Source organism: Jejuia pallidilutea, from assembly GCF_002973595.1.
Taxonomy (GTDB): Bacteria; Bacteroidota; Bacteroidia; order Flavobacteriales; family Flavobacteriaceae; genus Jejuia; species Jejuia pallidilutea.
The window spans coordinates 1-57,671 of record NZ_PVEO01000003.1 but is presented as its reverse complement, the minus strand read 5'-3'; the positions used below and the strand labels follow the sequence as shown (position 1 = coordinate 57,671).

General features: G+C 34.2%; 46 protein-coding genes and 1 tRNA gene (1 of these 47 running past the window's edge). 18 read left to right on the top strand and 29 right to left on the bottom strand.

From position 1 onward, the window contains the following. The 6 genes from CLV33_RS06320 to CLV33_RS06295 form a co-directional block, all read right to left on the bottom strand. Positions 1-2,258, bottom strand: the 5' portion of a protein-coding gene (locus tag CLV33_RS06320; RefSeq protein ID WP_105473186.1) for a tetratricopeptide repeat protein. The gene continues 1,039 nt to the left of window position 1, outside the view; 2,258 of the gene's 3,297 nt are visible here — the first part of the coding sequence; its start codon is at positions 2,256-2,258; the stop codon falls past the left edge of the window. A gap of 158 nt (positions 2,259-2,416) precedes the next feature. Further along, positions 2,417-3,577 carry a metal ABC transporter permease gene (locus CLV33_RS06315; RefSeq protein WP_105473185.1) on the bottom strand — a complete coding sequence of 387 codons (1,161 nt, stop codon included), beginning with the start codon at positions 3,575-3,577 and terminating at the stop codon, positions 2,417-2,419. Then, positions 3,570-4,697, bottom strand: a complete 1,128-nt coding sequence (locus tag CLV33_RS06310) for a metal ABC transporter permease (protein ID WP_105473184.1) — start codon at positions 4,695-4,697, stop codon at positions 3,570-3,572. Before CLV33_RS06310 ends, CLV33_RS06315 begins: the two co-directional genes overlap by 8 nt. 2 nt (positions 4,698-4,699) lie before the next feature. Then, the gene (locus CLV33_RS06305) at positions 4,700-5,476 is read right to left on the bottom strand and encodes a metal ABC transporter ATP-binding protein (protein WP_105473183.1); all 777 of its coding nucleotides are present in this window, start codon (positions 5,474-5,476) and stop codon (positions 4,700-4,702) included. 241 nt (positions 5,477-5,717) lie between these two features. Then, entirely contained in the window at positions 5,718-6,623 is a 906-nt protein-coding gene (locus CLV33_RS06300) for a metal ABC transporter solute-binding protein, Zn/Mn family (protein ID WP_105473182.1), read from the bottom strand. Positions 6,624-6,659: 36 nt separating this feature from the next. Then, positions 6,660-8,906 carry a TonB-dependent receptor gene (locus CLV33_RS06295; protein ID WP_105473181.1) on the bottom strand — a complete coding sequence of 749 codons (2,247 nt, stop codon included), beginning with the start codon at positions 8,904-8,906 and terminating at the stop codon, positions 6,660-6,662. A gap of 101 nt (positions 8,907-9,007) precedes the next feature. Here CLV33_RS06295 and CLV33_RS06290 point away from each other — a divergent pair, with 101 nt between their 5' ends. Beyond that, positions 9,008-9,664, top strand: coding sequence for a metal-dependent transcriptional regulator (locus CLV33_RS06290; RefSeq protein WP_105473180.1), 657 nt, complete (start codon positions 9,008-9,010; stop codon positions 9,662-9,664). Here CLV33_RS06290 and CLV33_RS06285 read toward each other — a convergent pair. From CLV33_RS06285 to CLV33_RS06250, 7 genes are all read right to left on the bottom strand, one after another. Continuing rightward, positions 9,644-10,780, bottom strand: coding sequence for an efflux RND transporter periplasmic adaptor subunit (locus CLV33_RS06285; RefSeq protein WP_105473179.1), 1,137 nt, complete (start codon positions 10,778-10,780; stop codon positions 9,644-9,646). The genes CLV33_RS06290 and CLV33_RS06285 overlap by 21 nt on opposite strands. 9 nt (positions 10,781-10,789) lie before the next feature. After that, positions 10,790-15,127, bottom strand: coding sequence for a CusA/CzcA family heavy metal efflux RND transporter (locus CLV33_RS06280; RefSeq protein ID WP_105473178.1), 4,338 nt, complete (start codon positions 15,125-15,127; stop codon positions 10,790-10,792). Between the two features lie 72 nt (positions 15,128-15,199). Next, positions 15,200-15,598 carry a hypothetical protein gene (locus CLV33_RS06275; RefSeq protein WP_042245403.1) on the bottom strand — a complete coding sequence of 133 codons (399 nt, stop codon included), beginning with the start codon at positions 15,596-15,598 and terminating at the stop codon, positions 15,200-15,202. 59 nt (positions 15,599-15,657) lie between these two features. After that, positions 15,658-16,542 (bottom strand): 3-keto-disaccharide hydrolase, encoded by an 885-nt coding sequence (locus CLV33_RS06270; RefSeq protein WP_105473177.1) that lies wholly within the window; start codon positions 16,540-16,542, stop codon positions 15,658-15,660. Positions 16,543-16,817: 275 nt separating this feature from the next. Beyond that, a complete protein-coding gene (feoB, locus tag CLV33_RS06260) occupies positions 16,818-18,917 on the bottom strand; it encodes a ferrous iron transport protein B (protein ID WP_105473175.1) in 2,100 nt (699 codons plus the stop codon). Beyond that, positions 18,910-19,146, bottom strand: coding sequence for a FeoA family protein (locus CLV33_RS06255; RefSeq protein ID WP_042245401.1), 237 nt, complete (start codon positions 19,144-19,146; stop codon positions 18,910-18,912). Before CLV33_RS06255 ends, feoB begins: the two co-directional genes overlap by 8 nt. A 220-nt stretch (positions 19,147-19,366) precedes the next feature. Further along, positions 19,367-20,035, bottom strand: a complete 669-nt coding sequence (locus CLV33_RS06250; RefSeq protein ID WP_105473174.1) for an SCO family protein — start codon at positions 20,033-20,035, stop codon at positions 19,367-19,369. A 174-nt stretch (positions 20,036-20,209) separates the two neighbouring features. Here CLV33_RS06250 and rseP point away from each other — a divergent pair, with 174 nt between their 5' ends. From rseP to CLV33_RS17835, 3 genes are all read left to right on the top strand, one after another. Beyond that, positions 20,210-21,556 carry an RIP metalloprotease RseP gene (rseP, locus tag CLV33_RS06245; protein ID WP_105473173.1) on the top strand — a complete coding sequence of 449 codons (1,347 nt, stop codon included), beginning with the start codon at positions 20,210-20,212 and terminating at the stop codon, positions 21,554-21,556. A gap of 73 nt (positions 21,557-21,629) precedes the next feature. After that, positions 21,630-21,703 (top strand) — tRNA-Asn (locus tag CLV33_RS06240). A 38-nt stretch (positions 21,704-21,741) separates the two neighbouring features. After that, on the top strand, positions 21,742-22,047 hold the full coding sequence (locus CLV33_RS17835) for a GIY-YIG nuclease family protein (protein WP_105473172.1): 306 nt from the start codon (positions 21,742-21,744) through the stop codon (positions 22,045-22,047). Positions 22,048-22,147: 100 nt separating this feature from the next. Here CLV33_RS17835 and CLV33_RS06230 read toward each other — a convergent pair whose 3' ends face one another. Continuing rightward, on the bottom strand, positions 22,148-22,498 hold the full coding sequence (locus CLV33_RS06230) for an arsenate reductase family protein (RefSeq protein ID WP_105473171.1): 351 nt from the start codon (positions 22,496-22,498) through the stop codon (positions 22,148-22,150). Positions 22,499-22,556: 58 nt separating this feature from the next. Here CLV33_RS06230 and CLV33_RS06225 point away from each other — a divergent pair, with 58 nt between their 5' ends. Continuing rightward, positions 22,557-23,021: a DinB family protein gene (locus tag CLV33_RS06225; protein ID WP_105473418.1), complete on the top strand. Its 465-nt coding sequence runs from the start codon at positions 22,557-22,559 to the stop codon at positions 23,019-23,021. On the opposite strand, the gene CLV33_RS06220 is transcribed toward CLV33_RS06225, so the two are convergent. Together CLV33_RS06220 and CLV33_RS06215 are read right to left on the bottom strand one after the other, a co-directional pair. Next, on the bottom strand, positions 23,001-23,720 hold the full coding sequence (locus CLV33_RS06220) for a DUF3298 and DUF4163 domain-containing protein (protein ID WP_105473170.1): 720 nt from the start codon (positions 23,718-23,720) through the stop codon (positions 23,001-23,003). The two genes, CLV33_RS06225 and CLV33_RS06220, sit on opposite strands and share 21 nt — an antisense overlap. Positions 23,721-23,745: 25 nt before the next feature. Beyond that, a complete protein-coding gene (locus CLV33_RS06215; RefSeq protein ID WP_105473417.1) occupies positions 23,746-24,546 on the bottom strand; it encodes a THC0290_0291 family protein in 801 nt (266 codons plus the stop codon). A 196-nt stretch (positions 24,547-24,742) separates the two neighbouring features. On the opposite strand from CLV33_RS06215, the gene gdhA reads away from it, so the two are divergent. From gdhA to CLV33_RS06185, 6 genes are all read left to right on the top strand, one after another. Continuing rightward, positions 24,743-26,086, top strand: a complete 1,344-nt coding sequence (gdhA, locus tag CLV33_RS06210) for an NADP-specific glutamate dehydrogenase (protein ID WP_042247977.1) — start codon at positions 24,743-24,745, stop codon at positions 26,084-26,086. Between the two features lie 156 nt (positions 26,087-26,242). After that, positions 26,243-27,289 (top strand): acyltransferase family protein, encoded by a 1,047-nt coding sequence (locus CLV33_RS06205; protein WP_105473169.1) that lies wholly within the window; start codon positions 26,243-26,245, stop codon positions 27,287-27,289. 76 nt (positions 27,290-27,365) lie between these two features. Continuing rightward, positions 27,366-29,705, top strand: coding sequence for a type IX secretion system anionic LPS delivery protein PorZ (gene porZ, locus CLV33_RS06200; RefSeq protein WP_244906393.1), 2,340 nt, complete (start codon positions 27,366-27,368; stop codon positions 29,703-29,705). After that, complete coding sequence (recO, locus tag CLV33_RS06195; protein ID WP_105473167.1) at positions 29,705-30,424, top strand: DNA repair protein RecO; 720 nt, start codon at positions 29,705-29,707, stop codon at positions 30,422-30,424. The genes porZ and recO overlap by 1 nt, the downstream gene beginning before the upstream one ends. Before the next feature lie 3 nt (positions 30,425-30,427). Beyond that, positions 30,428-32,839, top strand: a complete 2,412-nt coding sequence (locus CLV33_RS06190; protein WP_105473166.1) for a TonB-dependent receptor — start codon at positions 30,428-30,430, stop codon at positions 32,837-32,839. A gap of 36 nt (positions 32,840-32,875) precedes the next feature. Continuing rightward, positions 32,876-33,709, top strand: coding sequence for a VOC family protein (locus tag CLV33_RS06185; protein ID WP_105473165.1), 834 nt, complete (start codon positions 32,876-32,878; stop codon positions 33,707-33,709). 67 nt (positions 33,710-33,776) lie between these two features. Here the strand turns inward: CLV33_RS06185 and CLV33_RS06180 are convergent, their stop codons facing one another. Further along, positions 33,777-36,248: a T9SS type A sorting domain-containing protein gene (locus CLV33_RS06180; RefSeq protein WP_105473164.1), complete on the bottom strand. Its 2,472-nt coding sequence runs from the start codon at positions 36,246-36,248 to the stop codon at positions 33,777-33,779. A gap of 99 nt (positions 36,249-36,347) precedes the next feature. Between CLV33_RS06180 and CLV33_RS06175 the strand changes: the two genes are divergently transcribed. After that, positions 36,348-36,821: a regulatory protein RecX gene (locus CLV33_RS06175; RefSeq protein WP_105473163.1), complete on the top strand. Its 474-nt coding sequence runs from the start codon at positions 36,348-36,350 to the stop codon at positions 36,819-36,821. A 63-nt stretch (positions 36,822-36,884) separates the two neighbouring features. Here the strand turns inward: CLV33_RS06175 and CLV33_RS06170 are convergent, their stop codons facing one another. From CLV33_RS06170 to CLV33_RS06160, 3 genes are all read right to left on the bottom strand, one after another. After that, positions 36,885-37,376 (bottom strand): DUF6646 family protein, encoded by a 492-nt coding sequence (locus CLV33_RS06170; protein ID WP_105473162.1) that lies wholly within the window; start codon positions 37,374-37,376, stop codon positions 36,885-36,887. Between the two features lie 69 nt (positions 37,377-37,445). Beyond that, positions 37,446-38,300, bottom strand: coding sequence for a cupin-like domain-containing protein (locus tag CLV33_RS06165; protein WP_105473161.1), 855 nt, complete (start codon positions 38,298-38,300; stop codon positions 37,446-37,448). A gap of 74 nt (positions 38,301-38,374) precedes the next feature. After that, a complete protein-coding gene (locus tag CLV33_RS06160) occupies positions 38,375-40,192 on the bottom strand; it encodes a TonB-dependent receptor plug domain-containing protein (protein ID WP_105473160.1) in 1,818 nt (605 codons plus the stop codon). 75 nt (positions 40,193-40,267) lie between these two features. Between CLV33_RS06160 and CLV33_RS06155 the strand changes: the two genes are divergently transcribed. Continuing rightward, complete coding sequence (locus CLV33_RS06155) at positions 40,268-41,761, top strand: aminotransferase-like domain-containing protein (protein WP_105473159.1); 1,494 nt, start codon at positions 40,268-40,270, stop codon at positions 41,759-41,761. Positions 41,762-41,799: 38 nt separating this feature from the next. Here CLV33_RS06155 and CLV33_RS06150 read toward each other — a convergent pair whose 3' ends face one another. After that, positions 41,800-42,225, bottom strand: a complete 426-nt coding sequence (locus CLV33_RS06150; RefSeq protein ID WP_105473158.1) for a putative signal transducing protein — start codon at positions 42,223-42,225, stop codon at positions 41,800-41,802. Between the two features lie 80 nt (positions 42,226-42,305). Between CLV33_RS06150 and CLV33_RS06145 the strand changes: the two genes are divergently transcribed. From CLV33_RS06145 to CLV33_RS06125, 5 genes are read left to right on the top strand one after another with little or no spacing between them, the layout of a single operon-like run. Then, on the top strand, positions 42,306-42,752 hold the full coding sequence (locus CLV33_RS06145; protein ID WP_105473157.1) for a DUF3157 family protein: 447 nt from the start codon (positions 42,306-42,308) through the stop codon (positions 42,750-42,752). A 58-nt stretch (positions 42,753-42,810) separates the two neighbouring features. Next, complete coding sequence (locus tag CLV33_RS06140) at positions 42,811-43,062, top strand: hypothetical protein (RefSeq protein WP_105473156.1); 252 nt, start codon at positions 42,811-42,813, stop codon at positions 43,060-43,062. Continuing rightward, entirely contained in the window at positions 43,059-43,337 is a 279-nt protein-coding gene (locus CLV33_RS06135; RefSeq protein WP_105473155.1) for a type II toxin-antitoxin system RelE/ParE family toxin, read from the top strand. Before CLV33_RS06140 ends, CLV33_RS06135 begins: the two co-directional genes overlap by 4 nt. An 18-nt stretch (positions 43,338-43,355) precedes the next feature. Continuing rightward, positions 43,356-44,612, top strand: a complete 1,257-nt coding sequence (locus CLV33_RS06130) for a Y-family DNA polymerase (RefSeq protein ID WP_105473154.1) — start codon at positions 43,356-43,358, stop codon at positions 44,610-44,612. A gap of 34 nt (positions 44,613-44,646) precedes the next feature. Then, positions 44,647-45,348, top strand: coding sequence for a porin family protein (locus CLV33_RS06125; RefSeq protein WP_105473153.1), 702 nt, complete (start codon positions 44,647-44,649; stop codon positions 45,346-45,348). A gap of 14 nt (positions 45,349-45,362) precedes the next feature. On the opposite strand, the gene CLV33_RS06120 is transcribed toward CLV33_RS06125, so the two are convergent. From CLV33_RS06120 to CLV33_RS06085, 8 genes are all read right to left on the bottom strand, one after another. Further along, a complete protein-coding gene (locus tag CLV33_RS06120) occupies positions 45,363-45,977 on the bottom strand; it encodes a hypothetical protein (protein ID WP_042245347.1) in 615 nt (204 codons plus the stop codon). Positions 45,978-46,017: 40 nt separating this feature from the next. Beyond that, on the bottom strand, positions 46,018-47,478 hold the full coding sequence (rpoN, locus tag CLV33_RS06115; RefSeq protein WP_105473152.1) for an RNA polymerase factor sigma-54: 1,461 nt from the start codon (positions 47,476-47,478) through the stop codon (positions 46,018-46,020). Positions 47,479-48,052: 574 nt separating this feature from the next. After that, positions 48,053-49,486, bottom strand: a complete 1,434-nt coding sequence (gene asnS / locus CLV33_RS06110) for an asparagine--tRNA ligase (protein ID WP_105473151.1) — start codon at positions 49,484-49,486, stop codon at positions 48,053-48,055. Positions 49,487-49,603: 117 nt separating this feature from the next. Further along, on the bottom strand, positions 49,604-52,015 hold the full coding sequence (locus tag CLV33_RS06105) for an efflux RND transporter permease subunit (protein WP_105473150.1): 2,412 nt from the start codon (positions 52,013-52,015) through the stop codon (positions 49,604-49,606). 61 nt (positions 52,016-52,076) lie between these two features. Then, entirely contained in the window at positions 52,077-53,345 is a 1,269-nt protein-coding gene (locus CLV33_RS06100) for a hypothetical protein (RefSeq protein ID WP_244906392.1), read from the bottom strand. A 57-nt stretch (positions 53,346-53,402) separates the two neighbouring features. Further along, positions 53,403-53,960, bottom strand: coding sequence for a ribosome recycling factor (gene frr, locus CLV33_RS06095; RefSeq protein ID WP_042245341.1), 558 nt, complete (start codon positions 53,958-53,960; stop codon positions 53,403-53,405). A 71-nt stretch (positions 53,961-54,031) separates the two neighbouring features. Beyond that, a complete protein-coding gene (gene pyrH / locus CLV33_RS06090) occupies positions 54,032-54,739 on the bottom strand; it encodes a UMP kinase (protein ID WP_045371475.1) in 708 nt (235 codons plus the stop codon). 120 nt (positions 54,740-54,859) lie between these two features. Continuing rightward, positions 54,860-57,472: a TonB-dependent receptor gene (locus tag CLV33_RS06085; protein WP_105473149.1), complete on the bottom strand. Its 2,613-nt coding sequence runs from the start codon at positions 57,470-57,472 to the stop codon at positions 54,860-54,862. Positions 57,473-57,671: the final 199 nt, after the last annotated feature.

Sequence of the window (57,671 nt, the reverse complement as noted above, 5' to 3'; positions counted from 1 at the left end):
TTGATTTCTTTTAACGTACCATTTGGGTAGTAAATATGCCATTCACCTTGAGCGTTGTGGTTTTTGTACCACCCTTGCTGTTTCATTTTTCCATTTTTATGGTATTGAACAAAATAACCACTTAGCGAATCGTTGTTATATTGCGATATAGATTCTGGTTCTCCATTATTATAGTAGCTTATATGATTCCCAAAAGCTTTATTGTCGCTATATTTCCCTTTTTCAGTAAGCACACCATTATCTGAATAGAATTCCCATAGTCCCTCTTTTCCGCCTTTGATGTCATATAATCCTTCAGAAAACTTTATACCTTGTGGTGAATAGCCGGTAAATTGAAATTCGCCTCCTTTTTTTCGAGCTTCTTTTAAGACATTTCCTGTTTTATCTAAATATTTATAAGCGATTATTTCTCCTTTTCGATATAAAAACACACTTTGAAGTTTGCCATCATTATCATAATATTTATTTTCATCGTCTAATGAACCGTTGTGGTAAATTTCATCACTTTCTAAATTTCCATTTCTGTAATACGTTTTAAAAGGCCCGTTGTAGAAGTTGTCTATACTTTCACCTTCTTTCCAAATAGCGCCATTAGAATGAAAGGTTTTGTAGGAGCCGTTTAATTCCCCATTGGCGTAACTAATTTCTGAAGCTATCTTTTTGTTAAAATGATACTTTTTTTCAATACCATGCCTCTTACCATCTAAAAAAGGTATTTCACTATAAACATCTCCATTAGCATAGTATTCTATTGCTGTAGAATCAATATTGCCGTTTTTGTAAGGTATATACCATTCTAAAAGAGACTCACCAACATCGAAGTATGATTTATATATACCATTTAACTTGCCTGACTTAAAATATTTTTTCTCTGATACAGCACCTGTATCGTTATATAATAAGTATTCGCCATTTAGTTCACCTTCTTTAAAATTCGCTATAATTTTAGGTTTACCATCATAAAAAAAATATAGATTTTCTCCATGAAGGTTGCTATTTTTGTAGTTAGCAATCTCTTTTACTTTTCCGTTAAGGTGATACCAGGTCCAAGTTCCATCGCGTTCGCCATTTATGTCGTAGGTGCCCTCAGAGGCTAGTTGCCCAGATTTGTTATAGATAAGCCATTTTCCAACGGATGTTTCTCCTTCCATCTTTCCTACTGCTTGGGTATAATTATCATAATAATAATTATTAACTTCTTGAGTTTTACCGTTAAACTTTATGATATTAGTACTTAAAATACTGCGCCATTTAGGGTAGAATTTTTTTAGAAATTCAACGATATTTTTTTCATTGGTTTTTACAGTTTTAGCATACTTTTCATTTTCTATAGAGTAACAAATTGTGTAAATAAAGTCTTCAAAATAATTATTAACAGCAATCCATTTATATAATGGTACATATTTGTTATCCCAAAAACCTCCATAGCCTTCAAAATCTTTTAGCTGTTCCAACATAGCATGATTTTGTTTGGTTAAAGGAATTTCAATTTTATGTCCAGTCTTGTATTTTTTATTAAGTGCAATTTTGTTGTTTATAATTAAATCTAACTCGTCAAAAGCTTTATCATCAGGAGATATTACAAAATCAGGATTAGCTTCATTTTCATTTCTGCTAGACACCACATTGTTTAAAGATTTTAAGGTATTAAATGCATTTTCTTCATCAATTATTAAAATCAGGTATACATTAAAACACATCAAAGCTTGAGTTATACGCTCTTGTTTATAGCAAATATTACCAAGTTGTAAATGCGGTCTGCCATAAGTGGGTTTTAATGTTATGGCTGTTTTATAGGCTTTAATTGCTGCTTCTAAGTTTGAAACTTTTTCGTAAGCTATACCTTTGTTACACCATAATTCTGGGTTTTTTGGATATATTTCCAAGGCAGTGTTGTATACTTCTATAGCTTTTTTATAATCTTCCATGAGAGAATAGGTTAGACCTTTATTGATGTAAAAGGATAGATTCATATCCTCACATCCTCTATCCAAACCTTCATTTACAGTATTTAAGGCTTCGTTGTATTTCTTCGAATTCAATAGGTAATACGATTTAGAGACGAGTACGCGACAATAAGAAGAATCGTTTTTATGTATTTTGTTTAAAAGCTCGAGGTTTTTTGCGTAGTCCTCTAAAGAGGCTTTGTCGGAGAGTTGTGAGTAAATCTCATTTATATCAACAAAAGGAATTTTTTCTTGGGCAGAGAATTTAGCGGTACATAGTAACAGTACCACTAGGGTGAGAAAGTTTTTCATTAGTATTATTTAGATAAATAAAAGTACGAAAATTTAACCTTTCTGCGTTTTAATTTATGTCGAAAATTCAACTTTTTAGACGAAAGACATAGTTGTAGTGCGCAATGGAATTTAAACCATAAAAAAAAGGTATTGTTTTATTTGGACTTTCCCCTCAATTACCCTCTAAACAAAAAGAAATCGTCTTTCATGTCTTCAATTTGAGCATCTTTATTCGTGATAATGTAATTGATCGCTTTTGATGTAAATGCTTCCCCTTTTTCTGTTAAGGATACAATATTATTGTCTAACAGAATCATATTGTTTTTTAGAGCCAGATCTAAAACAGATTTAGAACGTACTTTTTGCCAATTAATATGCTCGTTAAGGTGATTAACATGGCGCTCGCGTTCATCGGTATGGTTTTTTAAATGAAGTAAGAACGTAAGCAGCGAAACTTCTGTGCGTTGTTGTTTTTCTCGATATAACACAGCAATAACACCTTTGTTTGGGGCAAATAGATACACAGCTAAAAACAATATGCCTAACATGGTAGTTATAGAGCCAGCTATTGAAGCATCTAACCAATGAGCTACCCAATATCCAGAAATGGCGCTGCATACACCAAAGCAAATAGCATAAATAAGCATGCGTTTTAATTCGTTAGTTAACAAATAAGCAGTCGCTGCAGGAGCAATCATTAAAGCTACTACTAAAATTGCACCAACCGCATCAAAGGCGCCAACTGTGGTTACAGACGATACCGTCATTAAACCATAATGAATTGCAACGGGCGAAAAGCCTAATGAAGCTGCTAAACCAGCATCAAACGTACTTATCTTTAATTCTTTAAAAAAGGCAAATAATAATCCTACGGTTATAGCTAGTATGGTGCCTATAATCCATAAAGATTTAGGGCCAACATCTGCACCAGAGATTATGAGTCTATCAAAAGGAGCAAAAGCAAGTTCTCCCAACAATACCGCATCAACATCTAAATGAACGTCGTTGGCATTTTTGGCTATCATAATTACACCAATACTAAATAGAGCAGGAAATACTAATCCTATTGCGGTATCTTCTTTTACCAAACCTGTTTTTTGAATGTATTCTACCAAAACCACTGTTAAAATACCAGTTAAAGCAGCAAGTAGAATTAATAATGGTGAGTTTAAATCTTGTGTAATAAAAAAACCAATAACAATACCTGGTAATATAGAATGGCTTATGGCATCACTAATCATAGCCATTTTACGGAGCACTAAAAATGTTCCTGGAATAGCGCAAGCTATAGCAACCAAACATGCAATTAATTGTATTTCTAATTGAGCACTACTCATTATTATTTATTTGTTGGTTATATAAATTTGTGGCAGCTTTAAAACCTTCTTCAGTAAAACTCCACATGTTACCATCTATAGTAACATAGTTTTTCCTTACCAATTTTTGAAGTGTACTCTTAGTATATCCTTGAAAATTATTTAGAATTTTTATAGCGTGTGGGTGAGAAATATTTTCATGGCTTTCAACAATATTATACATAAACGCTAAGGTTTTGTGTAATTGTAGATCGCGACGGTTTTTTATAAATCGTATTTGTTTAAAGAGCAGTCCGCGCGTGGGTGAAAATATAAAAGACACCAATACAAAAACACTGGCAACTATTACAATAACAGGTCCTGTAGATAGGTTGTTTTGGCTTGCGCTTATAGCTGTACCAAACACCCCAGAAAACGCACCGAAAATGGCAGCCAAAAGCACCATCATACTTAAACTATTAGTCCATTGTCGTGCGGCAGCGGCAGGCGCTAGCAACATGGCACTCATTAATACAACACCAACGGTTTGCAAGCCTAAAACAATAGCTAGTACAATAAATGATGTAATTAAAATATCGATGAATTTTGTATGGAATCCAAGAGTTTTCGTATAGTCTGCATCAAACAATAAAATTTTAAATTCTTTCCAGAATAATAATAATACAGATAAACAAATTCCTGTAACAATGGCCATCATCCATACATCGCTTTCTAACAAAGTAGCTGCTTGTCCAAATAAATATTTGTCTAACCCAGCTTGATTTGCATTAGGCTGTTTTTGTATAAATGTGAGCAATAACATACCGAAACCAAAAAATAAAGAGAGAATTAACCCTAGAGCGGTATCAGACTTCAGATGTGTTTTTTTTACTATACCCCGAATCCAAAACGTACCTATTAGTCCGCTAATTAATGCTCCTAATAATAGTATATTGCTGTTTTTTGCGCCAGTTAATAAAAAAGCAATAGCAATTCCTGGTAAGGCTGCATGGGAAATAGCATCACCCAAAAGACTTTGTTTTCTTAGTACAGCGAAACTACCAAGCATACCAGTTACTGCACCTAATATGGCGGTTCCTAAGGTTATGGTTCTTAGTGTGTAGTCTGTAAAGACGAGTTTTATGTATTCAGTAACATCCATTGCTATTCCTGTATACTTACCTTATAATTAATGCCATAAGTTTTAGTAAGATTATCATCATTAAAAATATCTTTTACTGGCCCAGTAGCAATTTTCTTGACATTTAAAAAGGTTACCCAATCAAAATACTCTGGAACAGTTTGTAGGTCGTGATGTACTACAACAACTGTTTTTCCTGCTTTTCGTAATTCTTTTAAAATGTTGATGATGGCAATTTCGGTAGTAGCATCTACACCTTGAAACGGTTCGTCCATAAAATAAATAGATGCATTTTGCACCAAAGCCCTTGCTAAAAATATACGCTGTTGTTGCCCACCAGAAAGCTGACTTATCTGTCTGTTTTTAAAAGGCAGCATTCCCACTTTTTCTAAAGCTTCTAAAGCTTCTTTTTTTTCTTTTTGCCCTGGACGTTTTATCCAGCCCAAGCTTCCGTATGTTCCCATCAGTACAACGTCTAATGCGGTTGTTGGGAAATCCCAGTCTACACTACCTTTTTGTGGGACATAGGCAACTAGTTGACGTTGTTTTTGATAAGGCTTATTGTAAATACTAACACTTCCTGCTATAGGTTTTAAAATGCCTAAAATAGATTTAATGAGGGTGGATTTACCAGCACCATTTGGACCAACGATAGCCATAAGCACGCCCTCAGGGATTTCTAAATCGATATCCCAAAGCACGGGTTTGTAGTTGTAGGCTACGGTGAGATCGTCTACTTTTACGGCTACAACACCTGTGGAGGTAGGTGTCTCGTTATTTACATTTTCTTTTGAAATCATTTAAAATTGTACTTTTTTTTACGTCCATTTTGCCTTGACGCACTAAATACCATGAACCAAACCTGCCTGCCGGCAGGCAGGAAATCACGGTCAAGCCGAGGAATTTTTCATTCCGCTATGGCGGAATGGAAACCGATTTGAAAACTCCGCGTCGAACTGCGTTCTCCTGTTCTCGGAGTTTTTCTATATCTATTCTCCACCTTGACGTTCAATTCTTTGAATTGACTTGGGTGTTGACATTTTATTTCAACGTCTCCACAATCGTATTCACATTATACTCAAACATGCCAATATATGTACCTTCTATGGTTCCTGCATCGCCCAACGCATCAGAATACAAAGTGCCTCCAATAGCAACATCGTGACCTTTAGATTTTACAGCGGCTTGTAACGCTTGTATTGTGCGTTTTGGTACCGAGCTTTCTACAAAAATAGATTTTACCTTGTTCTCTATGATGAATGTAGATAATTTTTGAACATCTTTTACGCCCGCTTCTGTCGCTGTGGATAAGCCTTGTAAACCAACAACTTTAAAATTGAAAGCCTTACCAAAATAGTTAAAAGCATCATGAGCTGTTACTAAGATACGTTGTTCTTTTGGTAGTGTTGCTATGGTGTTTTCTATTTTGGTTTTTAATGCATTTAATTTTGCCGTATAGGCTGCTCCGTTAGCTTCAAAAGCTGTTTTTTGTTCAGGAATTTGTTCTGATAATGTTTTAACCACAAAGGCGGTAGCTTGTTTCCAATAATCTACATTAAACCAAATATGGGGATCGTAATTTGATGCAAAATATTCTGACCCTATTAATGTGCTTTTATCTAAAGCATCGGCGATGGCGATAGTTTTTTTGTTTTTCATTTTCTCGAAAACCTCAACCAATTTCCCTTCTAGGTGTAATCCGTTGTAAAAAATAATATCTGCATTGGCCAATTTAGTTACATCACCTTCGCTTGCTTTATACAGGTGTGGGTCTACGCCGCTGCCCATTAAACCTTGTAAATTAATATGTTCTCCACCTATGTTCTTTACCAAATCGGTTATCATGGTAGTGGTAGTAACTATATTTAATTTGCCGTTGGTTTGTTTTTGGTTTTTACAATTAAAAAGCAGTAGACTTATTGTTACTATATAGATGTATTTTTTCATAATTTTTATTTGCTGTGAATGTACAAAAACTAGTACTTATTTTAAAGTATAACGTAGGCCAAAAAACGCGCGAATACCTTGGTTTGGACCGTAAACATATGTGGGGTCGAAGGTAAGAGCATAAGGGTTGTTTTGTGTTGCTAGAGCATTGCCATTTGCATCAAAGCTTACATTTTTATCAAAAGGGTCGTTTGCTCTTGCAATTATAAATGGATTGCCTTTATTGGGTGTCCAATTTAATAGGTTTTTAACGCCACCATATAGTTCAAAATTTGTAATTCCATTGTATGTAAATTGTATGTTTTGAATGCTCCATGTTGGAGCGTATTCGTTTCTTGGGTCTAAATCGCCAAGTAAGGGCAAACGCATTGGGCCATATATATTACCTGTATAGTCTACCGTTATATTTGTAGGGTAATGTTTGTAAGACAGCGCCCAAACCGCAGTAAAGCGCTCGGTTAAAATTTGTCTGGTTTTTATACCGCTTTCAGTTTGTGATACATCTTGAAACGTGGCGCCTATTGATGCGTTTATACCACTGCCAAATACAGCGTCTAAGTTTATGCTTATACCTTTAGATACTGAGTTCCCGTCTAAATTATCGTAAATAATTTGGTTGGGGTTAGTGTCGTAATCTGGTATAATGGCGTTGGTGAAATAGGTGTACCACGCAGAAGCATCTAAGGTGAATAAAAATCCGTTTTTTGTATAAATTTTTTTTAGGTAATTTAGGTTGATGTTATAAGACTGTTCGGGCTCTAAAGCTTCGGTTATAATAACATCTCTAGCGCCTGTTAATGCTGCATGGTCTTCTGTAAATAAGTTTACAACCCTAAAACCAGTACCAGCGTTAAGCCTTAAAATGTCGTTTTCGGTAGGTTTAAATCTATAAGCAAGTCTTGGTGTAAAAATAGAGCCGTGGCGATTATCATAATCGTACCGCATACCCAATAACAGCTTTTGTTTTTGTGTTAAAGTTATTTCATCTTGAATAAAAGCCGAAGGAATTACAACTTCATCTGCTTGTATGGTTGCAGTAGTATTGTCATCATAAAAATTATATCTAGCAGCTAAACCAAATAATAAATCGTGATGTTTTAGTGGCTTATCCCAAATAAGTTGGCCGAAGCCAATACGTTGTTTACCTTCATATTTCATATCTCCATAAAAGGCATCTTGGTGATGATTAGAATATGAAAATTGAAAATTTACTTTTTCTTCTACAGGAAGTTGATAGTTCCCAACAAGTTCGTACCTAGATGTGTAAATACTTTCGCCATACACATCTGTTCCGCCTCTAAAGTTTTTGTTCCACTGCATTTCGCCACCCCATCTATCTTCATAGAAATAACGGCCAGCTAGAGAAAATAAGCGGTTGTTTTTTCGTTGGAAATTCCATTTTTGAAACACCGAGATACGGTCTTGCAGCGTTACATCTGTAAAATTATCGTTGTTTTTATCTAAAGGGTTAGAATAGTTAAAATAATTGATGCCAAGAATAACGTTGGCCGTATTACTAATATTTGTCTTGAAACCTAGGTCTGCATTTGTTTCGCCCCAACTATTTGTAAAACCATCAACAAAAACAAGAGGAGCGTTTTCTGGAAGTTTAGTAATAATATTGATAAGCCCACCTACAGCTTCGCTACCATAAAGTGAAGATGCAGGCCCTTTTACCACTTCTACCTGTTCTATTAAAGAGTTTGGAATTCCCGATAAACCATAAACCGTAGATAAACCACTTACAATAGGCATGCCATCAATCATCACCAAAGTGTAAGGGCCTTCTAAACCATTAATATGAATATCGCCAGTGTTGCAAACGTTGCAGTTAAGTTGAGGACGTACACCATTAACATTTTGAAGTGCTTCAAAAATATTAGATGTTGGATTTTTTTTGAAAAATGTTGGTGAATATACCTCTACAGGCACAGGGCTTTCTAGTCGTGATACTGCTTTTAAAGTACCAGTAACAACAACCTGATCTAAAATTTCAGACTCAGTTAAATTAAAATTTACAGTAATATCGTTTGAAGCAACAGTAATCGTTTTTTTTTGTGTTTGAAAACCTGTAAAAGAAGCAATAATGGTATAAGTGCCTGTTTTAACATTATTTATTTTATACGTACCGTCATCTTTAGAAATTGCCCCTTTGGTAGTACCTTCTAAATACACATTAACATAAGCTAAACCTTTGCCATTAGAAGTAACTTTTCCAACAACGGTTTGCGCTGTTGTAAACATGCAAAACATATTAATGATTACAAATAATATATACTTCATTAAATATATTTTTATGCAAATATAAAATAATTTTTAGAGTTATCTAAAAATTATTTTAAACATGATAAATATCTTATATTTGCTACTCTAAGAAGCAAGAGATGACAACCCTAACAGAAGAAAATTACATTAAGGCCATATACCACTTAGGAAAGCACGGTACAGAAAATGTAAGCACAAATGCGATTGCCCAGGAAATGGATACAAAAGCGTCTTCTGTGACCGATATGGTAAAAAAACTAGCAGAAAAAGATTTAGTTAATTACAAAAAGTACCAAGGTGTTAGTTTAACACAAACAGGAGTTCTTACAGCTGTTAATATTGTAAGGAAACACCGCCTATGGGAAGTTTTTTTAGTTAATAAACTTAATTTTTCTTGGGATGAGGTACACGATGTTGCCGAACAACTAGAGCATATTAAATCTCCAAAGCTTATAGATGAGCTAGATGCCTTTTTAGATTTCCCAACTCACGATCCGCACGGAGATCCCATACCTGATAAAGATGGACATTTTTCTAAATTAGATAAGGTAAAATTATCTAAAGTAGCAGTTAATACTACATGTACTTGTGTTGGGGTAGACGACTCGTCTTCTGATTTTTTAAAATATTTAGATAAGCATAATATAGCCTTGGGAAGTAAAATTAAAGTTATGGCAACAGAGCCATTCGATGAGTCTATTACTATACTAATTAATGGTGTACATCTTAGTGTTTCTAAACATGTGTCTAATAACCTATTCGTAAGAGCCAATTAAACTAAAAGCGCCTTCTACTAAAAATATATCGTTTTTTGTTATTTGGTTTGTACTTTTTATTTCTGTGTAACCATTATATGTTTTTCCAATAGCTATTTTTATTTGTTTAAAATAATAGTTGTCTTTGGTTTCTTCATCTAAAATTAGGGCATAAGTATCCTCTTCATTTTCAGCAAAGGAAGTCTCGGGTAATGCTTTTGCTATGCTTTCTTCAGAAATAATTTCTGCATTAACAAACATGCCGGTTAAGAATTTTTGAGAGTCGTCTGTGGGGTGTGCATGTACTTTAATAGTTCTATTGTCTTCAATAGAGGTGCCTACTAGATATACTTTAGCATTATATATTTTGTTTGATGCTTCAGGAATACTAAATGTTATATTCTGTCCCTTTTTAACACGCATAATGTCTTTTTCAAACACAGATAATTCTAAATGAATATGGCTATTATCAATTATTTCGAGTATTGGAGTAGATGGTGAAACATAAGCGCCCTTTGATACATTAACCTTTGTAATACTTCCACTAACAGGGGCATATATATTCACTATTGATGTTATATGGCCTTGCTCTACTCTAGAAGTATTAATATTGAGCATAGACAGTTGTTTTTTTAGTCCGTTGTATCTAGCATTGGTCGCTTTGTAAGTGCTTTCGGCTTTAATAAATACCTTCTGGGAAATAATATTTTCCTTGAACATGGTATTTTGGCGTTCGTATTCGGTTTTAAGGTAATTAAGTTGTTCTTTAACTTCCATATACTCTTGTTGTAGTTTTACAAACTCAGGATTTTCAATAGTAACCAATAGCTGTCCTTTTTTTACCTTATTACCTACCAACAGCGGAATAGTTTTTATATAACCACCTGTTATTGCATTTACTATGGCTTTGTTTTCTGGCGGTACATCAATCATACCGTTTACTGTAATAGTAATAGGAAAAGCTTTTTCTTCTATGCTTCCCATAGCCATATTGTTTTGTTTAAATTGTGTTTTACTAATGCTAATGCGGTTGTCTGTAATAGTATCAGCGCTAATATTAGATTCGCTTTCTGGGTTTTTGCATCCAAAGACTGCAATAAATAGGCTAACGGTTATTATAAAATTTATCTGCTTCATAGCGTTGATTTATAAGGTTAGGTAATTAATGGTTATTACGGTTTGGTTATAGGTATTTAGGTTTTCGAGATAGTTAAGTTGAATCTCATAAGCGTTTTCTAAACTTAAAATGTATTGGTAAAAATCTATTTCTCCATTTTTAAAACTGCTATTTGCGGTTTTTAAAATTTCTTTAGAAAGTGCTGCACCCTCCTGTTCGTAATAATTTAATGCTTTTTGTTGTTGGTTTAGTTGCGATACTAGTATTTTACTTTTGGCGTTTATTTTAATAGTGTAGTCCTGTAACCTTTCGGCAGCAATAGTTTCTGCTATCTTTAAGGCTTTTATTTTGGAAGATGTTCCCATAAAAAATAAAGGAATTTTTAACCCTAGTTGGTAGCCATATAAATTTTTATTAATACCAGAATTAGTGCCTTGAAAATAATTTAATGTAATGTTGGGGAGCAACTGTTGTTTTTCCAGTTGCCTTGTGCTTTTTGCAACCAAAACATTATTAGTGAAAAAAGAAACTTCTGGACTTTCGTTTACGTTTACAATCTGTAAAGCTTCTTTTTTTAAAGGTTGTGTTGCAATTTCTAAATTATCTTCAGTTTGTACAACACTCATTAATTGCGAGTAAGCAATTTGCACATCTTCAATAGCTTTCGCAAAATTTAAGTTAACTTGTCGTTGTTTGGATTTAGCAGTTATTTTCTCTAGGTAATTCGTCTCGCCTAATTCAAATCGTCTTTCGGCTGTATTTGCAAATTTTTTATATAAACTATCTAAAGTTTTGTGAATACGTTCTTTTTCCACAGCATATAAATATTGATAGTACATTGATGTAATTTCACGTTTTAGTGCTTTTTCTTTTATGGCATTATTAGAGGTTTCAAGCGTATAATTAGCTTTGTTTAATTTTTTTTGGGAGAAGTAAACTGTTGGAAATAAAAATTCTTGTTGGATACCAAAAACGCTAATGGGTTCTTCGTTAATAGCTAAGTTGTTTTCATCAAAGCCATAATACACTTCGGTTTTATCAAATGTAAAAGCACTGTTTACTAATGTATTGTGCTGTTCAACAGTTAAGCGACTTGCTTTTATACCGGCATTATTTTTAGTGCCAATACTAATTAAATCGTCGAGAGATTTTTTGTTGTTTTGTGAAAATGCACAGGTTGAAAATAACCCTGCAAGAATTAGTAGTATTGGTAGGTGTGTTTTATTGGTTTTTAACTTTTTGTTGCTGTTTTTATTTGTATTAAAATAGGAATATAGTACAGGTAAAACCACCAGTGTGAGCAGGGTTGCGGTAACCAGTCCGCCAATAACAACTGTAGCTAAAGGTCTTTGTACTTCTGCTCCAGCATTAGTTGATATTGCCATTGGCAAAAACCCCAAGGCTGCTGCAGAGGCTGTTAACAATACAGCTCTAAGGCGGTCTTTTGCACCTTGTTTTATTAATGTCTCCATATCGTTAAAATGGTTATGCTTTAGTTCTTTAAAATGCTCTATAAGTACAATGCCATTTAAAACAGCAATACCAAATAAAGCTATAAAACCTACTCCTGCAGAAATGCTAAAAGGCATATCTCTTACCCATAGCAATAGCACGCCACCAACAGCTGCTAAAGGAATTGCAGAAAATATTAATAGCGCCTCTTTTATGGAATTAAATGCAAAATAGAGTAAAATAAAAATGAGGATAAGCGCGATAGGTACGGCAACCAGTAGTCTGGATTTAGCAGTTTGTAAATTTTCAAACTGTCCGCCATAGGTAATATTGTAACCAACAGGAAGATTTACATTTTTATTTATAAGTGCTTGAACATCGTTTACAACCGATTCTAAATCGCGATTTCTCACATTAATACCAACAACTATCCTTCTTTTAGTATCATCTCTAGAGATTTTAGCAGCACCTTTTTTATAGGTAATTTCGGCTAGTTCATGTAATGGTATTTTTCCGCCATTAGGTAAATCTACATATAGGTTTTTAATACTTTCAATATCGGTACGTTTTGTTTCATCAAGTCTTACAACAAGATCAAAACGTTTTTCGCCTTCAAAAACACTGCCTACTGTTCTTCCTGCAAACCCCATGGATAGCATTGTGTTAAGATCTTGTATGTTTAAGCCATAGCGGGCAATTTTTTCTCGGTTGTAGGCAACACTCATTTGGGGTAAGCCATCAATTTTTTCTACAATAACATCTGCAGCGCCTTCAACATTTTGTATTAACGATTTTATTTCATTCCCCTTTTGGGAGAGTATTTGTAAGTCCTCACCAAAAATTTTTATAGCAATATCTGCCCTAACACCAGTAATAAGTTCGTTAAAACGCATTTCAATAGGCTGCGTAAACTCTACTTCCATTCCAGGAATTATGGCCAGAGCTTCTTTAAATTTATCGGCCAATTCGTCTTTTGAAGATGCAGATACCCATTCTTTTTTGGGTTTTAGAATAATAATAACGTCGCTCTCTTCCATAGACATGGGGTCGGTTGGTACTTCTGCTGCACCAATTCTGGTAACTACTTGTTTTACTTCTGGGAATTTATCAAGCAAAATTTGTTCAATTTTGGTAGTAATTTCTACTGTTCTTTTTAAAGAGGTGCCTGTTTTAAGTACAGGCTGTATTACAAAATCGCCTTCATCTAAAGTAGGAACAAATTCACCTCCCATAGTTGTAAATATGTAAATGGATATGCACAATAAAACCGTTGCTATACCCAGCACTAGTTTTTTGCTTTGTAATGCCCACTGTATTGTTGGATCGTAGAGCTTGTTAAGCCAGTTCATTAAGTGAACGGAGATATTTTTTTTAGATTGTTTTGTGGGCTTAAGGAATAAAGAAGCAGCAACAGGTACATAAGTAAAACAAAAAAGCATTGCGCCTATTAATGCAAAACTAAAGGTTAAGGCCATAGGTTTAAACATTTTGCCCTCAACACCACTTAATGATAAAATGGGAATAAAAACAATAAGGATAATAAGCTGTCCAAAAATGGCAGAATTCATCATTTTTGAAGCGCCATTGAACGTAATAGTATCTTTAAAGGGCTGTACCTCTTGTTTTGAAAGTGATGCAATTTTAGCTTGATTTTTTGTAATCTGAAAAGCAATAAATTCAACAATAATAACTGCTCCGTCTATAATTATTCCAAAATCTATGGCGCCAAGGCTCATTAAATTGGCATCAACGCCAAAAATATACATCAGGGAAATAGCAAATAATAAACAAAGCGGTATTACAGAGGCTACCACAAGGCCAGAACGCATATTCCCTAAAAGCAATACAACAACAAACACTACAATAAGACAGCCCAAAATAAGATTTTCGGTTATCGTAAATGTTGTTTTAGAAATTAATTCGCTACGTTCTAAAAATGCATTGATATATACACCTTTTGGTAGCGATTTAGAGATTGATGCAACCCGTTCTTTTACAGCATCTATAACCTCTTTAGAGTTGGCGCCCTTTAGCATCATTACTTGTCCTAATACTTTTTCGCCCTCGCCATTACCTGTAATGGCACCAAAACGTGTGGCATTACCAAAGCCTACTTTAGCAACATCTTTAATGTAAATAGGCACACCATTGGTGTTTTTAATAACAATATTGCCAACATCTTCTAATGAAGAAACCAATCCATCTCCACGTATAAAATACGCCTGATTTACTTTTTCAATATAACCACCGCCAGCAACACTATTGTTCAATTCTAAAGCATTAAATACTTCGTGAGCCGAAATTTGCATTGCATTAAGCTTTTCGGTATTTAATGCAACTTCGTATTGTTTTAAAAAACCTCCCCAAGTGTTTACTTCTACAACTCCAGGTATGCCAGACAGCTGTCTTTTTACAATCCAATCCTGTATGGTGCGTAAATCTTGAGCTGTATACTTGTTTTTGTATTTAGGTTCAACATCAAGAATATATTGGTAGATTTCTCCTAAACCAGTAGTAATTGGCCCCATCTCTGGAGTTCCAAAGCCTTCAGGTATTTTTTCCGAGGCAGATTTTATTTTTTCAGCAATAAGTTGGCGAGGTAAATACGTGCCTATAGCATCATCAAAAACTATGGTAACTACCGATAGGCCAAACTTAGAAACAGAACGAATTTCCTTAACACTCGGAAGGTTAGCCATTTCTAATTCTACAGGATAGGTAATAAACTGTTCCATATCTTGTGTAGAAAGGTTGCGCGATGTTGTAATTACCTGTACTTGGTTATTTGTAACATCTGGTACTGCACCAATAGAGATTTGAGATAGGGAAAACAATCCAAAACCAATAATAAATACAGTAAATAATAGAATAATAAACTTATTCCTTAAACTAAATTTGATAATATGTGACAACATAATTCATTTGATAAAAAATAATGCCAACTTATTGTATAACAAGCTGTAATGTAAAAATTTAATAAGCAAGAATTATGAATGCCTAGGAGGCTGTAGGAGTTCTTCTTCGTGTAAAGAAGCGTATAAGTTAAAGTAATGAAAATTAGTTTCGGTGATATTTAACACCTCAATGGGGTTAAAATGACTAGATGAATTACATTGAAAAAATGCTATAATTAAAGCACAATTGCCTTGGTATTGAAAAGGTAGCTGCTCATGTTCGCTTTGTTCTTCTTGGTGATTTTTGCTGTGGTCTAACTTAAGTTCGCCATAGTGTTTAGATAGAAAAACAAAAAAATTATCGCCATACTCTTCTTTATGAAATTGGGCGTGTTCCAAGAGTTCATCTAATTGTAGAATATCTTCCGCCATTAGATGAAAACTTTGAATTAGGATTAATCCTGATAATACTATGGATATTAATTTACTCACTGTAACAAAGTTAGTGAATTTTACGATAGAAAAAATTAAGAATGTTTTTTGAAAGAATTTTACGATTTAAACGTTACAGCATCAAGAATAAATTCTGGAAATTCAGTAATTGGTGTTATCGTCATATTTTTATAATAACACTCTGCAGCTTCAGATTGTATTTGTATTTCTCCTTTGGTTAGAGGTTTGTTAGTTTCTGGATTAATGGCATTTTCTACAACCATAACTATTTTACCGTTTACTACATGCACAGCATCATTGCCAATGACGTATAGCTCTAAACGATTCCATTCTCCGTGTGGCGCATCATGTTCGGAGGCAGCGTTTATATACCCTTTTCCAATAGAATAAATTTCAGAGTTTGGGTTATATTTTTTCTCAGTTTTAAAGTCTCCTCTTATCTCAACAATAGGTGAACCTACTTTAGGTGTTACAGAATTTCCTCCAAGAGGAATAAAATCCCCCAAATCGGTTTCTTGTACCTGAAATTCTAAAGAGGTTTTCCATGTGTTCCAAAAACGACCGTGTTCGCCGTAACAATGATACAGTATACCACTATCTCTTTTTTTATTTAATCGAGGTTCCCATTTTTTATCTCCCCATTTAAACATAGTGCTTAAGTGGTAGTTTTGGTAAGTTTGCTTTGTAGAGATGCACCCAAAAATTTCACCAGTTATTTTTAAAACCAGCGCACCATTCTCATCTATTACAGAGAAAACATGTTTTAAATTATTGTTTAAGCCAATTGGAGATCCAAAGTCTATTTTTTCAGATTGATAAGTGCCTTTTGGCAAATCAGTAACTGTAGGATGAGGAATGCTTAACCAAATATCAAAAAGGGTTAAGTCTTTATCTATTAACTTAGTTGTTTTGCTTTCTTTTTGTGAAAATGAAGACGTAACAAAGGTTAGGGTAATAGCAAATAAGAAAACTATTTTTTTCATTTTTTAAATTTTGTATTTACCTCTTAAAGGTATAACAAATAAGGCATAAAATTTAAAAATATGAGCAGATGAAAAAAACCTTTTTATAATAGTTACTTAAATTTTAGTAAATAATTAATGACAACCGCAACCATCATTACCACAAGCTTTTTTAGCTTTTGGTTTTTTTAAGAAAAATTTCCTAACCAAAAACGCTAGTGCTAGGGCTACTGCTGTAAAAACTAATATGTGCTGTACGATGTTATTCATGTTTAACAGGTAAAATTTATCGCATTTTATTTTAAAAGTTGAAAAGCAATTAAAGCTACAATATAGGCAAAGGCCGACATTATTACCAATTGCAGTGTTGGCCATTTCCAACTATTTGTTTCTTTTTTAACAATAGCAAGTGTGCTCATACATTGCATAGCGAATGCATAAAATAGCAACAAGGAAATACCCGAAGCAAAATTAAACAAAGGGCCTCCTAAAATAGGATTTACCTCTGCGGCCATTCTATTTTTAATGGTGGCTTCATCATCGTTACCTACACTATAAATTGTAGCAAGTGTACCTACAAAAACTTCGCGAGCAGCAAAAGAGCTTACAATGGCAATACCTATTTTCCAATCGTAGCCCAAAGGCCTAATGGCAGGCTCAATCGCATGACCTGCAATGCCTATAAACGAATGTTCCAATTTATGAGATGCAATTTTTTGTTGCAAATCCTCTTCGTTTAAATTTTGTGAAGCATATTGGGTTTTAACGATAGTTTCGGCATTGTTAAATTGTTCTCCTGGACCATACGATGCCAAAAACCAAAGAATGATGGATATGGCTAAAATTATTTTTCCGGCACCAAATACAAACGATTTTGTTTTTTCAATAACCGTTAAAACTACATTTTTAAGCAAAGGCAATTTGTAGTTGGGCATTTCTATAACAAAAAACGTCTTGCTTCGTATTTTTAAAATTTTATTAAGAATATAAGCCGATACAATAGCGGTTCCAAACCCAATAAGGTATAGTAACATTAAAGTTAAGGCTTGGTAGCTTAACCCAAAAAATCTTCCTTCGGGGATTACCAAAGCAATAATGATGAGGTATACCGGCAAGCGTGCCGAACATGTTGTAAAAGGTGTTACCAAAATGGTAATTAAACGTTCTTTCCAACTTTCAATATTACGGGTAGCCATAATGGCGGGAATTGCACAGGCAGTACCAGAAATTAAAGGCACTACACTTTTACCGCTTAGGCCAAAACGCCGCATTATTCTGTCCATTAAAAATACAACGCGACTCATATAGCCACTTTCTTCGAGCACAGCTATGAACAAAAATAAAAAGGCTATTTGTGGAATAAAAATAACAATACCCCCCAGCCCAGGAATAATACCCTCGGCAATTAAGTCGGTAAATGCCCCTTCTGGCATTATGTTTTTAGTCCATTCGCTTAAATTGGCAAAAAGTCCGTCAATAAAATCCATAGGTACGCTAGACCAATCGTAAATGGCTTGAAATATTGTTAAAAGAATAATTCCAAAAATTAAATACCCCCAAACTTTATGCGTTAAAATTCTATCTAGTTTTATTCGTAAATCTTTAGCTCTACTTAAATCTATAGATTGTCCTTTGGCTAAAGCGTTGTTAATAAATTGGTAGCGTTTTATGGTTTCCTTTTGCTGTAATCGTTTTAAATCGCCCTTACTTTTGGTTTTAAAATCTGCAACAGCATCAAACTCTTTCCTGTTGGTTTTTCCAAAATTAACATCTTGGGTAATAACCAACCAAAGTTTGTATAATAACTGATTTGGAAATGCTTTTTTTAGATTGCCAAAGTATATAGGATCTATAGTTGTAGTATCTAAACACGGACTTACAGAAACATCTTTAAAATTGGTTATTAAATCTTTTAGCTTATCAATACCTTCGTTTTTACGTGTGCTTATTAGGGCAATTTTGGTATGTAGTTTTTCCTCTAAATAGTCTATATCTAAAGAAATACCCTTGTAGCCCATTCGGTCTGCCATATTTATTACCAATACCGTAGGTATTTCCAAATCCTTTATTTGCGTAAAGAGTAATAGGTTACGCTTTAGGTTTTCTACATCGGTAACTACAACGGCAATATCAGGAAAATCTTTATCGTTTTTGTTAAGTAGTAATTCTATAACAACATTTTCATCAAGAGACGAGGCGTTTAAGCTGTAAGTGCCCGGTAAATCAATAATATGCGCTTTTACACCTCGGGGTAATTTACAAATACCTTGTTTCTTTTCAACTGTAATACCAGGGTAGTTTCCTACCTTTTGGTTTAAGCCCGTTAGTGCATTAAACACCGATGTTTTTCCCGTATTGGGGTTGCCAATAAGTGCTACATTTATTTGTTTACTCATTAGAAATTTTTTCTATTAAAATATGGGCAGCAGTTTCTTTTCTAATTGCTAAGTGTGTACCATTTACATTTAAATACATAGGATCTTGAAACGGTGCCACTTGTACCAACTCCACAGAATTCCCTGGTAAGCATCCCATTTCTAAAAGTTTTAGAGGGATGTGTATAGACGAAACATCAGCAATTACTGCATGTTCTCCGCGTTTTAATTGTGCTAAAGTGTGCTTCAAGCTTATTTAGATTGATTTTAAAGAAGCAAAAATACAGGAAACTTTATAAGTTTAAAAGATAAAGTGTAATTATTTGGGCGCTACCCTAAAGGGTCGGGCTTTCCGCTAATAGTTTTGGCTTCCCGCATTGGCGGGACCAAAAGCTGCCGCTACAATCCCTAGCGCGGGCGTATTTGTAATGTTTGTTTTTTAGTTCTTAAGTAAAAACACATCACAAAAGCTATTGCTCTTCTTTTAAAATGGCAATATCGTCTATTAGTTTTTCAATATCCTCGGCATTTGTGCCATCGTAAAATCCACGAATTTGTCGCTTTTTATCAATTAGCATAAAATTTTCGGTGTGTATCATGTCAAAAGGCCCACCATCGCCGTTATCTTTTACTGCTAAATAACTTTTTCGGGCTAATTTGTAAATCTCTTTTTTATCGCCAGTAACCAAATTCCATTTTTTATCAATCACCCCCTTTTTTGTAGCGTATCGCTTAAGTTGTGCAACCGAATCGATTTCAGGAGTAACCGAATGCGATAATAGCATAACCTCTTCATCATCCATAATTTCTTTTTGTATTTCGGCCATGTGGCTCGTCATAATTGGGCAAATGGTTTGGCATGTAGTAAAAAAGAAATCTGCTACATAAATTTTATTCTTGTACGTATTTTGCGTTACGGTATCGCCATTTTGATTTACTAAACTAAAATCGGCAATTTTATGGTATTTTTTTTTGTATTGAATGGTACTATCAACCAACTGAGTGCTTACCATAGAAGGCTGATAAATAGGTAGCGGTTGGTAAACGTTTAGCGTATTGTAGATTAATGCAATAATTACAATAGAAATAGCACCAAACACAATAGCAAACAATTTGTAGTCTTTAAAAAACGATAACATTTTAAGCAATTAAAATTTTATAAACCAATACAAAAATACGGCTATTTTAAATCTTAGTATACATAGCCTTCACTTAAATTACTGTTAAAAGCCAATGCAATTGTATAATTGCTTTTTTAAACTTGGTTTAAAAACGTACTTTTGTGCGATTATTTTAATTTTGATGAAGATTATATGGAGTTTGTTATAAAAATATCTCAGTTTTTATTGAGTTTGTCTTTACTTATTGTTTTGCACGAGTTAGGGCATTTTATTCCCGCTAAAGCTTTTAAAACAAGAGTAGAAAAATTTTACTTGTTTTTTGATGTGAAGTTTTCGCTATTCAAAAAGAAAATTGGTGAAACGGTTTACGGTATAGGTTGGTTGCCTTTGGGAGGCTATGTGAAAATATCTGGAATGATTGACGAAAGCATGGATACCGAAGCTATGAAAGAAGCTCCTAAGCCTTGGGAGTTCCGCTCTAAACCTGCATGGCAACGATTGATTATAATGTTGGGCGGAGTTACCGTTAATTTTGTTTTAGCTATAATTATCTACATAGGAATGAGTTATTTCTACGGAGACATGTTTTTGCCAAATAACAATATTAAGGATGGTTTAGTGATAGAGAGCCCTGTACTAAAACAAGAGGGTTTCCAAACAGGAGACCGTATTTTGGCTGTTGATGGCGAAAATATTGAAACCTTTTCTGAAATTCCTGAAAAAGTATTGTTTGGTAAAGAGGTACTGGTTGAAAGAAACAACGAACAATTAACGATTTCTATGCCTCAAGACTTTTTGTCGCAATTAATGGATTCAAAAGAAAAAGGCTTGATAGATTTAAGGCAGCCTTTTGTAATTGTTCAGGTTCCAGATACATCGCATAATGCAACTAGCGGCCTTAAAAAAGGAGATATTATTGTTGGCATAAATGATTTTAAAACAAGATATGCAGATCAGGTAAAACAAGCCTTAGATGAGTTTAAAGGGCAACAAGTTACAGCTAGTATTTTGAGAGATGATGCTGAATTTTCAACATCTCTGTCAATAAGTAATGAAGGTAAATTAGGTCTAGTTTATGCACCTGCATCAACTCCAGAAACTCTCGAAGCACTTGGTTATTATGAATACGATGTTAGAAAATATGGTTTTTTTGAGTCGTTTCCTGTAGGATTAAATAAAGCTAAAGACAGATTAACTTCATATTGGGGGCAACTTAAAGCAATTTTTACACCAAGCACAGGAGCTTACAAAGGCGTTGGCGGTTTTAAAGCTATTTACGACATATTTCCAAACTTTTGGAGTTGGCAAGCCTTTTGGAGTATTACAGCGTTTTTATCCATAATGTTAGCAGTGTTAAACTTATTGCCAATACCAGCTTTAGATGGCGGACATGTAATGTTCTTACTCTACGAAATGATATCAGGAAGAAAACCGGGAGACAAGTTTATGGAGTATGCACAAATGGTAGGTTTCTTTATTTTAATTGCTCTAGTATTATTTGCTAATGGCAACGACATTTATAAGGCAATTTTTGACTAATTTTTTTGGTCATTATATTTGTAGTAAATAAAATTTAATATATATTTGCGCTCGCAAAAGCGAAACATAACCTTCCTCAGTAGCTCAGTTGGTTAGAGCATCTGACTGTTAATCAGAGGGTCGCTGGTTCGAGCCCAGCCTGAGGAGCAAAAGTCTAACAGCAATGTTAGGCTTTTTTTGTTTTCATGTACTATCTCTACATTATATATTCGGAAACTTTTAACAGGTTTTATGTTGGTTCTTCACAAGCACCATGGAAGCGTTTACAATCACACAACACATCCAAATTTAACACTTATACCTCAAAATACAGGCCATGGGTTCTAAAGGCTGTTTTTGAAGCGGGCATAACCCGCGGTGATGCCAAAAAAATTGAGCGGTTTGTGAAAAAGCAAAAAAGCAGGACGTTGTTATTGAAATTAATAGATGAAGAGTTTGTGCCCAACGGAAAATTGGCTCGGTTGGTTAGAGTTCCGCAGGTGCGGCATTAATCAGAGGGTCTCCCGTAGCTACGGGACACGCCTGAGGAGCAAAAGTCTAACAGTAATGTTAGGCTTTTTTGTTTTTATGTACTACCTCTACATTGTATTACTAGCCTAGAGTAGCTTTAGCTTTCTCGATAGTTGTTTTGGAATTACCGATACATATAGTATCATCTATAATGATAACAGGCCGCTTTAAAAATGTATAATGCTCTAGAATATAATTTTTAAAGTCTTTTTCTGTTAACTCTTGATTTTTTAAATTCATTTTCTTGTAGAGTTGAGAGCGTTTACTAAATAGGGCTTCATAACTACCCGCAAGAGCCTTCATTTCGTCTAGCTGCGTAACACTAATAGCTTCGCTTTTAATATCCTGTAACTCAAATTCAGAAGACAAGTCTAGTTCTTTTAAAATTCGTCTACACGTATCGCAAGTCTTTAAATAATATACTTTTTTCATGGATGTATTGGTTTCAAAAAACAAATTAAAACTATATTTATCAAAAAATTTACATAATATGGAATTTACATTTCAGGTTTTAGAAAATACAAGGAAAATTTTTAAAGAAATAATCGAAACGAATTCACTAGCAGAGTTAAATAAAATTCCTAATGGTTTTAATAATAACATTATTTGGAATATTGGTCATATAGTTGTTACAGAACAGTTATTGGCTTATAAATTGTCTGGTTTAGAATCATCATTGTCTGATGAGATGATTAACAACTATAGAAAGGATAGTAAACCAAATGGTGATGTGTCTCAAGGGGAGGTTGATGAAATTAAAGGTTTATTAACTTCAACATTAGAAAAAACTAAAGAAGATTATTACGATGATGTGTTTGAAAAGTATAATGCATATACCGTTTCTACCACAGGCAACACATTAAGTAATATTGACGAAGCGTTACAATTTGCCGCCATACACGAAGGGTTGCATTACGGCTATGTGTTAGCACTGTTAAAAGCTATTAAAAATTAAATAGTTTTTTATTTTTTCAAAAGGAATGGTAAACTCAATAATTCCACTGGCGTAAGGGGCAATTTCATAGGTATTGTAAAGTAAAATTATACCTTCTTCAGAAATCCCAATATTTTCAGGAAGTGTAAAACTTTCAGGTTCAAACAGTATAGACTTATCCGTCAATTCTTCGTTAAAATATGTTTTGGCAATGTTTGTAAATGCTTTGGTGTTTGTAATAAGCTTTTCTTTTAAAATGCGTTTGCCCGTAGCAGCATCGAAATTTAAAAAAGAAATATTAGTATTGCCATGTGCGCCACCAGTGTTTAAATAGGCGGTAATAGCTATACTTACAATATCTTTAGATTGATATATAACTTCACCATCTATTTGTGCTTCCCATAGTTGTGTAACTTCTGGAAAATCTTTTATAAAATTGGTGTATTCGCTATTAAACGCTTCAATTTGTTTGGTTAAAGATGAAGGCTTTGTTTTTGCTTTAGGTTCTCCTATTTCTAGTAAAGAGGCTATAAAATTTTCAATTTCTGTATTTATGGCTTTACTGGTAGCTTTGTTTCCTGTAGCTTTAGGAATAAAAACTTCTACTATAGTATTGTTATTCGTGGTTACTTGTATCTCAGAAAAAGTAAGTTCATCTTCCTTTTTACATGAAAATACCAAAAGAGATGTTAGAAAGAATAAAAAAGTTCTTTTAGCCAAAATTAACGTGTATGAATACTAATTTTTAATTAAGGTAGTAGATGTAGCCTATATTTAACCACAGTAACCAATCGTTGTTTTTGTTATAAACTAAATCGTGGTTTAAACCGTCAACCCAATCATCAAAGTAATATTGCCATCTTAAATCTACAACAATATCAGAAAGTCTACCAACCTTATACCTTATACCAGCACTAGTTACCATAGACCAAGTGCTGCCAGATAGTGGTTGTACCGATCCAGGTGCCCAAATTGAGTAAAAATTATTTGGATCTCCAATATTACCAACATCATTAGTGCCATTATCGTAAGTTGTTATAACTTCAGGGTTAAAAAAGGTGTAATGCACCCCTAAACTAACATAAGGTGCAATGGCATAACCATAGGATTGGAACGACCTAATACTTAAAGGAAAAAACTCTAGCTGAGTCCCAATATCTAAATTATTTGCATAACCGGTGTGCCCTCTAAGCCTATCGGCATTATCGCTTGTTCTGTCTGGTTGTGTCCACCTTCCTAAATGCTCTAATTTAGTTTTGTTCCAAGAAATTTCGTTTCTAAGTTTAAAGTGGTCGTTAAAATACGTATCGGTTGTGTAGCAGTTACAGTCTGCTCTGTAAGAGAAGTTTATGTAGTGCACTAAGCCAATGCCAATACCAGAGTTACCAAAGTTTGTTTTTTCGTCGTCGCGACTACCAAAGTCAGATCTAAATTGTACAGGACCTGCAATAACGCCTATTTCGTGAGAGAAGCCTAATTGAGAGTATGCTGTTTGGCTTAAAGCAAACACGCAAAAGATAAGAGCTAAACGTTTAAAGTCAAGCATCATAATATTTTATTTTCGAGGCGTTAACGCAACAAATATATAAAAAGTCGATGAACCACCAAATAATTCTGATAAAGCGCATTTGTCTTTCGTATCATATTGCGAAATATTAAAAAAAATCTCATAATTTTTAAAGATAACGTATCTTTGTGCTTCAAAATTGTATATTCATTAAAATTTAAACATTTGTTAATGCATGGAAAAAATTATTGCAGAGTTTTTAGATTTGGTAAAAGAGCGTAATGCTCATGAGCCAGAATTTTTACAAGCGGTTGAAGAAGTAGCGGAAACCGTTATTCCATATATTGTTCAACACGATATTTACTATGGTAAAAACGTTTTGCTTAGAATGGTAGAGCCAGAACGATTAATTTCATTTAGAGTATGTTGGGTTGATGATAGTGGTGAGATACAAGTAAATAGAGGGTATCGCATTCAGATGAATTCTGCAATAGGGCCATACAAAGGTGGTCTGCGTTTCCACCCAACAGTAAATGCAAGTATCTTGAAATTTTTAGCTTTCGAGCAAGTATTTAAAAATAGCCTAACTACCTTGCCAATGGGCGGAGGAAAAGGCGGTAGTGATTTTGATCCTAAAGGCAAAAGTGATAATGAAATTATGCGTTTCTGCCATGCTTTTATGAGTGAGCTTTTTAGGCACATTGGACCAAATACAGATATTCCAGCCGGAGATATTGGTGTTGGGCAGCGAGAAATAGGGTTCTTATTTGGTATGTACAGAAAACTAAGAAACGAGTTTACTGGAGTATTAACAGGTAAAGGGCTAACTTGGGGTGGTTCTTTAATTAGACCAGAAGCTACAGGCTACGGTACTGTTTACTTTGCTGAGAGCATGTTGAAAACTAAAAATGATAGTTTTGAGGGTAAAACAGTAGTAATATCTGGTTCTGGGAATGTGGCACAATATGCTGCTGAGAAAGCTATTCAATTGGGAGCTAAAGTGGTTACATTATCAGACTCTTCTGGGTACATTTACGACGAAGAAGGTATTGATGCCGAAAAACTAAAGTTTGTAATGCAGCTTAAAAACGAAAAAAGAGGTAGGATTAGCGAATATCTTGAGGAATACCCAAATGCAAAGTTTGAAAAAGGAAAAACGCCTTGGCATGAGAAATGTGATATAGCATTACCATGTGCTACACAAAATGAACTCGATGGAGACGACGCTAAAGCACTATTATCAAATGGTTGTATGTGTGTAAGCGAAGGCGCAAATATGCCTTCAACAAAAAAAGCCATAGCAGAGTTCCATAAAGCTAAAATTTTATTTGCTCCAGGCAAAGCATCAAATGCAGGAGGTGTTGCAACTTCTGGTTTGGAAATGACACAAAATTCCTTACGCTATAAATGGACGAGAGAAGAAGTAGACAAGAAGCTTAAAGAAATTATGGCCGATATACACGAATCTTGTACAGAGTATGGAAAAGAAGAGGATGGTTATATAGATTATGTTAAGGGCGCAAACATTGCAGGGTTTGTAAAAGTAGCAGATGCTATGTTGGCTCAAGGTGTAGTATAAATGGTATAATATATTAAAGTGTTAAGTTGAAAAAAGCTTCTTATTTTGTGATAGGAAGCTTTTTTGTTTTAAGTATATTATTTTAAAGTAAAACTCGTTACTTATAAATATATTTGTTGCTAAATAGATACTCAAATAGCTGTTTAGGCTAACGTTTTGAACAAAATTAACACTAATAATTTCGACTTTTTAAGAGTGGTATTCGCAAGTACCGTAGCTATTGCTCACTTAATAGAGTTAAGCCAAATAAATAGTTTTCAACCCTACCTTAAGTTTTTTAATACACGTTTGGCTATAGATGGTTTTTTTATAATTAGTGGGTTTTTAATAGCTAAAAGCTACGAAAGCAATAAAAAGCTAAAAGTATACATTAAGAAAAGAATAAAAAGAATAGTGCCCGCTTACTTTTTTGTAATTCTTTTGTGTGCTATTTTTTTTAGCGCTGTATCTACTGAGGCGTTTTCTGATTATTTTTTTAGTAAACAATTCTGGAGATATTTAGTGGCTAATTTATCTTTTCAAAATTATATTGAACCTTGTTTACCCGGGGTGTTTGAAGGAAATCTAATATGTGCCGTAAATGGAGCTTTATGGACTATTAAAATAGAGGAGGCTTTTTATTTATTACTTCCATTATTTTATTATGTAATCGATTCAAAAAAAGTAAATATTTATATTTTAAGTGTCTCTATTTATTTGGTTTCAGTAGTTTATTTTAGTTACTTCTACTATGCGGATATGTATAGAATAGCAAAGCAACTACCTGGAGCCTTAGCATTTTTTATCACAGGCGTAATGTATTACAGAAATTTTGAATTTCTTATTAAATGGAAACACTATTTTATAATACCATGTTTAGTTTTGTTCGTTTTAGAACAATATGTTTTTTCAACGTATATTTTTAAACCTATTACATATGGTTTTATGGTGTTTTATGTTGCTTATAATTTTAAGTGGTTAAATAATTTTGGGAAATATGGTGATTTTACTTACGGTATTTATATTTATCATTTTCCTTTAATTCAAATTTTTGTTCATTACAATTTATTTCATGATTATAATCCTATTTTAGTAAGTATATTGCTGTTGTTTTTTGTTTTAATAGCTTCTGTATTGTCATGGTACTTGCTGGAGTTGCAATATCTTTCAGAGAACAGAAAATTAAGATACAAAAAACTTTATCGAGGCCTACGCTATCAATAATTTTGTGTTATTATACTCTGAGTATGATAAATACGTTTTAACAATAAAAACAATTTGAAAAATAAATAATTTTATATTGAAAAAGACTATCCTTTTAGTTATTGCATTGTTTCCATTACTCCAGTTTGCTCAAGACTTTTCGGCGCTTTGGAAAGGACACTTTTCTTATTATAATATTAATTCTGTAGTAAAGGGGAATAATAAAATTTATGCAGCCGCTGAAAATGCGGTTTTTACTTACGATATTAATACTCAAGATATTGAACAAATAACCACCGTTAACGGTTTGTCTGGAGACAATATTTCTACAATACACTACAACAATACCTACGGACTGTTATTAATAGGCTATGAGAATGGTTTAATTGAGGTGGTTTTAGATAATGATGATAATGTATTAACCGTAGTTGATATTTTAGACAAAGTAACCATTCCAGCTTCTAACAAAAGAATAAATCATTTTAATGTTTTTGAAAACTCAGTTTTTATCGCCACAGACTACGGTATTTCTGTTTTCGATTTAGAACGTCTTGAGTTTGGAGACACCTTTTTTATAGGAGACCAAGGCAGCCAAATAAAAGTAGCGCAAACTACAATTTTTAATAATTACATTTATGCAGCCAGTAGAGGAAGTGGCATTAGAAGAGGCGCTTTAGATAATCCAAATTTAATAGATTTCCAAAATTGGGAAGTTATAACATCAGGCGATTTTTTAGGTATCGAGGCACTCACAAATACCTTGTATGCCACTGCAAGTAACCGAGTAATTTATGAAGTTGAAAACACCTCACTAACAACCCTTTTTCAATACAGTAGTGCGCCTTTAGACATTACAGCGGTAGATAATAATCTTGTATTAAGTACAGATAGAAATGTTTTTGTATATGGTGAAGGCTTTAACTTGTTGGCCAAAGTAAATCTTACTGAAGAATTTAATACAAGATATACCTCGGCCACCATAAACGCTAACGATATTTACATAGGTACTAGAGATTTTGGTGTTTTAAAAACATCAATTTCAGCTACTGATAGTTTTGAGGAAGTGCGTCCAGATGGGCCTCTGTTAAATACACCATTTTCCTTAAAAGCTTTTGCTAATACCTTATGGGTAACTTTTGGTGAGTATTCACTTTTTTTTAACCCTTATCCGCTAAACAGTCGGGGGTTTAGCTATTTTGATGGTACCAGTTGGTTAAATATCCCTTACAGTGACGCCTTAGAAGCAAAATGTTTAAATAGCATTGCAATTAACCCATTTAATATAAATCAAGTTTTTATAAGTTCTTTTTTTAATGGATTGTTAGAGGTTAACGAGGGCGTACCAACATTTTTATATAATAATGAAAATAGCGGTCTAGAGTCTTTGGTATTACCAACAGATCCCAATTATGTTGATATTAGGGTAGGACCCTCAAAATTCGATGAGGATGGGTTGCTGTGGACAGTAACAAGCTTTATACCCAAGCCTCTTAAATCCTATAACCCTTCAAATGGAGAATGGCGTTCTTACGATTTCACTGCCATTGTCCCAGACGAGTTAGGTAGCAATCTGGGATATAGAGATTTGGTATTGGGTAGAGACGGTACTAAATGGGTAGCAAGTTACAGTTTTGGTGTTATTGGTTTTAATAACGAAGGTGGTTCCCAAAAAATAAAAAATTTAAGTAAAGAAGCTAATTTACCGCACGAATATGTAACAACACTAGCTTTAGATAACCGTAGCCAACTCTGGATAGGAACTATAGAAGGGCTACGCGTACTTTATAATACGTCAGGGTTTTTTGAAGATGAGAATATAACCGCAGATGAAATAATTATCTCAGAAGATGGTGTGGCAAAAGAGCTTTTATTTAAACAGTTTGTATCTAAAATTGTAGTAGACGGCTCTAACAATAAATGGGTAGGTACCGTTGGTTCTGGGTTGTTTTATTTCTCGTCAGATGGACAACAAACTATTTTCCATTTTACCAAGGAAAACTCTCCCTTGCCTTCCAATAATATTTCTGAAATTTCTTTAGATGAATCAAATGGTACATTGTACATAGCCACAGAAAAGGGATTGGTATCTTTTAAAACAGGTAGTTCATCAACCACTGAAGGTTTTACTACATCTCATGTTTATCCTAACCCAGTAAGACCAGGATTTGATATTGTAGAAGAAAAAGTAAAAATTAAGGATCTTCCAGAAAATGTAAACATTAAAATTACCGATATTGAAGGAAATTTAGTGGCCGAAGCCCAATCTAGAACCAACCAAAGGTATAATGGTTTTAATCTAGAAATTGATGGTGGTATAGCCTATTGGAATGGTAAAAATCTAGCCAACAATGTGGTGGCTTCTGGAGTATACCTCATTATGCTTTCAGATTTAGATAGTTTTGAAACCAAAGTGCTTAAACTAATGGTGGTAAGGTAATGCTAAGTACAACAAATGCCATTGTATTATCAAAACTAAAGTATAGGGATAACGACCTAATTGTTAAGTGTTACACTCAAGAACATGGTATTATAAGCTTTTTGGTTCGCGGTGTTTTAAAATCTAAGAAATCTAACACCAAGGTGGCTTACTTTCAGTTATTGTCCCAAATACAAGTAGTGTTTAATTATACAAAAACACGTTCTTTATATACTCTTAAAGAAGTAAAAACTACGGCCATATACACAAGTTTGCACTCTCATGTATTAAAAAGTTCTGTAGTAATGTTTTTGTCTGAAATATTAGCTACTACGCTTCAAGAAGAAGAGAAAAACGAAGCCCTGTACAGCTACTTAGAAACCACCTTATTATGGTTTGATGCAGATAAAGAATACGCAAATTTTCACTTATTATTCTTGCTAAAACTTACCAAATATCTAGGCTTTTATCCAGACGTTTCACAAATTAATTTTTCCTATTTCAATTTAGAAGATGGAAGTTTTCAAACGAAAGAGTATGGGAGATACAGTATTTCAGGAGAAAATTTAATACTTTTAAAAGAGCTTTTAGGTATAAAATTTGATGCACTTCATACAATAAAGATAAATGCACAAAAAAGACAATCGTTTTTAAATATGATTTTGCTTTATTTTGAACTACATTTGGGCAGTTTTAGAACCCCAAAATCACTACAAATTTTTAATCAAGTTTTTAATTAAAAAATGAAGCGCAATTATATGCTTCTATTATTTTTACTACTGTTTAAGGTGGTAGAAGCACAAGACATAAAAGTATTAAGTACAGTTACCGAAGAACCCATTTTTGGTGTTGCTATTTTTAATGCAACTAAAACTAAAAGCGCCATTACAAACTTTAAAGGTGTAGCTAGTTTAAACAAGTTCACCTTATCCGATACGCTGTATTTTCAGCATTTATCGCATATTACCAAGTCCGTAACAAAATCTCAGGCTCTAAAAACGGGAATTGTGTATTTAGAGGCCAATACCCAAGGGTTAAACGAAATAGTGGTTTCTGCTTCAAAATTCGAACAGCACAAACGCGATATTCCTCAGAAAATTGTAAATACAAATGCGGAAATTATTGAGTTTATGAATCCGCAAACCAGTGCAGATGCTTTACAAAATACGGGTGCTGTTTTTGTACAAAAAAGTCAACTTGGTGGCGGTAGCCCCATGATTAGGGGCTTTTCAACCAACCGTTTATTAATTACTGTAGATGGTGTACGTATGAATAACGCTATTTTTAGAGGTGGTAATGTACATAATGTAATAGCGGTAGATCCTTTTTCTATTCAAAGCACAGAGGTTACTTTAGGTTCGGGTTCTGTAATTTATGGAAGTGATGCTATTGGTGGTGTAATGAGTTTTTATACAAAAAACCCAGAGTTGTCTTATACAGATACATTATTGGTTAAAGCCAATACAATAGTACGTTATGCCTCTGCTAGTGATGAAAAAACGGGGCATTTAAATCTTAATTTAGGCTATAAAAAATGGGGGTTTTTAACAAGTGCCAGCTACAATAACTTTAATGACCTAGAAATGGGGATGCATGGGCCAAATGATTATTTAAGACCAGAGTTTGTAATTACTAATAATGGTAATGATGCTATAGTTAGTAACCCAAACTCTAGAGTTCAAAAGTTTTCAGGATACAACCAATTAAACCTTACCCAAAAAGTGAGGTTCGAGCCTTATAAAAATTTGAGTTTCGATTTAGGATTGCATTATTCAAAATCTTCCAATATCCCAAGATACGATAGGCTTATTCGCTACAGAGGAGACGATTTACGTTCGGCAGAATGGTATTATGGGCCTCAAAAATGGTTTATGTCTAACCTTCAGGTTACTCGATTAAGCAGTCGTTCTAATTTATACGATAAGGTTAAAGCAACTTTGGCCTACCAAAACTTTCAAGAAAGTAGAATTGATAGAGATTATCAATCGGTAGAAAGAAGAATTAGGGAGGAAGCTGTAGACGCATATTCTTTTAATTTGGATTTTGAAAAACGGTTGAGCGAAAAAACGAGACTATTTTATGGTGCAGAGTATGTGTTTAATAAAGTTGCTTCTACCGGAACTAACGAAGAAATTACAACAGGAAATGTATCTAATACAGTGTCTCGATATCCAAATGGCGCTACATGGCAATCGGCGGCAGTGTATACCAGCCTAAAGTATAAACCAAATACTAAGTTTGTGTTTCAATCGGGATTACGTTTTAACCATGTAACTTCAGAAGCAGACTTTACGGAAAATAATGAGTTTTTAAACCTTCCCTTTACAAGTTCAAAAAACAATGCTGGAGCATTAACAGGAACCGCAGGTTTAACGTGGTGTCCTAATGAAATCATGCAATGGAAACTTAATGCTGCATCGGCCTTTAGGGCACCAAATATTGATGATATTGGTAAGGTATTCGATTCTGAACCTGGTTCTGTTGTTGTGCCTAACGAAAATTTAAGACCAGAATACGCCTATGGTGGCGAAGTGGGTTTAAAACTCGATTTTAATAAAAAATTTGTACTAGATTTAAGTACGTATTACACGTATTTAGATAATGCCTTAGTAAGGCGGGATTATACCTTAAATGGTGTTACCGAAATTATGTACGATGGCGAATTAAGTAATGTGCAAGCCATAAAAAACGCCTCAAAAGCATGGATTTATGGTTTTGAAGTGGGTTTAAAAATAGCGCTTACAAAAGGGTTGGAACTCACATCGCAGTACAGCGTTATTGGTGGCACAGAAGAAAATAATAGTATTGAAGTACCTATTAGGCATGTAGCACCAAATTTTGGAAACACACATTTAGTATGGCACTATAAAGGGCTAACCCTAGACGCTTTTGCAAATTACAACGCAGAATTGTCATTTAACCAATTGGCACCTTCAGAAAAGGAGAAGGATTATATTTATGCAGCCGACGAAAACGGAAATCCTTATGCACCATCATGGTACACCTTAAACTTTAGAACACAATATAAAATAAGTAAAGCTACCACCATAACCGCCGCTTTAGAAAATATTACAAACCAGCGTTACAGACCATATTCTTCTGGAATTGCTGCCCCAGGGCGAAATCTTATTTTTGCCTTAAAATATAGTTTGTAACCTTTTTTAACCTTAACTATAATAGCCACTTTTGAAATGAACATACGTTACTACATTATCATTTTAGTTTTAATAGTTGGTTTAACGTCTTGTAAAGATGAAAAGCACAATAAAAGAACTGGGAAAACAGCTGAAGTTATTTCATCTGATTTACAGATAGACCATCTTAATATTTGGGTTAATAATCACGAAAAAACTAAAAAACGATTAAACGGCATAGGGTTTACATCTGTTCCCGATTCGCTTTCACAAATTCATAAGGGGCAAGGAACAGCAGGAAGGTATTTCCATTTTTTAAATGGCTATCTCGAATTAATTTTTATTAATAACCAAAAGGAGTTTAAAGAAAATAACATAAAAAATAAAGCGTTAGATTTTATTAAAAGAGCTAACTTTTACAAAAATGGCGCTTCTCCTTTTAGTATTGCCTTAAAAGTAACGGATTATAATGTAGAAAAAATTCCGTTTGAAACCGTGAGCTACCACCAAGATTGGATGGCACAGAATATGAATATACATGCGGCTAAAAACTCCAAAACCAACCTGAAAGAACCCTCTATTTTTGTTGTATATCCAGAGATAGAATCGGAAAGATTTGAAACCTTGTCCGACCTGAAAAACATCCCAGACGAATACGCCTTTGCGAGAGCATTTTATAAGCATCCAAACGGTGCAAAAAAAATTACAAATATTGTTATTGCTTCACCTAATTTAGACTTAAATACAGCAACGATTAAAGCAGTTAACAGTATTAAAAACGTTACCGTTAAAAAAGGAAAGGCGCATTTAATGGAGCTCTTTTTTGATAATACTATTCAAGATAAAACATTTGATTTAAGACCTGAGTTGCCTCTAATTATACACCTATAAAAAAACACGCCATTCTAAAGCTTAGAACAGCGTGTGTTAAACTAAACCTGATAAACGGTTTTTAGTATTATTTTTTTATAAACTTTTTACTTAAAGTAACACCATTTTGTAATTCAATATTAGCTAAGTATACTGAATTTTTTAAGGTGCTTAGGTTGTAAGTTTCGTTATTACTATCGCCATTAAACGTTTGAAGCGCTCTTCCTAAAAGATCAAATACAGTTATAGATTTAAAGGTTGAGGTTTCCGTTGTAAATTTAACGTTGTTATTATCTAATTGTACTATTTTAACAGCGTTGTTATTTAAAGCAAACGCGTCGTTAGATAATGAAGCTGCATTAAATGCAATTTCAAAACGCTCATTAAATTCACCAACTTCAGAAGTAAAACTATAATCATCGTTTGATAAATTATGAATGGTATTGGTAAGCTTATCTTTTAAATATATAGTGTTGTTTGATATAAAGTCGCCTTCTAGTTGCGCTATGGATAATGTGTAAATAGTTGCTACGTCAATTGTGGTTTTAAAACCAAGCTTCACTACTTCATCAGTATTTAAGCTATTATTTGCTTTACCTTGGATAGCGAATTTTTTATCTACTCCATCAATTAAAGAGTATAGTGCTGCAGAGGTATTACTAGACAAATTCTTCACTGCATCATAATACATACCATCATAATTATCGGTTGCTTTATCAGTATAACCTATAAGAATTTGATTGAAAACACCATTATCTGATATTAGTTTAATAGATATTTTATTAGATTCATTCAATTTGTTTTTTGAAGACGTATTTTTAAAGAATTTACTATTGTCATCAACCCCAAAAACCCTCATAGAATTATTAAACACAACATTGGCAGTATAAATATCTCCAGAGACTGAAGATGCAGTTGCTCCATTAGACATTGATACAAAAAAGGCTTGTCCAGATGGGATGGCTCGAATATCAGACGCAATAATATAAGGTGTATCGCCATCACCTCCAGGTACTTCTCCCATACCGTTTATTATAGCATAATCTCCATCTGCAAAGTTTAAGCCTTCATTTCCATTAGCAGTTTCAGAAGGCGCAGTGTTTTGAGACCAAATAAAAATAGCACCATCCAAAGTTGAGCCCGTAGTTGTTGTAACACTAGCATCAATAGCACTGTTGGCCGCTAAAAATAAATCGGCATCTATAGCAGATGGATAGGGATTACCAATTAAATTCCAGTTATTATCATTTAATTCCGAATCATTTCGATAAACAGGAACATTGATTAGTCCATTATTAAATGGACCCTCAAACGTGTAGTCGAACTGGTATGGTGGAGAACTGAATGGTGGTCCAATAAAAAGTGACTCCTTATGTGTAGCTGCATAACCCACTCCAGGGGCCATAGTTGTAATGCCATCAACCCATACCCAGTCATCTCCATTGTCATCTATATCGTCTTGACCTGGTAATGAAGCGTTATTATTGTTTGTTTCTTGGGTTTCATCTAAAAAGTTTTGCGCATTATAAACGAAACGTCTACTCGTTTGAGATTCGAATAAACCAGTGTCTATTCTTTCACCAGAAACGGGAGAGCTCCAATAGGTATATTCATACCATGCGTTTAAATCTGAAGTAGTCTTTATTACAGTAATGTCTCCATTAATATTGTTTACTGAAGCATCATTATTTTGAACAAAAGCTCCGTAAGGTTGAACAGTAATTGATGAACCAGTATCAACATTTAATTCATTTTCTACTTGAACAAAAGTGTTATCATCAATATTTAAAGTAGAGTTGTTTTCTATAGTTAAACTACAAGAATTAATATCTCCATCTGTGTTTGTACTATAATCATCAGCAATGACAGCCTCGGTTGTTAAATCTGGTATTCCGTTATCCCATGTAGTTCCATTCCAAGTTGTAATTCCACCAGGACATGGTGCTAAAGTTACTGAAACCCCTATGCTCAATTCGTTTCCGTCTTGTCTTCCTATAGCAAATGTTCCACCTGCATTGGTCGCTCCCCAAGCGTAAAGACGAAAAGTGACAATGGTACCAGATACAACGTTTTGTAGTGCAAGTATAGAGGATAAATTTATTTGAGCCTGAACAGAATGCGGACCATCAAAACTTGAGGTATAAGATATAGGACTTCCAATATTATTAAAAATCACACCGTCTGTACTATATCTCCATAAAAATGTGTCAGGACCTGTGCCAGATCTCCTAAAGTTTGCATCTAATGTACTTAATGATACCTGATATGTACTCATAGCAGAAATATCAAATTCTATATAATCATCATTATTGATAGCATCCGTCTGAGTTCCTCCTACTGTATAGTCATCTGATGAAAAAGCTCTTGCCAAATTAGCAGGATCAATTCCAGCACCTCGCCTTAAAGTAGACATGTTTAAATTAGGATTTAGAGTTCTAGCATTTAGAGTAACCTCGTTACCAACTGTATTAGGGCTAACCATACTCCAAGCTACTATTTGCCCATAACCATAGCTAAAGGCTAAAAGCATTGCTAGTAAAAAAGTAATTTTTTTCATCATGTTAAGTTTTTAAGTCTACACTGTAATTTGCTCAGTATAGTAGATTTGGTTCTGTATTTTTAATTCAAACTAAAATGCAATTGTTATTTTTGGTGCTACATGCACACTAAAAAAACATATACGGTACAAGAAGCTACTAGAAAACTAGAGCACTATTGTGCGTACCAAGAACGTTGCCATAAAGAAGTGCGGCAAAAGCTAGTGTCTATGCACATGATACCCGAGGCTATCGATGTGATTATAGTCCATCTTTTAGAACACAACTATCTTAACGAAACACGTTTCGCCAAAACATTTGTAAGGGGTAAGTTTAGAATGAAGGCTTGGGGCCGACGCCGATTAACTTTTGAATTAAAGCAAAAGGACATAAGCAAAGTTAATATAAATCAGGCACTTGCAGAAATTGATAATGCGGAGTACATCGAGGTTTTCAATGGTTTAGCCGAAAAAAAAGCAAATACTATGACCGAAACTAGCACGCTTAAAAAAAAGCGGAAATTAATCGATTATCTGTTGTATAGGGGGTGGGAATCGCACTTGGTGTACGAAAAAGCCAAGGAACTTTTCGGGTAAATCCATAAAAAAGCAGATAAAGTCTTAAAATTTATCTGCTTTTTTAATATTTTAAGAGACGTCTTAAAGATTAAAACTTGCGCCAAAATTAACCGTAAATTGGTTGTGAAGTGTTTCGGCTGGTGTTAACGTTCCAGAGTTATATTTAGCAAAAGGTGTATTTAACTCAGTGTAAATGCCAAAACCTTCTGAGAAGAAGTAACGTGCACCTAAATGGCCGCCAAAATTCTTTAAGCCCAAGCTAAGTCCTGGGTAAATATCAAATTTTTCGCTAATGTTAATAACGTTTCCTAGGTTAGCGTTAAAACGGGCTCTTATATCTATTCTGTCATCAAAATTAGCATCTACAGCGTCTTCAACCCCTAATAGGTATGTAGACGAAAAACCAAATGATATATTATCGCCCACACCATAATCGTAACTTATGTTTATACCCGTACCATTGTCCTGTGCGTTAACACCAACTTGAAATTTGTTATCGTTTTTGCCACTATATGCTTGTGCATTAGTAAGTGAAACGCTTAAGATTGCAAGTATTAAAATTAGTTTTTTCATCTTTAATATTTTTCTAAGCTATTGTTTTGAGTGCGCAAATATATTACAAGTTTTATAACTTTAAAGGTTTTATAAATGTTTGTGTGTGCGTACTATGGCTTGTTCGTTTTTCCAATCTATCCATTTTTGGCCTTTAATGCGTCGCATTACATTATCAAAACTACGCATAACAAGCAAGTTGTAAATCGCCTTACTAAAGTTTTTAGGGTTTCTGGCAATGGCCCGTAAACTCATAGAAAACCCTGGGGTTACATAGCGCATATAGTGCCAATAACCTTCTGGCATGTACAAAACCTCTCCATGATTTAACTCGGTTTTATAACCCTTTGCTTTTTTAAGCATGGGCCACTTTTCAAAATCTGGATTGTTAAAATCTATATCTTCCCTAGTAATTAGCGAATGTGGAATTTTGTAGAGGTAATTGTTCTGTTTTTGGTCGAACAAAATACATTCTTTTTTGCCTTCAAAATGAAAATGGAAAATGTTTGCCAAATCTATATCGTAGTGCATAAAGGTGTAAGAATCGCGCCCCCCAAAAAACAACATGGGAATACCTTTCATTAAGCGAAGACCAAAATCGGGAAATGTAAAATCTTGTTGTAGTTGCGGAATTTCCTTTAGGGCATTCCATAAAAAAATACGGTATTTGGTAGGTTCGCGCTTAAGTAAATCTATGTACTCGCTAAGTTTCATTTTGGCGTGAGGCTCGTTAAACCCGTCTTTATAATCTACAGGTCTGTCGTCGTACAAGGGTACGGTTAAATCGCCACCAATTTTTTTGAAATACTCTAAATTCCAACTGTTGTAGGCTGGCCAATCTTCTATAAAACGCTCGATAACCACAGGCTTTTGAGGCTTAAAATAGTGGTTTAAAAAATCGGCTTTCGTAATTGTTTTTACGCGCGGAATGTCTTGTAAGTTCAACAACTAAGGTTTTTAGTTTAGTATAACAAAGTTAAGGAAATGTTGGTAAACTTCACTATGTTTTACTTGCCCAACTAATTAAACCCATAGCGTAACCCAAATAGCACATTACTAGGCGGCATTGGCACAACACCAGTTTCAATATACTCAGCATCAAAAATATTGGCAGCGGTTAGTGTAAACTCAAACTGTTTTACTGTAATTATTGCAGATGCATCCCAAACGTTATAGCTTAAACCAGCAGTACGTTCGGCATGCTTGTATATTATGTTGAAGTTAACACTTTTAGAAATTTGAGAACTTAAACGCGATGTGAAATGATGTTTTAAGGAGTTAATAGAATATCTAGAAAATGGAATATTTAAATCGCCCACTTCATCTTCTATAAATGTGTATCCCATGGATAAATTTTGAGGTAAATTACCTAATTTAAAGTTATAGCTTGTATTCACTTCAAACCCTTTAGTATATAAATTACGTAGGTTGGTGGCCATAAAACGGTCTGCTTCATTTTCTTTTACATAGTCTATTAGTTTGCTGGCATCTCTGTAAAATATGGCAAACGAACCATTAAATTTTGGTGAAAAGTATTTGCTCCCAAATTCAAACGAAAGCGCTTCTTCTGGTTCTAAGTTTTCATTACCAACAGTTGCGGGGTCGCTATAAAACAAATCGGTGTAGGTTGGTATACGATAGGTATTACCCGTATTTGCGTAAATTTTAAAACTATCGTTTAATCGATATCCAACATCTAGCCCAGGGAATGCATGAAATTTAAAATCTGAAAAATAAGTAACGGCTATACCGGGCGTAACATCCAATTTATTATTAAATAGTTTGAATTGGTGTTCTAAAAATAGGTTCGTCATAAAACGGTTTCTATTTCCCAGATTATTACTTCTAATGTAAATTTTAGACATATCTACGCCAAAACCAGTTACACCAAGATTTGAAGTATAGGAAGCATTGGCTTCTGCACCTATTTTATCTGTAATGTGCAGGTTTCTAAAAAAGTTAGGTTCTTTGCGTTTTAAAAGAAACATATCCTGATTACGTTTCCAATACACGCGAGGTCTTATTTTAAAATTATTAGATTTAAAAGTAGTTGTAAATCCAATTAAACTGTTTTGTGTTTCTTCATACTCGTTCCAATCTGGGTTTGTGGTATAAAAATTTTCAGCACCAAATTTTCTATCGAAAAACGTAGCAATCATTTCTATGGCTTGCGCCTTTTTGTTAAACACGCTTTTTATAAAAAGATTGGTGTTGTTATAGTCTGAATTATTACGGTAACCAGCCGAAGTTAATTTTCCAGCGTGAATAATATGAGACGAATTCTCTAACTCAGAACCTACAGTTACCGAACCGTTTAATTGCCCGAAACTTCCTGTTTCAACATTTGTAGATACGGTGTTTTTTAATTGCTTTTTAGTTACAATATTAATAGCGCCAGTAAAGGCATTTTGCCCAAATACGCGTGCTGCAGGCCCTTTTATAATTTCTATACGCTCTATAACCTCAATGGGTAAAGCGGCATTCATGGTATGGTGTCCCGTTTGTGCATCATCCATTTTAATGCCATCAATAAGCAGTAAAGTTTGGTCGAAACTACCACCACGAATATATAAATCGGCCTGACTTCCAGCTGTTCCGCGACGTCTTATATCTACACCAGCTACTTGTTGTAACAAATCTGCAACATTATTTGTGGCGCTGTTTTTTATGTCTTCAGAAGTTATTACATCAATGGTTCTAGAGTTTTCCTTAAATGGCAAATCTATTCGTGTTGAGGAAATTAAAACCGTATCAAGCTTTTGTTTTTGCGGTTTTTCTTGGGCGTTACCAACACAACAAGCTATTAAAATGGCTATAATGGTATATTTTGTTTTCATAATAAAGGATTGCTTAAAAAAACGTTGCAAAAGTCGTAACTTTCCGGACGAGTTAAATAGTCCAGTTTCAAAACAATGAATAGTCCGGTTATAGATATTTTAAAACAGTTAATCCATTTTGATAAATCTGATACAAAACCTGTTTACATACAAATAGCACAACAGGTTATAAATGCTATTCAGCGCGGATATTTACAAAAAGGCACGGTGTTACCAGGTTCTCGTGTTTTAAGTCAATTATTAAGCATCCATAGAAATACAGTTGTAGCCGTTTACGATGAACTGGCATCTCAGGGCTGGGTAGAGATTATTCCCAATAAAGGCACTTTTGTTTTAATGCCAGAACAAATAACGGCAGCAATTAAAGCGCCTATACAGGGCATAGATAAGGTGTACGCCTATTCTCAAACAACAGGGTTTCCTTTTCAGTCTTCGTTCCATTTGGCTCCTACCTTACAAAACACAGCAGCAAAATACAGTATTAATGATGGTAAACCCGATTTACGACTGCATCCTGTACACGAGTTCTCTAGATGGTACAGTGCAGTTATGAAACGTAAGTCTTTAATTTTAAAATGGAACCAAACCGCACCATCCCATTCGGTATTTAAAACCCAGCTATGTAATTATTTGAATGCTACCAGAGGGTTTTACATAACACCAAACAACCTAATAAGTACACGAAGTACAGAAATGAGCTTGTATATTGTTTCGCAACTTTTAATAAAGCCAAACGATGTGGTTTTAGTAGGGCATTTAAGCAACTATGCTGCTAACATGATTTTTCAGCAAGCTGGCGCTACCATTATTACAATTCCTGTAGATGACTATGGATTGGATGTGGCATATATAAAAAACCATTTTGTAAAGCGCAGTATTCGTTGTGTGTATGTATGCGCCAATAGGCATTACCCAACAACAAGAATGCTTAGTGCAGAACGCCGTTTAGAGTTGTTAAAACTGGCAAAAGTACTAGAGTTTGCTATTATTGAAGACGATTACGATTACGATTTTCAATACGAAGGTTCGGCAATGTTGCCTATGGCAAGTGCCGATGCCAATGGTTTGGTAATTTACTTGGGTAAATTAGGGCAATCTTTATTTCCAAGTTTTCAAACGGGTTTTGTTGTGGCGCCAGATAATTTAATTTCTGAAGCAACAAATTATTTGCAGTTGCTTGATGAGCAAGGAGATGTAATACAACAGCAGATACTTTCTGAGTTAATTTCAGAAGGTGAAATTTATAGGTTAGTGAAAAAGAATATTATAGTTTACAAGCAAAGACGCGATTGTTTATGTAACTATTTGCTAGCGTATTTTGGGCAAACTATAACATGGCAAATGCCCTCTGGAGGGTTAGCTATTTGGTTAGAGTTTAATCCTAAAATTTCATTAGTTAAACTAGCAGAAGCAGCCGAGAAAAACGATTTATATCTCCCAAAAACCTCACTTTATCAAAATAGGGATACCTGTGCCATTCGTTTTGGATTTGGACATTTAAATGAAGAAGAAATTGAAATTGTGGTTAAAACATTAAAAAATGCTTATGATGCTGCTCTTAACCTATAACGTTTTGTTATCCCTACGAAAGCAGGAAAGACCGAGTTTTAAGCTTTGGGATTATTTACATCAAACTCTGTTTGGCAGTTGTTGCAGCGGTATTTATCTTTCGAGTAAAACGGTAAAGTGCCAGAAAGAAAACCAATTAGAAATGCAAAAAAAGATTTTAAATCTGTTATTGTAGAAAACAATTGTACTTCGGTTTTATTACAATTTGGACAAGTAATAGGTTTGCCTTCGTCGTCCACAGAATACTTTTCAATACTGTTAAGAATGTGTTTTGCTTTTATAACATCCTCGGTAAGCACCTTAAGTTTTACGCCACCAATAGCGTTACTCACTAAAGGATCTGTATCTATGGTAAAATTATCACTTAAAAATACTTTTATACCGTCTGATTCTAAACGACCTTTTATAATTTGAGCTTCACTAGAATACTGAAATTTAGCTATTGTGGTAAAGGTTTGTGGCATGCGTTCTTAAATTTAAGTAAATATAGCGAAATGAATACGTTGATAAATGTGTATTTTTATCATAAATTAAAATATTTGCCATGAAAGAAATGCTATGCCTTTTACTGCTTTTAGTATCCTTAATTGGATATTCTCAAAACAACCATATTGTAAAGACCGAAGATGGGCGCCGTGTACTACTTAAAGCCGATTTTACTTGGGAATACATCGATTTAGAAAAACCTAAAACTAATAAAATAACAACCATTGCAAAAACAGATATAGACGATGGTTGTAACCTTCCAAAAGATTTTAAAGAACCAAAATTAAGCAGTAAAATACAATCGCAACTAAAAAAAGGCAGGGCCACTATTAAGCATATAAAAGAAAAAGTTGCTAAAGATTATGGATGTACCGTGGCAGATGTGAGGCTTTTATCTGCTTCAGAAAAAAAGACAATAGGTACTTATACGTTTTGTGCTAATGGTAAAAAAGTATATTATAAACGTAATGGCCATAAAATTGTAGAGAAGGGGAAGTTGTTTTAAGAAATATTTAGTTTTAATTTCGTAAACTATACGTATATTACATGTAAATTACACGTAAATGATGCCAAATAAAAAAAGAAAAGAAGTTTCCTTAGATCAGGACACACTAGTTTTACTTCAAATTCAAGCTGAAAAAGAAGGTCGCAAGCTTAAAAATTACATGGAGCATATTTTAAAAGAAAAGGCCAATAGCTTTGAATTAACCGAGGAGTACAAGACCATGATGGATGATATGCTAAATAAACACGAAAAGGGCAAGTTGCACTATATTAGCGAAAGTGAGTTTCGCAAGCTTACTGCTGGTAAATGAAATACATTATAGAATTTGAAGAAGGCACTTTGGATAATTTCCTTGATGCCATTGCGTATTACGAAAAAACACCTAATACCCTTTCTGATAGATTTAATAATGAATTTTGGGCAAAAATAGGTACAATAAAAGAAAGACCTTTGCCTTATCAAATTAGATACAAAGGTATAAGAGTTGCACACACGAAAATATTTCCTTTCGGGATTCATTTTATAGTAGATGGTACTGCAATACGAGTATTAAAAATTCTTCATCACAAACAATATTATAAATAATTAGTTTTCAAATCACAGATGTACGCCCTAGTAGATTGTAATAATTTTTATGCCTCTTGCGAGCGGGTGTTTAACCCTAATTTGCAAAATAAACCTGTTGCTATTTTAAGTAATAACGATGGCTGCGTTATTGCGAGAAGCGATGAGGCTAAAGCGCTAAATTTGCCAATGGGAGCCCCTATTTTTAAATGGGAAAATTTTTGTAAGACAAATGGCATAAGCGTACTGTCTTCAAACTACCCGCTATACGGCGATATGAGCCACCGCGTAATGACTATTTTAGAACAGTTTACACCAGATGTTGAGGTGTATAGTATAGACGAAGCTTTTTTACAATTTAAAGGATTTAACAACCACGATTTTACAGCGTATGGTACCCAAATACGACAACGTATTTTAAAGTGGACGGGGATTCCAACTTGCGTAGGTGTTGCGCCAACAAAGGCATTAAGTAAAGTGGCCAATAAAATAGCGCGTAAATTCCCTAAAGACACAAAGGGTGTTTATGTTATAGATTCTGAAGAAAAACGTATTAAAGCCTTAAAATGGATGAATATTGAATCTGTTTGGGGCATTGGTAGAGGTTTTCAAAAAAAATTAAAGGCTAAAGGCTGTAATAAAGCTGTAGATTTTGTAAACCTACCAGATGCATGGGTACGCAAAAACTTTGGCTCTACCGGTTTTAAATTAAAAAAAGATTTAGAAGGCATACCTCAATTACAGCTAGATGAACCTACAACTAAAAGGGCTATAGCTACTACACGCAGTTTTGATTATACCTATGATGATATAAACTATATAAAAGAGCGTATTTCTACCTTTGCTGCTATTTGTGCCGAAAAATTACGTAAACAGGGGTCTAGTTGCTACATGGTGTATGTAACATTACAAAGCGATAAACACAAAAAAAACTTAGAACAGCACAGGGCGAGTAGAGTGGTAACTTTACCTTACCCTACAGATTCTAGCTTGGTTATTAGTAGGGAAGCCGTTAGGGTAGCTACACAAATGTTTAAAGAAGGTATTAAGTACAAACGCGCAGGAGTTATTGTAATGGGCTTAGTACCAACAGATAACCAGCAATTACAAATGTTTGATAACGAAAATCCCAAACACAAACCCTTAATGCGTACTATAGACAGATTAAACAAAAAATATGCTGATAATAAAATAAAACTAGGCAACCAAGATTTACAGCGTACCTGGAAAATGCGTCAAGAACGCTTATCGCCAAGGTACACTACCAACATTAACGAAATTATTGTGGTAAAATAATGCACTATATTTGTTACACTAGAACAGTTTATAAATGAAACAACCCTGCGTAGTTTTAATTTTTTCTCTTTTTACAACACTTATATTTTCTCAGGAAATAACAAGTAAAGTTGTAGATTCATTATATAAAGAAGATCAGTTTTATATTGGTACAACATACAATTTATTGGGCAACAAACCCAAAGACGCAGGTTTAAAACAAAACAGTTTCTCGCTAGGGTTTCATTTAGGATATATAAAGGATATGCCCATAAATAAACGCCGAAACAAATCTATTGGTATAGGCTTGGGCTATTCTACCAACTCATATATTCAAAATATGCTAATTCAGCAGGATAATACAGGGAGTTTTATTTATAGCATTATAGATGACAATTTGGTAAGCTTTACTAAAAATAAGTTTTCAGAACATGTTCTAGAATTACCCATAGAGTATAGGTGGCGTACTTCTACAGCAACGTCTTACAAATTTTGGCGTATTTATACAGGTGTGAAATTAGGATATGTATTTGCCAACAGAAGTAAGTTTATAGGTAGTTTAGGCGAATTAAAATATAATAATATAGAAGATTTTAATACATTTCAATACGGACTCACCCTAAGTGTGGGCTATAATACTTGGAATGTATTTATATATTACGGTTTACATCCTATTTTTTCTGATACCGCACAACTAAATGGCGAAAATCTAGATATGAATGCTGTTAAAATAGGATTGATATTTTACGTGCTTTAACACTACCATTTTTATTATAACCAGTTATTAACTAAAATTAACTGAGGAAACACACCTATAACAACTCCCATAATTAACTCTGGGTAGGTATGCGCTTTTAAATGTAGTCTAGATGTAGCAACTGCACCACTAATAATGCTCATTAAGGCCAACGTGCCATTAATATTAATACTAAAGTGAATACTCAACGCAATAAAAAACATAAATACGCCAGAAATAGCAATCATATGTATACTGGCTTTAAACTTAAAAAACGTTAATATTAAACAAGACAAAGTGGAAATTAAAATGCCTATAAAAAAATAGTAAAGTTCAATGTATGGGTCGGGTCTTAGTATACGTTGCGTTACCAAAATAACAACAATAGCGTTTAAAATTAGTGGAATAATGCGCTCTTTGGTGCTTTTTAAATAAATAGAATTTACATGCCCCAATGTTTTTAATAAAAAGTATAAGAGTATAGGCAAAATAATGGTAAGTATAGAGAGCGAGGTTAATTTTGCCCAAATTACTTGCCTGTCGATAAAACGTGGTGTTTTAACAAAGTAAAAAATAACACCAGCAATGGGCATTATTAATGGATGAAAAATAACCGAAATACTTTTTAAGATATGGTGTGTTAATCTCATCTTTATGGTTTAGGGCATATAAAAAGTTGCGATACGTTCACTATATCTTTTTTCTTAAGCGTGCCACAGGAATATCTAGTTGTTCCCTGTATTTTGCTACGGTACGTCTAGCTATGGGGTAACCTTTTTCTTTTAAAATTTTAGCTAAGGCCTCATCGGTAAGTGGTTTCTTTTTATTTTCTTCCTCGATAACAGTTTCTAGAATTTTTTTTATTTCTCTGGTAGACACATCTTCTCCCTGATCGTTTTTCATAGATTCAGAAAAGAATTCTTTTATCAATTTTGTACCATAAGGTGTATCTACATATTTGCTATTGGCAACACGAGAAACGGTGGATACATCCATATCAATTTCATCTGCAATATCCTTAAGTATCATAGGTTTTAATTGGCGCTCATCACCAGTTAAAAAATAATCTTTTTGGTAATGCATAATCGCACTCATAGTAACAAATAAGGTTTGCTGGCGTTGTTTTATGGCTTCAATAAACCATTTAGCCGCATCTAGCTTTTGCTTTATAAATATAACTGCATCTTTTTGCGATTTGCTCTTATCTTTAGCATCCTTGTAACCTTTGAGCATGTTGTTGTATTCTCTAGATACGTGTAGCTCGGGTGCATTTCTACCGTTAAGGGTTAACTCTAATTCGCCATCTACAATTTTTATGGCAAAATCTGGCACCACATGCTCTACAATACGATTATTGCCAGCATAAGAGCCTCCAGGTTTTGGGTTTAAATGCTCAATTTCAGTTATGGCATCTTTTAGTTGTATTTCAGAAATATCAAATTTCTGTAATAATTTTTTGTAATGTTTTTTGGTAAAGGCATCAAAAGCGTTATCTATAATAGTAATGGCTAAATCGGTATCGGCAGTTTTTTCTTTTCTATGTAGTTGAATGCTTAAACACTCCTGGAGGTTACGCGCACCAACACCAGCAGGGTCTAGCTGATGTACAATTTTTAAAACACTTTCAATCTTATCTTCGGTAGTATACACATTTTGGGTAAACGCCAAATCGTCCATAATATCAGAGAGCGAACGCCTTATATAGCCACTTTCATCTACGCTACCTACTAAAAATTCAGCAATATCGCGTTCCTCATCAGAAAGTCTGTAGGTGTTTAACTGATGTATTAAATGTTGTGTAAACGATGTGCCAGCAGCATAAGGCATGGTTTTTTCTTCATCATCGCTACTGTAATTATTGGCTTGGGTTCTGTAATCTGGTACTTCGTCATCACTTAAATACTCGTCAATATTAATATCTTCGGCATTTATAGTTTCGCTATCATCAAAATCGTCGGTACTATTTTCAAACTCAGCATCAAAATCATCAGCCTTTTCTTCCTTGCCACCTTCTAGCGCAGGGTTTTCCTCTAGTTCTTGTTTTATACGTTGCTCAAAAGCTTGCGTAGGCAACTGTATCAATTTCATTAATTGAATTTGCTGGGGCGATAGCTTCTGCGATAATTTAAACTGTAAATGTTGCTTTAACATGGTTGTTTGGTATAACACCAATAAACTTTAAAATAACGGATTAAATGCGTTTTTGTTTCCTTTGTATTTCAATATAAAATAGAACCTTAACCAAAGCTATGCTTGTAGTTTCTATTTCATTTAAAGAACCTATAATTCAAATTTAATATCCATCATTTTAAAATCATTTGGTCTGAATCAAAGATAAAAAAACATTACGTAAACCAAAGGTCGTACCAAATTATTATAACGCCTCATTTTAACTTTTTCTATTGCCTAAAAAATGGTTGAAATTTGTTCATATTTCGTTGCTTTTCTCGTCTGTATTGCTGCGATGCACTTCAAAAGGTATATTATATTAACCAATTTTATCTCATTTTCGGTTAAGCATAAAAAGTAAGAAGCGTTCTTTAAAGTTTACAATAAAATATTATTTATTTGGGCGCTACCCTCCTTAGGTCGGGTCGGGCTTTCGGTAGTCGCTTCCCGCAAAAGGCGGGAGAGCTTCAACACATACCTCAATCCCTAGCGCGGGTTAACCTGTAAAATGTAGTTTATGCATTAGTAACCAAGGTGTTTGCTGTTTTTAAAAAACTTAAAACTCCGCATTTTGTGGCGTTCTTGGGTAAGGAATTACATCACGAATATTTGTCATGCCAGTAACAAACATAACTAAGCGCTCAAAACCTAAGCCAAAACCAGAATGTACCGCGGTACCGTATTTGCGTAAATCTAGGTACCACCACAGTTCCTCTTCAGGAATATCTAAAGCGGCCATTTTTTCCTTAAGCACTTCTAAACGTTCCTCACGCTGCGAACCGCCCACCATTTCGCCAATGCCAGGAAAAAGGATATCCATAGCACGAACGGTTTTACCATCTTCGTTTAAGCGCATGTAAAATGCTTTAATATTAGCAGGATAATCAAACAGTATTACAGGACACTTAAAATGTTTTTCCACCAAAAAGCGTTCATGCTCGCTTTGTAAATCGGCGCCCCAATCGCTAATTGGGAATTTAAACTTTTTCTTTTTGTTGGGCTTGCTGTTACGTAAAATATCTATAGCTTCGGTGTAACTTACACGTTTAAAATTATTATCAATTACAAATTTTAATTTTTCAATAAGCGACATGTTACTACGTTCTGCCTGAGGTTTGGTTTTTTCCTCGTTTATTAAGCGTTGCTCTAAAAAGTCTAGATCGTCTCTGTTATTTTCTAAAATGTAGTTAAGTACATATTTTAGGAAATCTTCGGCCAAATCCATATTTCCAGGCAAATCCATAAAGGCAACTTCTGGTTCAATCATCCAGAATTCAGATAAATGCCTAGAGGTATTAGAGTTTTCGGCTCTAAACGTTGGCCCAAAGGTATACACTTTACCTAAAGACATGGCATAGGTCTCCGCTTCTAACTGGCCAGATACGGTTAAGTTGGTTTCTTTTCCAAAAAAATCTTTAGAGTAATCTACATTGCCATTATCGTCTAGCGGTGGGTTTTTGGCATCTAGTTTAGTAACCTTAAACATTTCACCAGCACCTTCGGCATCGCTACCTGTAATAATGGGTGTGTGCATGTAGTAAAACCCATTATCATTAAAGTATTTATGGATGGCGTAAGACAGCGTAGAGCGCAAACGCATTACAGCGCTAAATGTATTTGTACGCGTGCGTAAATGTGCGTTTTCCCGTAAAAACTCAAACGAATGTTTTTTGGGTTGAATAGGGTATTCCTCAGGGTCAGAATCGCCTAAAACTTCTATAGCGCTTACAAGAATTTCTACATTTTGCCCTTTACCTTGGCTTTCTACCAATTCTCCTTTTATATGTAATGCAGCGCCTGTTGTTATGCGTTTTAAAAGAGCTTCGTCTGTGCTTTCAAAATCTACAACACATTGTATATTGTTTAGTGTAGAACCATCGTTTAAGGCAATAAATCGGTTTGCCCTAAATGTTCTTACCCAACCTTTAACTTCAACTTCTGGTAATTTATTTTCCTGTTTTAATAGCTGCGAAACGGAATATAATTGCATATATAAGGGTTTTTTGAGCAGTAAATATAATAGATTCAATGTTTAAAATTCAAATAATAAATTCCAAAAATTGAATAATTTTCAGATTATTACTATAAGAGAAGTTTTAAACTGTAATTAGTCTAGGTTCGCAGAGTGCTCAGGTATGTTATCGTCTTCTTCTGGAATTACGTTAATAGGTGGTTTTTTAAACACCTGTTTGTTTGCAATACTGCGTTCTAGAGATAGTAAAAGCGAAGGCAATAACAATAAGTTAGATAACATAGCAAATAATAAGGTGGCCGAAACTAAAGCGCCTAGGGCTACGGTGCCGCCAAAACTAGATATGGTAAAAACAGAAAACCCAAAGAACAATACAATAGATGTGTAAAACATACTTACCCCTGTTTCTCGTAAAGCACCATAAACCGAGGGCTTAATTTTCCATTTATTGGCTTGTAATTCTTGTCTGTATTTTGCTAAAAAATGAATGGTATCGTCTACCGAAATACCAAAGGCTATACTAAATACCAAAATAGTTGAAGGTTTTATGGGTACGCCTAGGTAGCCCATTAATCCGGCAGTGACCAACAGCGGTAGCAAATTAGGAATAAGCGACACAATAATCATTCTTGCAGACCTAAACATGTAAGCCATAAAGATTGATATTAGTAAAATGGCCAAAGAAAGCGAAATGGCTAAGTTTTTTACCAAATATTTTGTGCCCTTTTGAAATACCAATGCTTTACCCGTCATGGTAACATTGTAACGTTCTTCTGGAAATACTTTGGCAATTTTATCTCCTAAGTTTTCTTGGATGCGCTCCATTTTATCGGTGCCAATATCCTTCATAAACGTAGTAATGCGTGCGTATTGCCCGGTGCTATCTACAAAATTTTTAAGTAAATCTACATCGGATGATGAATTTTTAGCATACGATAAAATAAAACTGTTTTCTTGCGACGTTGGTAACTGATAATGTTTTGGATTGCCGTTGTAGTAGGCTTGTTTAGAATATTTTACTAAACCAACTACCGATATGGGTTTTGATAATTGTGGCGTTTCTTCAATAAACTCTTCAAGTTGATCCATGCGTTTTAGGGTAGAGAGTTTCATTACTCCTTTTTTACGCTTGGTATCTACCATAATTTCAACGGGTAAAATACCATCAAACTCTTCTTCAAAAAACCGAATATCGTTTACAAATTCAGACTCTTGTGGCATGTCTTCAATTAAACTGCCCGAAATCTTAATTTGGTTAATACCAATCATACTTACAATAAGCAATAATACTGAAATGGCGTAAATGGCAATGCGCTTTTGGCGCACCATGTGTTCCATCCAGTTTACAAAACCTCCAATCCAGCGTTTGTTTAAATGCTCTAAATGGCGGTCTTTAGGGAATGGTAAAAATGTATAAATAATAGGGATTATAAGTAAGCATAGAATAAAAATTGCTAGAATACTTAGGGATGCCACAATACCAAACTCTTTTAGTAAAGTACTTTCCGTAAGGATAAAGGTTGCAAAACCAGATGCTGTAGTAACATTGGTCATTAACGTAGCGTTACCAATTTTTGTAATAACGCGCTGTAACGATTTTACTTTATTACCATGTAATTTTACCTCATGTTGGTATTTGTTAATTAGAAAAATACAATTGGGTATACCAATAACGATAATTAATGGCGGAATTAAGGCTGTTAAAACTGTAATTTCATATTTTAACAATCCAATAATACCCAGCGTCCACATAACGCCTATGCACACTACAATTAGCGATATAAATGTAGCCCTGAAGGAACGGAAGAAGAAAAAGAAAATTAACGAGGTTACTAGTAATGCTGCTAAAACAAACTTTCCAATCTCGTCAATTATATTTTCGGCGTTTTTGGTACGTATATACGGCATGCCAGAAATACGAACATCTAAATCGTAATTGGTTTCAAAAGCTGCAATTTTTGGTTCTAAAATATTGAGTACAAATTCTTTTCTTGTAGAAGTGTTTACAAGCGATTTTTTAAAATATAATGCAGTACGTACAGTTTTTGTTTCACTATTAAATAAAAAATTATCGTAAAACGGATATTTATTAAATAATTCGTTTTGTAGCGTTTTAATTTGTGATATACTTGTAACAGAATCTTTTATAAATGGCTCTAAGGTAAATTTTTCCTCGTCGGTATTTTTAACTAACTTTTGTAGATCTTTTATAGAAATAACCGCTTCTATAGCGTCATAATCTTTAAATTCAGAACAAAATTTATTCCAAGCATTAAGTTTTTCAACCGTAAAAAGTGTGCTGTCTTTTACGCCAATTACTATTAAATTACCTTCTTCCCCAAAAGTTTGTAAAAAATTGTTGTAAGCAATATTTGCCTCGTGGTCGTCGGGCAATAAATTAGCCTCGGTATTACTAAAGCGCATATATTGCCATTGCGTACTAAAAAGGTAAGTAGCAATTACAATCCCTACAAGAATAATTATTTTATTTCTAAGAATTAGTCTTGCGGTAACATCCCAAAAATCTTTTGTCAACAATTTAAACATGCGCCTTTATAAAAAGATGGGCAAAGGTAGAAAAAACAATGTATTAAGCGTTGTAAAAGACCTATAATGTTAGGTTAAAAGTAAATTTAAAAGCAATGTTATCTTCAAAATTTGGTAAGTGATAACCGCCATAACGGTAGGTAAAACTTAAACCAAAACCAAAGAGCAATTTATTAATCTCAAAGCCAGATTCTGTATAGCCCTTGCGTAAAGAACCAAAGGTTACATTTTCATGACGTTCTGGGTTGTTCATGTCTCCAATGGCAAACCGCGAAATAAGCACCAGTTGTGGTTTGTAACGTTGTGAAATATTAAATGGCCTTAAAAAATGTTTAAACTGAAGTGTTGTAAACTTATCAGAAAAAAATTCGTTGAAGTACATGGTTTCAAAACTGGTAATGCCTGCTACCGAAAAACGTTGTAAAATAGTTTCCTTAGTAATATTGTTTGGATAGGCATGGTACAAATGCGTTAGCGGTACATCGCCACGTGCCATACCCGATACTAAAGTAATTTCCGAAACATTTTTATTTTTGTGGAGATGCCTGTGTATGGTTTTAAAATCTAATTTTGAAAAATTAAAATCGCCCTTTAAAACATTTTTTACGCTTCTTGTGTATTGCAATGTAAATTTTGGATAGCCTTCTTTTATGTTTTCGTAAAGATTATCAACTATTCTGAATTGGCTAAACGGACTCCATTGTGCCGATAGTGTAGCTGTACTAAATTGAAACTTATCGTAAAGTGTATTGTTTAGGTTGAATAAATAATTGTATGTGGGCTCTACATTACTCACAGAAAACTGGGCTACGGTTGATAACTTAGGGTGTAACTGATGGTTTATGGAAATGGCTTGCGTAATATGCCTATGAAATAAATCTATATTTAACAAGCGTGGTTCGAAAAACTGAAAAAACCGTGTGTCTGTTAAAAATTTAGAGCTTCCGGTTTCTTGTAAATCATCAGTATAAGACAAGTTTAACCATGTATTGGTACTTTGCGATAGCCGTATGCTTCCTCCAACACTGTATTTGTAGGCATCATCCCTAAAGCCGTAAACCGTATAGCCGTTAATCTTAAATTTTTCCGATAGGTTTTTATTGGTAACGCCACCTAAACCGGTTCTTAAACCTTCATATTGGTTGTATTTTACTAAATACCGTAAATCAAAATCGAAATATTTGGTAGGGAAGTAGCCGTTTCCTAATTGCTTTAGAAAAAAGTTTTTTTTAATAGAATCTTGCTCTACTTCAAAAAAATGAAATGCCGAATTTTGAGCTTGCACCAAACCGAAAGAAAAACAGAAAACAAGGGTGCAAATTTTTAGCATTAGTAGTAATAAAAGCTAGGAATTAAAGGAAAGAAGCGACTGTTTTGTCGCTTCCTTTTATACGGTCATGATTTCTTTTTCTTTATTATCAAATAATTCATCTACTTTCTTAACGTACTTATCCGTCATTTCTTGTATATCAATTTCAGCATTGTTTTTTAAGTCTTCAGACACATCATCATTTTTCTTCACATCGTTCATGGCGTCTTTTCGAGCGGCTCTTATACTTACTTTGGCGTCTTCGGCTTCAGCTTTAGCTTGTTTAGATAAGTCTTTTCGGCGTTCTTCAGTTAAAGGTGGCACATTTATAATTATGGTTTCGCCATTATTCATAGGGTTAAACCCAAGGTTTGCATAGGCAATACCACGCTCTATCTCTTGAAGCATATTTTTTTCCCATGGTTGTACCGTTATTGTTCTACCATCTGGTGTGTTAACATTGGCAACTTGGTTTAATGGTGTTTGTGACCCATAATAATCTACCATAACACTACCTAACATGGCAGGACTTGCTTTACCGGCTCTAATGTTTATAAACTGCTTTTTAAGATGTGCAATTGCATTATCCATTGCTTCTTTTGCGGTGTCTAGTATAAATTGTATGTCTTCGTTCATTTTTTTTAAAATTTAATTGTCAAAATACTTCAACTGTGTTAAGAAAAAAATATTCAAAAATTACGCCACATTTAAATAATTACTTCGGTTCCGATAGATTCACCCGATACTACTTTTAATAAATTTCCAGGTTTGTTCATATCAAAAACAATAATAGGTAAATTATTTTCTTGACTTAAGGTAAAGGCGGTAGTATCCATTACCTTTAATCCTTTTTTCAATACATCATCAAAAGAAATAGAGTTGAATTTCACGGCGCTACTGTCCTTTTCTGGATCTACATTGTAGATGCCGTCTACACGAGTACCTTTTAAAATAACATCAGCCTCTATTTCAATAGCGCGCAGTACAGCAGCCGAATCTGTAGTAAAGTAAGGGTTTCCAGTGCCACCGCCAAAAATTACAACGCGACCTTTTTCTAGATGGCGCATTGCTTTTCTGCGTATAAACGGTTCTGCAACTTCATTTATTTTTATGGCAGTTTGCAATCGTGTTGGAATGTTTGCGTCCTCAAGGGCACTTTGTAGAGCTAGCCCGTTTATTACGGTAGCCAGCATGCCCATATGGTCTCCTTGTACGCGGTCCATACCGTTGCTTGCACCTGCAACGCCTCTAAAAATATTGCCACCACCAATAACAATAGCTACTTGTACGCCTTTGTCTGTAATGGTTTTAATGTCTTGGGCGTATTCGGCTAAACGTTCTGGGTCTATACCGTATTGGCGTGTTCCCATTAAGGCTTCACCCGATAGTTTTAGGAGTATTCTTTTGTATTTCATTTTTTAAATTGAAGTTTAACAAAACTACATAATTTTTTTATTTCTGAAATTTATAAAACACCAATTTAATGCGTAAATTCTTCGGTAGTGCCTCCCTCTAAATGACTGCTGTTTTTCAAATTAAAGCTTGTAACTTAATTTAAACATCACAATTCTAGGTAAAACAAAAGTCCTAGTATCGCTTACAATAAAACTATTAAACGAATTTTGCTGCTTGAATTTTATATCAAAAATATTTGTAGCACTTACCTCAAAACCCCAAGGGTTGTCTTCTTTTTGATAGAACAGCGATGCATTGGCGACGTCAAACCTATTTTTAATATTAAGGCTTTTATTTTGGTAATTATCAAATTGGTAATCGGCCTTAAAAATAAAGTTTTTTAAAAAATCGTATTCTAAAATAGCTTCAAACCTATCGTTTTCAAAAGTGTTAATAGTATTGTTGGCATTATAGCGATTTAAGTTTTTAGTGTAGTTAATCTCTAGGTTCGGGTAATTTTTAAAATGCGTCTCAATACCAAAAGTTCCCGAAACGGATTTTGAAATATTAAGTTGGGTGTCATCATTAAGCAATTGATAAAAATCGTTATATGAAAAATCACTGCCCAAACGGTATCTTATTTTATTGACTTTTTTTGAAATGGTGCCGCTAACATTGCAGTTATGTTCTGGCTGGTCGAACATTACAGTTGTATTGAACGATTCTATACCGTTAAGCTCTGTTGTGGTTTTAATAGTTTCTAAACGTTTATTAAACGTGGTATTTAAGTTGAGATTGAATTGCCTAAAAAGGCTAAATTTATAATAACTTAAGCTTGCGGTATGATACAGTTGGTTTTCCAGTTGTTGATTTCCTCTAAACACACTATTAAAATTTGAAAGGATAAAATTATTAGCTAATTGATTAATAGCGGGAAATCGTGCGTTTAAATTGTATTTAAAATTGAGCTTTTCACTATTGTTAAATTCCACCTTAGCTGTGAATTTTGGCAATAACAAACCTTTATCATTAGAATATTGCTCGTCAAATTGTTTGGTGTGCCAATTGTAAAACTGATAGTACAACATAGGTTTAAACGTAGCAATACCAATTTGGAATTTGTACTCTAGCCCCAAAAAGGTATTAAAAAACCGATAGCGAAAATCGTTACCAAAATTTGCGGTATTAAAGTTATTAAAACTGCCATTGGATAATTGTTGACCATCTAGATTATAAAAACTATTAAAGGAGGCATTAACGCCAAAACTGGTGTATAGGTGATTAAAATTATTAAGCACCCAATAGTCCTTAACTACGACATTAATATCGTGGGATTTTGAGCGTTTTATTTGCAGAATATTAAACATAGTGTCGTCTTCCAAGGGAATAAGCCCCTGTAAAATCTGTCGATTGGTAAGCCACTCGGTAATGGGGGTGTCATTTTGAAAATTATATGAGGCCTCTAAAGTCGCTGTGTGGTCTTTTGATAGTTTACGGCTATAGCTGATGTTTTGCTTTAGGTTGAAAGATATAATATCTGAAATTGTTTGTATGCGATTATCCTGATTTGGGCTTACGGTATTTATCAAGCCATTATTTGCACTATTGGTTGTTTTTAGGAAGGTGTTGTAAGTTAAATCCTCTTCGTAGCTTGGGTTGTATTCTAAAGTTATTTTACCAATGGTAAAAAAATTGTCAAGGCTATTGGTTACCATTCTTTCTTCAAGAAAAGGGGTAGAAATATTTTGATAACTGTTAAGCGTATTGGTCTCCGTTTGGGTCTTGGAGTTTGATGCAATAATATACCCGCTTACATCCGTACTGTTAGAAATGGACTGCCTAATGTTTAATGCCCCAAATTGGTTGGTGTTCTCCCTAAAATCTTGATTGTTGAGATACTGCGCAAAATCGTCTTTTATTAAACTAAAATAGCCACTGGCATCTCGCAACAGTTTACTAATGCCTCCTTCAAATTCTAAATAATCACGAAACGTAAAGCTTTTAATGCCTATGTTGTTGAGGTCTCCAATAAAGTTTACGTTGGTTTTTGGGCTATAATAAAACAGGTTGGGGTGGATTACGTAGCGTTTTTTAATACCGCCACCAGCCTCTACATCGCCAAACACAAACTTTTTTTTATCTGCTTTAAGTTTTATGTTCATAGCCATGTCATCACTATCTTCCAAACCTTTTAACATGGCCACTTCGCTATAATTATCCAATACCTCTACCTTATCTACAGCATCGGCAGGAATATTATTTACTGCTAGTTTACTATTGCCCGTAAAAAAGGTTTTGTCCTCCACCAGCACCTTGGTTACCTTTTTGCCCTGGACCTTTACGTTGCCCTCTCGGTCCACCTCCACGCCGGGGAGTTTTTTTAATACCTCGCGCAGTTTGCGCTCCTCGCCACTAGTAAAAGCATCAACTTTATAGGTAATGGTATCTTTTTTTACGGATATGGGAGGTGTATAATTGAGCGTAACCTCGTCCAACTGGTCGGGGTTTTCAAGCAAGATAAAATTTTTGGTTATGTTTTGGTCTGTGGTGGTTAGGGTAATGGTTTGGGGTTTGTAGCCTAGGTGGCTTACTGTGATTTTGTAAGTTTGGTGTTTGGCTAAGCCTAATTCATAATTGCCGTTTTTGTTGGTTATGGCGAATTTTACTTCTGCTTTTTCTCCTTTAGGAATGGCTAGAATGTTGGTGTATTCTAAAGGGGTTTGAAGTGAATCAGTTACTGTACCAGAAACTATAAGTTGTTGGCTGTATGAAGAAAGAGGTCGTCTAAAAAGTAATTTTTAGGCGATTTTCTTTTTGGTTATTTTTCAGTTTGTTTTTTTTGACGTTTAATTTTTGCTACAAAACGCTCAATATAAAAAAGCAAAAGTGATTTTATATTGCCAAACTATACTTTTTAAGGTTGTGGGCCATTGCAATTAGCCCTATTTCAAC

Coding starts and splice junctions, on each gene's coding strand:
- CLV33_RS06315 (WP_105473185.1), bottom strand. CDS start 3,577: ATGAGTAGTGCTCAATTAGAAATACAATTAATTGCATGTTTGGTTGCT.
- CLV33_RS06310 (WP_105473184.1), bottom strand. CDS start 4,697: ATGGATGTTACTGAATACATAAAACTCGTCTTTACAGACTACACACTA.
- CLV33_RS06305 (WP_105473183.1), bottom strand. CDS start 5,476: ATGATTTCAAAAGAAAATGTAAATAACGAGACACCTACCTCCACAGGT.
- CLV33_RS06300 (WP_105473182.1), bottom strand. CDS start 6,623: ATGAAAAAATACATCTATATAGTAACAATAAGTCTACTGCTTTTTAAT.
- CLV33_RS06295 (WP_105473181.1), bottom strand. CDS start 8,906: ATGAAGTATATATTATTTGTAATCATTAATATGTTTTGCATGTTTACA.
- CLV33_RS06290 (WP_105473180.1), top strand. CDS start 9,008: ATGACAACCCTAACAGAAGAAAATTACATTAAGGCCATATACCACTTA.
- CLV33_RS06285 (WP_105473179.1), bottom strand. CDS start 10,780: ATGAAGCAGATAAATTTTATAATAACCGTTAGCCTATTTATTGCAGTC.
- CLV33_RS06280 (WP_105473178.1), bottom strand. CDS start 15,127: ATGTTGTCACATATTATCAAATTTAGTTTAAGGAATAAGTTTATTATT.
- CLV33_RS06270 (WP_105473177.1), bottom strand. CDS start 16,542: ATGAAAAAAATAGTTTTCTTATTTGCTATTACCCTAACCTTTGTTACG.
- feoB (WP_105473175.1), bottom strand. CDS start 18,917: ATGAGTAAACAAATAAATGTAGCACTTATTGGCAACCCCAATACGGGA.
- CLV33_RS06250 (WP_105473174.1), bottom strand. CDS start 20,035: ATGTTATCGTTTTTTAAAGACTACAAATTGTTTGCTATTGTGTTTGGT.
- rseP (WP_105473173.1), top strand. CDS start 20,210: ATGGAGTTTGTTATAAAAATATCTCAGTTTTTATTGAGTTTGTCTTTA.
- CLV33_RS17835 (WP_105473172.1), top strand. CDS start 21,742: ATGTACTATCTCTACATTATATATTCGGAAACTTTTAACAGGTTTTAT.
- CLV33_RS06230 (WP_105473171.1), bottom strand. CDS start 22,498: ATGAAAAAAGTATATTATTTAAAGACTTGCGATACGTGTAGACGAATT.
- CLV33_RS06225 (WP_105473418.1), top strand. CDS start 22,557: ATGGAATTTACATTTCAGGTTTTAGAAAATACAAGGAAAATTTTTAAA.
- CLV33_RS06215 (WP_105473417.1), bottom strand. CDS start 24,546: ATGCTTGACTTTAAACGTTTAGCTCTTATCTTTTGCGTGTTTGCTTTA.
- gdhA (WP_042247977.1), top strand. CDS start 24,743: ATGGAAAAAATTATTGCAGAGTTTTTAGATTTGGTAAAAGAGCGTAAT.
- recO (WP_105473167.1), top strand. CDS start 29,705: ATGCTAAGTACAACAAATGCCATTGTATTATCAAAACTAAAGTATAGG.
- CLV33_RS06190 (WP_105473166.1), top strand. CDS start 30,428: ATGAAGCGCAATTATATGCTTCTATTATTTTTACTACTGTTTAAGGTG.
- CLV33_RS06185 (WP_105473165.1), top strand. CDS start 32,876: ATGAACATACGTTACTACATTATCATTTTAGTTTTAATAGTTGGTTTA.
- CLV33_RS06180 (WP_105473164.1), bottom strand. CDS start 36,248: ATGATGAAAAAAATTACTTTTTTACTAGCAATGCTTTTAGCCTTTAGC.
- CLV33_RS06175 (WP_105473163.1), top strand. CDS start 36,348: ATGCACACTAAAAAAACATATACGGTACAAGAAGCTACTAGAAAACTA.
- CLV33_RS06170 (WP_105473162.1), bottom strand. CDS start 37,376: ATGAAAAAACTAATTTTAATACTTGCAATCTTAAGCGTTTCACTTACT.
- CLV33_RS06160 (WP_105473160.1), bottom strand. CDS start 40,192: ATGAAAACAAAATATACCATTATAGCCATTTTAATAGCTTGTTGTGTT.
- CLV33_RS06155 (WP_105473159.1), top strand. CDS start 40,268: ATGAATAGTCCGGTTATAGATATTTTAAAACAGTTAATCCATTTTGAT.
- CLV33_RS06150 (WP_105473158.1), bottom strand. CDS start 42,225: ATGCCACAAACCTTTACCACAATAGCTAAATTTCAGTATTCTAGTGAA.
- CLV33_RS06145 (WP_105473157.1), top strand. CDS start 42,306: ATGAAAGAAATGCTATGCCTTTTACTGCTTTTAGTATCCTTAATTGGA.
- CLV33_RS06140 (WP_105473156.1), top strand. CDS start 42,811: ATGATGCCAAATAAAAAAAGAAAAGAAGTTTCCTTAGATCAGGACACA.
- CLV33_RS06135 (WP_105473155.1), top strand. CDS start 43,059: ATGAAATACATTATAGAATTTGAAGAAGGCACTTTGGATAATTTCCTT.
- CLV33_RS06130 (WP_105473154.1), top strand. CDS start 43,356: ATGTACGCCCTAGTAGATTGTAATAATTTTTATGCCTCTTGCGAGCGG.
- CLV33_RS06125 (WP_105473153.1), top strand. CDS start 44,647: ATGAAACAACCCTGCGTAGTTTTAATTTTTTCTCTTTTTACAACACTT.
- CLV33_RS06120 (WP_042245347.1), bottom strand. CDS start 45,977: ATGAGATTAACACACCATATCTTAAAAAGTATTTCGGTTATTTTTCAT.
- rpoN (WP_105473152.1), bottom strand. CDS start 47,478: ATGTTAAAGCAACATTTACAGTTTAAATTATCGCAGAAGCTATCGCCC.
- asnS (WP_105473151.1), bottom strand. CDS start 49,486: ATGCAATTATATTCCGTTTCGCAGCTATTAAAACAGGAAAATAAATTA.
- CLV33_RS06105 (WP_105473150.1), bottom strand. CDS start 52,015: ATGTTTAAATTGTTGACAAAAGATTTTTGGGATGTTACCGCAAGACTA.
- CLV33_RS06100 (WP_244906392.1), bottom strand. CDS start 53,345: ATGCTAAAAATTTGCACCCTTGTTTTCTGTTTTTCTTTCGGTTTGGTG.
- frr (WP_042245341.1), bottom strand. CDS start 53,960: ATGAACGAAGACATACAATTTATACTAGACACCGCAAAAGAAGCAATG.
- pyrH (WP_045371475.1), bottom strand. CDS start 54,739: ATGAAATACAAAAGAATACTCCTAAAACTATCGGGTGAAGCCTTAATG.